The sequence below is a fragment of the Polyangium jinanense genome, assembly GCF_028435265.1.
GTDB lineage: Bacteria > Myxococcota_A > Polyangia > Polyangiales > Polyangiaceae > Polyangium > Polyangium jinanense.
On the sequence record NZ_JAGTJK010000017.1, the window covers coordinates 1 to 57,671 of the forward strand.

The following is a 57,671-nucleotide window of genomic DNA, read 5'->3' on the forward strand; positions in this document are numbered from 1 at the left end:
GCGCAGTTGCTCGGCCTGCGGTCCAGGCCGTGCCTGGTCCGGGGTGCAGGGGGCGGACAGCCCCCTGCTGGGGTGCGGGGCAACGCCCCGCGCGTCCCTCTCAGCCGTCCGCGCCTGTCTCCGCCCTCGTCGCTGCCAGCTCGAACTCGTTCGTTTCGCCTGGCTGCCGCGACGAGGGCTTGAGCCTCCCTGCCAGCTCCTCCAGGTCTGCCAGCGCGAACGTTGACGACAGGACTGCTGCCCCGCGGCTGAACGCGCGATCGTTCGCCTCCATTGCTACCCGCTTCTGCCGAAGCGTCGCCTCGGCCTCGCGCGCCTCGCGTGCCACTGCTGCGAGCGCCTTCTCCAGCGGTGGAAGCTCGAGCTCGAGCTCCTCGGCGAAGGCCTCCCGATCGAGCGACAGCCCCCGCCGCCGTGGCGCTGGCAGCCGCACCGACTCGTCGCGCAGGGCGTCGAGCACTGAGCGCCCGATCGTCGCGAGCACCGAGGGATCCGTTGGCACCGCCTCGAGCAGGTGCAGCCGCGGCAAACCTGCCATCCCGCACGTCGTCTCTACCGCTGCGCGCAGATCGACCAGGATCCGCCGCACCTTCTCCACTGCCTCGTCCCGCGCCTTGCGCGGCGCTGCGTCGTCTGCGAGCTCCCGCTCGTGGGCTGCGTCGGCGCGCACGAGTGCCTCGTTTTCCGTCGCGATCAGGCGCCCCACGAGGCGCAGGAGCAGCGACACGTCCGGCATCTCCTCGTCGGGCCGGAGGTGCGGCGAGAGCAGCTCGGCGATGCGCGTCGCGACCTCGTTGGCGTGCGTGTGAGCTGCCGCGGTCACGGCGCGCGCGGACTTCTGCCGATCGGTGACGGCCTTGGATGCCATGCGGGGAAAGGACCTCCTCGACTGCTGCATCATCGCCCTCGGAGCCGCTCCGTGGCAACGTTCGGCTTGACGCCCTTCGGCGTTTGATGCTTTGCACCGTGGCTGTCGTGCCTACGAGAGCTCCGTCTTCCCCCGGGCGTCGCCGCCGCCGCGCGTCGCCCCAAGCGCCTTCCGAGGCCGGCGCGCGGAGCTCGTCGTCCGCGCCGTCGCCTTCGCCGCGGAAAGTCCGCCCGCGCCTCTCGCGGCGTGCCCGCTCGGCCCTCTTCGCGCTTGCGGGCGCGGTGGGCGCGGTCGGCCTCTCGGTGCTCGCCCTCGTCCTCGGTTACGGCCACCTTCACGCGCCCGATGCGGGCACCATGGTCGAGATCGACTGGCCGGCTGGGCTCGACAGCGACCAGGCCGCGGCGCTGCTCGCCCGGCATGGCCTCGTCCGCAGCGAGGGCGCGATGGCCATGTTTCTGCGCACGACGGGCGGCACGAGCGCGTTCGTCTCCGGCCCGCACCTCCTCCCGCAGGGCCTCGATCCCTGGGATCTCCGCCACCTCCTCGAACGTTCGCCCAAGCGCCCCACCACGCGCGTCACCATCCCCGAGGGGTTTCACCGGTTCGACATCGCGACGCGCCTCGAAAAACTCCGCGTCGCTGGCAAGAACGCCTTCCTCCGCGCGAGCGCCGATCCGCTCTTGCTCGACGAGCTCGGCATCGAGCGCAAGGGCGCGCTCGGGATCGAGAGCGCCGAGGGATACCTCTTTCCGGCGACGTACGATTTCCCGCTCGACACCGATCCCAGAGAGATCGTCCGCCGTCTCGTCACGGAGGCCGATCGCCGCTGGGCTGCGCTCGCCACCCAGCATGCCGCGGGCTTCGCGTCGCTCCGCAATACGCTCGGGTATGGCCGCCGCGAGGTCTTGACCCTTGCCTCGATCGTCGAGAAAGAGGCGGCCCAGCCGGATGAGCGCCCGCTCATCGCGAGCGTTTTTCTGAACCGGCTGCTCGATCCCACGTTCAAGCCGAAGCGCCTGCAATCGGATCCTACCGCGGCTTACGCTTGTTTTTCCGAGCCCGACGTCGTCCCGGCCTGCGCCGGCTTCACGGGCAAGATCACCCCGGCCATCAACCGGGATTCGAAGAATCGATACAGCACGTATGTGAACGACGGATTGCCGCCCGGTCCCATCGCGAACCCCGGCGCTCCGTCCATCGAGGCCGTGCTCGCGCCTGCGGCGACGAAATACCTCTATTTCGTGGCCAAAGGCGGCGGCCGGCACACCTTCAGCGAGGCGCTCGACCAGCACAACGAGGCCGTCCGCAAGCTGCGCGCGACCACGACGAGCGCCGAGAGACCCGAATGAACCCCCCCGATCGAAAGCGCCAAACGTTCGTCTCGAAAAACATTCTGCGGCTCGCCTGCCTCGTGGCCGCGCCGATCCTCGTGGCCTGCTCGGGCGCCACCGCTCCCGATGGCTCCGCGCCCGCGCCGACGACCACGGCCGCCGCGCCCGCGTCCGCCGTCGCGCCTGCGCCCGCGTCCGCTGCCGCGCCCGCGTCCGCGTCCGCCGCCGTGCCCGAGCCTGCTGCCTCGGCTGCCCCTTCGGCGTCCGCCTCCGCGGCGGCCCCGGAAGCGCCGCCGGCCGAGGCTGCGCCGCTCCCGGCCGTCAAGGTCAAGAACATCGGAATGCACATCGGCGGCGGACCGAACGACGACGCCACGAAGGCTCCTTTCAACCGCTCGGTCGAGCCCCATTTCGACGAACTCCGCCGCTGCTTCGCCAAGGTCGACGATCTCAAGAAGGGCGGCGATTTCGGCGTCGACCTCCTCGTCGATGGCAAGGGCGGCAAGGCCCAGGTCTCCCACCCCCGCACCGCGCTCAAGGGCGAAGGGTTCGTGCCTTGTGTCGTCGGCGTTTTCGAAGCCATTGAATTTCTGCGGCCGAAGGGCGGCAAAAAGACGATGGTCAGTTATTCGATCCGTTTCACGCCCTGAGCTTGTCTCGCCTCGCCTGCGCGCCATACTCCTCCGGCTTCGAGCCACCCTTCTTCTGCGAGGTCATCGACATGCGCTTCCTTCCTCGTTTGGCGGTTCTCCGTTCGGCCCTCCTGTTCTCGGGCCTCGTCTCTCTGGCCGCTCTTGGCCCGATCGGCTGCGCGGCGAGCAACGAGACACCCGGCGTGGGCGGCGGCGGCGAAGGAGGCGACGGCGCCCAGGGAGGGTCGGGCGGCTCGGGCGGCACGGGCGGGACGATGGTCGGCCCCGGCGGGACGGGCGGCACGGGCGGCACGGGCGGGATGATGACCGGCTCCGGTGGGGCTGGCGGGTCGGCGGGCAGCGGCGGCGGCGGCGGCGCTGGCGGTAGCGGGGGAATGGGCGGCGGGCAGAATGGCACGGCGACGAAGGTCGTCAGCGTGTACGGCAGCGGCAGCGCCGTCATCGCGAATGAGACGGACCTCGCATCGGGCGCGCCGAAGTCGACGCCCTGGCAGGTGCAGAGCACGGACGCGATCGGCCTCGCCTCCGACGGCGCGGGCACCGGCATCTGCGTGCTCCGATCGAGCGCGGCGGGCGAGTTGCGGGTCGCGTTTTATTCGGCCGGGGCGTGGACGCCCGGGTTCAACGAAGCCCCGCCGGCGCTGGAGGCGGGCCTCGCGAGCCAGGGCGGGCCGCAGGTCGCGGCGGCCGGCGGCATCGGGCACCTCGTCTATCGGGGCACGGACGGATTTTATTATTATGGCCGCCTCCAGAACAAGCTCTGGGTGAGCAAGAAGGAGGCGATCACCGCGAATGGACAACCATCGTCGGGCCCGAATCCGCCGGCCGTGGCGGCGATCGGCAATGCGCCCGTGATCGCGTTCGTCGGCGCGGATGGGACGTTTTACGATCAATCGCGGGCTGGCGGCGCCTGGTCGGCCCCGACGCCGCATCCGATCGGCGGCAAGGCCGCGACCGCGACGCCCGGCATCGTCGCGCTCGACTCCGGCCCGGAGCTCGTCGCGGTCTTCGCGAACGAGGCGGGCAGCCTGCACTGGCTCTCCCGCAAGGGGATCGTCTGGACAAACCCCCAGCCCATCGAGGGCGCCTCTTCGCTGGATCAACCGAGCCTCGCGCCGCTGCCCGGCGGCGGCGCGTTGCTCGCGTATCGCGGCACGGATCAGCGCCTCTACACGGCGCGGCTTTCGACCGGCGACGCGCCGACCTGGTCCGTCCCGGTGCAGGGCGCGGGCGGGGGGAATCCGATCCTCGTCGTGCCGCCGGCCATTACGCGCGGCGGCAAGGGGGCCGAGGTCGAAATGATTTACGCCGACAACCTGAACAGCGTGTATTCGACGCGCCTCGTCGGCGGCGCGTGGCTCCCCCGCGCATTCGCGGGCAGCGCCTCGGGCCGGATCGCGATCGCCACCCTGCCTTGACCCGGCCGTGCTAGCGTGCGGCCCTCATGACCCACGCGCAAGACGACCTCACGCTGGCCCGCACCGGCGGCGTCCTTGTCCTCCGCGACAACACCTGGAGCGATTGCGCCATCGACGGCATGCGCGGCGATTTCCGCCGCCTCACGTCTCCGGGCACCCGCGGCTTCTGCAACGTGAGTTCCGGCCGCCATCACGTCGTCACGAACCACGAGGACGAGCCCATCGTCCTCGATCTCGTCCTCTACCCCGGCGAGACCCTCGTCCGGCGGCTCGACGTCGACGAGCGCGAGTTCGTGCTCGATGATCCGGAGACCGAAAAGAAATACCTCGCGCTCGCGGCGGGCGGCAGCCGCGGGGCCATGGCGAGCGCGCTCGTCGATTACGAGAAGGCGATCATCGCCGCGCGGGGCCGCGCGCCCGAGCTCTTGCCCGACGAGATCGCGAGGCGCGTCGGCGCCGTCTTCGTCACGGCTGCGGAGCAGGCGGCGCTCGGCGTCGATCAGGGCGTGCTCATGGAGCAGACCTACAAGGCCGGCCTCGAGCTCATCGGCCACGTCATGCTCTTCTCGCACATTCAGAAGTTCGTCGGCCTCTTCTCCATGTCGGCCTCGAAGCACGCGATGGAGGGCCATTACGAGCTCGCGGCGCGGATCACGCTTCTCGGCCTCTCCATTCTCCCGGGTGAGCCCTGGCTCCTCGACCTGCTCGCGAACTTGTATTCGGACGGAGGCGCGCCGGTCTCGGCGCTTCCGTTCAGCGAGGAGGCGCTCCGGCGCGCGCACGTGCTCCCTGAGAAGCTCGCCCAGCAGATCCGGGCGACCTACGCGGAGATCTCGGTCGCGGCCCAGGGAAGTTGACGGGCGAGCTTGACAGGATGACGCCCTCTCCGTAGATTACGAGATACCGGTCAGGAAGAAGGAACCGCCGTTCCACCGACCGACGAGTCACGGCGGGCCGCCCTCGGGCGACGACGAACAACCCCAGCGCTGGACATGGATCACATTGCGGAGCGACGGCTCCACGAATGTCGATTTCCGTCCGGTATAGGGGGTCCGCGTGAAACGAACGGAAATCGATGCCCTGGTGCGCGCGCACCGGGGGCGGGCTCGTCCCGTGGCTTTTTTGCATGTCCTCCGCCAGGCCAGGCTCGACGAGGACGATCAATCCTTTTTGCGCGAGCACGTCGCCGAGCTCGGCGTCCCTGATTTGCTCGCCTGGCGCGCGCGCTGCGAGCCGGGCTTCACCGGTACGGTTTTGCGCGCGCTCGCCCGGATCGCGCTCGAAGATCCGTCGCAATTCGAACACGAGGTCCTCGACGCGCCGCGATTCTCGCTCCACGACGACGAGTGGATCGAGCTCGCCGACCTCACGCGCGGCAAGGTCCCGCCGCGTATCTTCGAGCGAATCACCGCCCGCCGCGTCCGCGCCGAGGTCCCCCAAGAAAAGGAGAGCGCGGCGCTCCCGACGGACGATTTCGACCTGGCCGGCTTCCTCGAATCGAGCCTCGCCGAAATCGCGCCGGCAGGAGCCGGCCTCGCGACGCCGATCGACGCCTCGCTCGCGCCGGAGGCCATCGTCGAGCGTGCGCGGAATGCGTGGAGCCCGGAGGAGCGCGTCATGCTGCTCGAATGGGCTGCCGCGCACGGCGTGCCACGAAAACCCCTCGTGGAGATCGCCGTCGCCGCGATCCGCGCGGGCGAGATGGATCCACGACTCCGCGCCTTCGTCGCCTCGCAGGTCGGGACACGCGCCGCCTGGGACGCGCATGGGCTCGACGTCGTGCTCGCGTTCCTCGACCGGAGCGCATATTCCTCCCTCTCGGAACTTTGCGCCCTCGTATGGAGCGCGGCCCGCGGCGCGCCCGCGGTGCGCGGCGTTCCCGGTCGCGACGAGCCGCAAGGATTGCTCTCCGCGATGAGCGCGGCCTTCGCCGCGGCGCTCGTCCACGTGGCCCGCGAATCCCTGGTCGCGTCTTTGCCTGCGCGCGCGATGGCCGCTCTCTCGGCGCTCGCTTGCCTCGCCCCGCCGCCGCGCCTCTCGCGCACCATCTTCGACCTCCTCCGCGCGCCCGGCGTCGCGGGCGAGGTCCTCGCGCTCGTCGAGCTCAACGTGCGGCTCGTCAAGCATTCGAGCGCCCGGGATGCCTCGTTCGAGAGCATCGTGGCCGCCATTCATTGTCTCGCCGACGCGGGGCCCGAGGCGTGAGGAGGGGGCGACATGGCATTCGTCAACGTCCCCTCGCGGGAGATCTTTCTCAAGATCGTGTACTACGGCGCGGGTTTGTGCGGAAAAACCGCGAACGTCGAGCACGTCCACGCGCGCGCCCCCGAGGCGTCGCGGGGCAATCTCGTTTCGCTGAAGACCGAGAGCGAACGGACGCTCTTCTTCGATTTCATGCCCCTCGAGGTCGGCCAGATCCGCGGGTATCGCGTCCGGCTACACCTCTACACGGTACCCGGGCAGGTGTTTTACAAGGCGAGCCGCAAGCTCATCCTGAAGGGCGTCGACGGTGTCGTCTTCGTCGTCGATTCGCAGACCGCGCGGCTCGAAGCGAACGTCGAGGCCCTGGAGGATCTCGGGGACAACCTCGCGGAGCTCGGCGCCGCGCGGGGGGAGATCCCGTGCGTCGTGCAATACAACAAGCGTGATCTGCCCGAGATCGAGCCCATCCCGCGCCTGCGGGAACTGCTCAATCCGATGGGAGCGCCCGAAGTCGAGAGCGCGGCGAAGAGCGGCGTGGGCGTGATGGAGACGCTGCAGGCGGTGTCGCGCAGCGTGCTTCAGCGGATGGGCGGCCGGAAGGTCGCCTGATCAGGCGGCGGGTCGCTCGGCCCGCGTGAGCGCCGTCCGGATCGCCCAGATGGCGAGCACCGCATTCACCAGGAAAAACCCGAGGAAGAGCCACCGGCCCGAAACCTGGGCGGCCCGCGCGTGCTCCGGATACAGCGCTGCGAAATCAACGGCCGTGATGCGCAGGACCTCGCGCACGACCGTCGTCCCGAGGATCACGAAAAACAGCCCCGCCGACGCGATCCCCAGCCATTTTCCTCGGTTTTCCTGGGCCCGATACAGCCCGATGAACCCCGCGCCCTCCACGACGACCCCGACGGCCGCCGCGACGAACCACGGCAAGGCCATCGGCCCGACCGCATGCGCCCTCGCCGCGGGCCCCACGAGCATTGCGTATCCCGCGGCGCACGCCCCCGCGACGACGAGCCCGCCGAGGCCGAGACGCGAAAGGCGCTGGAATGTCGCCGTCTCCACGGGCGATCCGGCGCGATCGCGTCGATGAAGCTGCCAGCCGAGCAAAACCGCGAGCGTCGGCAACGCGCCGAGCGTCCAGAGCAGCATGCGCGGCAGGATCTCGCGATTCTCGTAGATCATCGACTTCGACGCGTACATCGGCGCCCACGCCCCCTCGCTCCGCGCGAGCAGGTAATTTTCGGTCCACGAGAGCGCGGTGAACAGAAAACACGCGAGCGCCCCCGTCGTCACGAGCAGCTTGAGCCGCGGCCGTGCCTTCACGAACGCCGTCTTCTGCGCGTAGAGCAGGTAAAACCCGACGATGAGCGCCGGCAGGATGAGCATCCAGCGGTGGAAGAGCAGCAGGTTCGCCGTGTAAAACGCTTTCTTGTAGAGGATCTGGATGAAGAGGAGCGGCGCGACCCCGGCCGTGATCGCGGCCGAGAGCGCGAACGGCAGCCAGTCGCGGAGCAGGTCCGCGAGCACGTCGCTCGTCCCTGCTTTGCCGCGAATCTGCCGGAACAAAAGGACGCCCGTCCCCGCGAGCACGTAGTTCATGAACACCACGTGCGCGACGAGCGTGAGCACGTACGTCGCGAGGTAAAACGCGGTCGGCCCGGGGAAACCGAAGGGGAAGGGGGCGTCCATGATTACCTCTTTTTCTCCGACGCGGCCGCGTATCCCGGCGCCGTGCCGGCCTCGTCGAGCCAGCGCTTGATCTGCGCGAGCGTGGCCGGATCGCGGGTGACCTCGAAGTCCTTGGGCCTCGAAGCGGCCTCCCACTCGATGAACCGCACGAGCGCTTCGAGCTCCTCGGGCGTGCCGGCGAACGGCGGCATGAAGGGCTTCGTGTGCTGGAGTTTCGCCACGTTGAGCCGCGTCTGCTCCTCCGTCCACGTGCCCGCGAGGTGCACGAGCCCGTTCACGCCGCCCACCGTGTGGCAGACGCTGCACTGGAAACGATAGACCTTCGCCCCGAGGAGCACCTGATCATTCGGGTAATCGGCCGCGTCCCGCAGCGGGTAGGGATCGTGCGTGACCGAGCCTTGTTCGCGCAGCGTCAGGATCTCGGCGGGCGTCATGGCGTTCGAATAAAGCGTCTCGCGCACGGTGAAGGGCTTGCGCGCGCCCTCGCGGACGAACTCGCCGCCCGCGGTCGCCACGAATCCGAGCACGATGAGCAAGGACGCCGTCGCGCTGTTGATGTAAAGGCGGCGGAGGAGCAGGCCGAAGAGCGCGTAGAGGCCGACGAGCAGCGAGGCGCCCGCGCCCAGGCCGAAAAACATGCTCATCGCGGGGCTTCCGCCGAGCACCCAGCTCCGGCTGTCCTTCGGCATCGCGAAGAGGTACCAGGCGCCGAGCAGCGGCATGAGCGCCATCGGCGCGAGCAGGTGCGCCGCCCGGTGCAAAAGCTCCTTCTGCTCGTCTCGTTCGAATGGCGAGACGCTGATGACGAGCGCCGCGACGAGCGCGGCGATGGCCATGGCCGCGAACGTGCGGAAGAAGAGCGACGGCCAGAACGTGGGGTTGAAGAAGCCGGCCCAGAGATTGCCGCTCTCGAGCCAGGCGCCCGGCGTGAGCTGCCACGAGAGAATGCCGTTGATCCAGAACAGGCTGAACCAGGCCGCCGTCGTGTAGAGCCCGAGCAAGAAGAGGCGCGAGCGCCCGTCGAGGCGATCGCCATACCGGTAGAAGCAATACCCGGCGATGACCTCGAGCGAAAAGAACGTCCACTCCGTGGCCCATACCCAGTGGAACGTGTCCACCATGAGCCCGATCGTGCGGGGGCTCGTCTGGATCGAGGTGAACCACATGCCGACGCCGGTCAAGGCGCCGACGACGAAGCTCACGAGCACGAGGACCTTGAAGTAGCCGCTCGTGAACCGCCGGGCAGACGGCAGTTTGCCCTTGCCGGACAGCCACTCGAAATACGTCATCAGCACGCCGCCGCCGATCGCGAACTGCGCGAGGAAGACGTGGAAGATGCCGAGTCCCCCGATGACCAGGCCCTTCATGAGAGGGCCGAAATCGTTCGTGGGATAGTAGGGGACGCCGAGGGGTGAGGTATCCACGGTGACGAGAAAGATGTAAGGGGTGCCCTGCGCCCTTTTCAACGGCAAAGTTGCCGCAGTCGAGCGCAAAGGCCGCGGCAGGTTGCCGCGGGGCGCGGCGCGCGCGTCCTCGTTCGTCCGAGCATCTCCGTTCGTCCCGAGACCTGCTATCGTGCGCGCCCGTGCCCGTCCGGTGGTTCGTCCTGGTCGTCGTCCTGGCGGCGCTCGCAAGCTGCAAGGCAAGCTCGAACGACGAAGTAAAACCCGCGCCGCCTAGCCCGAGCGCATCCGCCGTGCTTTCGGCCGCGCCGGTGCCCGAGGGCGGGGCCCTTGCGGCGAGCGAGAAGCGAGACGACGCGGGCGAGGCGCCGGATGCGTCAGACGCGGGCGTCGTCGACGATCGACCGCTCCACCACACGACCCAGGAAGAACTGCTCGCGTTGATCTCGATCGCGCCGGGGAAGAAATGGCGCAAGCGTGATCCGGGCGAGTTCTTGCGGCGATATGTGGGCCCCGATGGACCCGGACAAACGAACCAGGGCAACCCCGCGCTCGCGCGGCACGTGATATCGCGGGCGCAATGCCTCGAAGGGCTACGCGGGATCACGCTGCAGACGGAGGCGCAACGCGAGGCGTGCGGCGGGCACGAGAACATGGTGCCGGTGTACGAGGGCGGCGATCCCGAGAAGGCAAAGGTCTGCGTCGACGTCTTCGAGTATCCGAACCGCCCCTGCGAGCTGCCCATGGTGTGGGTGCCGCCGGCCCACGCCGCGGCGCTCTGCGAGCTGCAAGGAAAGCGCCTCTGCACGCAGGACGAGTGGGTCCTCGGCTGCCGCGGCGATCCCGGGGGAGGGGAGCCGAGCACCTACGCGTACGGGAGCGAGCTCGATCTCGACATTTGCAACACCAACAAACCCGCGGCGAAGTGGTCGGATAAACCTTGCGATCCACGGACGATCGACACGACCTGGGCCACGTGCGCGACGAACACCGAGCCGTCGGGCTCGTACCCGCGGTGCCGCTCGCGGTTCGGCGTCTTCGATCAGCACGGCAACGTGGCCGAGGCGATGACGCGCTTCGATCCCGAGGAGAACAAGGTGGTCTCGCAGCTCAAGGGCAGCGCGTTTTTCTACGTCGACGTGGCGCGCAGGCTCGACGAGCCGCCACGACGCGAGGTGTACTCGGACCACTGCGCGCACGATCCCCGCTGGCACGTGCAGCCGATCCGGAAGGCGTTCCACGTGAACTACCACCTCGGCTTTCGTTGCTGCTACGCGCGCGGCGGGCGTTCACCGGGGCGATAGCCGCTCGACGCGGGCGCGCGCCACACGTTCGAGCGTGGTGATCCGGCGGAAGGCCGCATTGCGGGTGATCCCGAACCGCAGCGCGAGCTCATCGAGCGTGGCGTCCTCCAGAAAAGAAGCGACGAACAGCGCGTGATCCTCGTCCGTCATGGGACCGAGGGCCGCGCGGACGAGGCGCGCGGCGTGCGCTCGTTCGTCCGCGTAGGATCCGGGCGCAGCGGCGAGCGCGAGCCCGCGGTGCCCGAGCTGCTCGTACCGATGGCGGCTCAGGCGGAGGAAGTTCTGGCCTAGCTGCCAGGTGATGCTGTCGAGCCAGGCGCGCATCCGCCCCTCGGGGGCGTTCTCCACCTCGTGCCAGCGCTCGAGGGCGACGACGAAGGCATGCTGGACGAGATCTTTCGCGTCCTCGCGTGAGATGCCCATGCGGCGAAGGCGCCGGCGAAGAGAGGCGGCGGTGTACGCGTAGAGCCAAGCTTGCTCCGGCGCGAACGGGTTGCGGGGAGGAAGAGGGGCCACATACCGAAATGTCTCGGCGGAGCGGCTACCGAAGAAAATGTGAGGTTTCGACAGGGACCGCAGGGGCCATCGTGGACCGCTCAGCTCGCTCCTTCGAGCTCCAGGAAAAGCACGTGCCCTGCGCGGTCTCCCGCCACGATCGAACGCCCCCCCGGCCCCGCGATCAGGGCCTCCACCGGATCACGCACCACGAGCCGCGCGACGGGCATTCCTCCCGCGAGATCCCAGACGCGGATCGTCCGGTCCTCCGAGGCGCTCACGAGGTGTCGAGAATCCCCGAGCCACGCGAGGGCACCCACGGATGCCATGTGCCCGGCGAGGACGCGGACCACGCGCCCCGCGCCGAGATCCCAGACCCGGATCGTGTGATCCTCCGACGCGCTCACCAAAAACCCGCCGTCGGGCGAGAACGCAACCGCCCGCACCGCCGCCTCGTGCCCGACGAGCTCCCCGACCTGCGCCCCGGAGCTCACGTCCCAGAGCGCGACCTGCCCCTCGGCGCTCCCCGCCGCGAGCCGATTCCCCACGCGCGCGGCGCAGAGCGGATCCCCGCTGGTCGTCGTGTAGGTCCGCACCCGCTGCCCCTCCGTGAGGTCCCACGCGCCGAGCGGCCCCTCCTGGCTCTTCGTGATCACCATCGTGGCCCGGTCGTTCACGAGCAGCGGCGCGCAGAGCGGGACGCCCGAGCGCCCGAGGGACATCGTGCCCGGCCCACGCCCCGGCAGATACGAGATCACCCACGTGAGCTGCCCCGTCGCGACGTCCCACACGCGGAGCGAGCCGTCGACCGACGCCGAGAGCACGCGCTGCCCGTCCGGGGTGACCGCCACGCCGTGCACCCACAACACGTGCCCTTGGAGCACGCCCTGCAGCTCGCCGCGCCGCGCGTCCCAGATGCGCAGCGTGTCGTCGAACGAGGCCGACACCACGAACGACCCGTCCGGCGTCGCCGCGAGCGCGCTCACCCGCTCGCGATGCCCCTCCGAGACCCCGGGCGCCACGTGCGAGCCGAGATCCCACACGCGGACCGTGCGATCTTCCCCGCCGCTGACCACGGTCCGCCCATTCTGCGAGAGCGCCACCGCTTGCACGCCTTGCGCGTGGCCGTGCAAGACCCCGAGCGGGATCCGCGCGTCGAGATCCCACACGCGAACCGTGCGATCCCACGATCCTGAGGCCAGAAAGCGCCCGTCCGGGGTCATGCCGACGCTCGTCACGCCGTCGGTGTGCCCGGGCAGAAGCTCGGGCGGGCTGCCATCGAGCGGCGCCCAGCAAAGCACGGCGTCCTCGTGCGAGGCCGCCACGAGGACGCGGCCCGCCGCCTTCATCGACACGGCCGCGCGTGGCGAAGCCGGCTCGTCGAGCGCCTTCCCGAGGCGCCCCGTCTCGACCTCCCAGAGCCCCAGCGTCGCGTCGTCGCCCGCCGACAGGCAGAACCGACCATCCGCCGTCACCGCCACGCCCTGCACGCCGCCCGTGTGCCCGTGAAGCGTCCGGACGAGCTCGCCGGTCGCGAGGCTCCACACGCGCGCTGTCCCATCCTCGGACGCCGACACGACCGTGCCCGCGCCCTCCGCGAGGGCCACCGCGTGCACGGTGCCCGTATGCCCGCGAAGCTGCCGCGTCACCCGCGCCGTCCCGAGGTCCCACACGAAAAGCGAGCCATCCGCCGCCCCCGAGACGGCCGTCCGCCCGTCCGTCGAGACGGCGAGCCCGCGGACGGGCGAGACGTGCCCGGTCAGCACGAAGAGCGCCTGTCCGGCGTCGAGATCCCACACGCGCACCGTCCGATCGTCGGACGCCGAGAGCGCGAGGCGCCCGTCCCGTGTGACCACGACCGCGTTCACCTTCGCCGCATGCCCTTCGAGCACCCGCGCCGAGGCCTCGCCGCGGCGGCTCGTCCTCGCCCGTACCCGGATCCACGGCGAACGCCGCGCCGTCAGGGCTCCCTCGAGCGCCGTGGCGAGCTTCGTCGCTTCGAGCTCCTCGGCCCGCGCCCGGAGCTGCTGCAGGAAAAACGCTGGCTCGCGCGCCGCGTCCCAGCCGAGCAGCGCGTTCGCCTCGAGGTCGAGCGCCCCGCGCATCGACGCGACCCCTCGGACCCCCGCCGCCCACGCCGAAGACGCCCGCACGTCCGCGAGCACGGCCGCGATACCCCGCTCGGCAATCTCGCTCTCGATGTTGCCGACGTCGCCGAGCGCCCGTCCCAGAGACGACGCCGCCGCCGTGCGAAGTTCGTCCCGAAAAACCGGATCGAGCACGCCCTCCACGAACGCCCGCACGTCGGGCCAGAGCCGCGCTCCCCCGGCCTCGTCGACGTCGACGAGGTTCGTCGCCGCGAGCGCCCGGACCGCCGCAAGGGCCGGCTCTCCCGGCTTTCGCCCCGCGAGCCAGGCGAGCCGCGCCGCTGGCACGAGCTCCTGTCCGCCGCACATCGAGAGCAGCGCGACGAGCTCTCGCGCCTCACCCTCGGGCACGTCGTCCCAGCCGAGCTGCATAACGACCGCGCGCGCCTTTGCGACGTCCGCGCCCGCGAGCCGCTCCGCGAGATCCGCGGCCGAACGCCCGGGCTTTCGTGCGAGCCAGCCCGCCGCGATCGACACCACGAGCGGATCGAGCGCGAGCGCCCGACAAATCCTTCGCGCCTGCTCCACCTCCGCCGCGTCGGGCTTTTCCAGTCCCGAAAGCAGGAGCTCGACCCTCGATTCCTCCGCGAGCGGGCCGAGCTCGAACGTGGGGAGCAGGAGGTTGCCCGGCGGCGCGCGCATCGTGAACAGGAGCCTGCACGCGAGTTCTGCCGGGACGAACCCGAGCACGCGCGCCGAGAGCGCGGCGGGGTCCGGCACGCCATCGATCACGAGCAGCGCGTCCGGCCGCCGGTGCAAAGCCTTGGCGAACGCCTGAACGAGCTGCCTCCGCCGATCGGAAAGAGGACCCTCCACGCGCAGTCCGATCGCCCGAGCGAGCGCCGCGAATCCCTCGTCGCAGCCCGAAGGCGCGTCGACCCAATACACGCCGCCCGGATACGCGTGTCGGTATTGATTCGCATAAGCGAGCGCGAGCGCCGTCTTTCCCGCGCCCGAGCGCCCGCAGATACCAATCGCGCGCTCCTCCCCGCGCAGCACCGCGTGCAAGAGCTCGAGCTCGCGTGAGCGCCCGACGAACGCGGGAGCCAGAGGCCGGCGGACGAGGAATGGCACGGGCGTGAACGAGCGAATGGCCATGTTTTTCGACGCGGACATAGGAATTCGTCCGCCGCGCAGTCATCATGCCCTGGTCCCGCGCCTCCGTCGAGCGTCGCGGTGCAGAATCGTTGGATGTGCAAGCATTGGACAAACGATTCGCAAAGCATGGCGCAAGGCCCGTGCACCAATGGTGAAATCGAGGAAATGCTTCGGCATTTTCGGCTGCTGCCGCCCGCAGTGTTCGTGCTTCCGTTCCCGCTGCGTTGTTCGGTTCCGCTATGCTGCGCCCATGCTCTCCCTCCGCGCCGTCTTCCGGGGCAAGCGCGTCGCCCTCCGCGCGCCCCGCGTCTCGGATGCGCCCCGCATCGTCGAGATTCGCTCGTGGTCGATCGAATTCCTGAGGCCCTGGGTGCCCGTCCCCGGCCCCGACGAATTGGACGTCCCGCTCGCGCGCGCCCGCATTCTGCGCGATCGACGCGATATCCGCGCCGACCGCCACTACCGATTCTGCATGACCCTCGGCGAGGACGGGCCCGTCATCGGCCGCGTCGCCCTCACCCAGGTGTTCCGAGGCATCTTCCAGCGCGCCGCCCTCGGCTACTGGGTCGACGTCGAGCACCATGGACAAGGCTTCACCACCGAGGGTGTAAAGCTTGCGCTCGACGTCGCCTTCCGCGAGCTCGGCCTGCACCGCATCCAGGCGGCCATCATGCCGCAGAATGCCGCGAGCCTCTCCGTCGCCCGCAAGTGCGGACTCCAGCACGAGGGCCGCGCGGCGCGTTACCTCCAGATCGCCGGCGCCTGGCAGGATCACCTGCTCTTCGCCGTCACCGCGGAGGACTGGCCCGCCGCGCCGCCGTGACGCGGGCTGGTTCTATTTGGACGAACGCTTGCGCCGCGCGACGCGCTTCGGGCGGGCAGGGGGCGCCTCGCCGTCGCCGACCAGATCCTTCGCGATGGCGAGCGCGCCGCGCACGCCGACCAGCGGATCCGTCACCACGGCGACCGGGATCTGCGCCATGAGCCCGGCGAACCGCCCCTTTTGGCGGAAACCCTCCAGGAATTGCTCCCGCCGCGAAAGCACGATGTGCCGCGCGATGTTGCCCGCCACGAACACGCCCCCGAGCGCGAGCTGCTTCAGGGCGAGGTTTCCCGCCTCGGCGCCGTAAATCGAGGCGAAGAGGTCCACCGCCTTCGCGGCCGGCTTCGACGCGCCGGACAAACCGAGCTCCGCGATCGTCGCGTTCCGATCGCCCTCCTCGAGCCGCCGCTCGTTCGCCTTCGTCTCGCGCCCGCCGCGGGCCACGAAGAAATCGTAGAGCGCGCCGAGCCCGTCGCCCGAGAGCACACGCTCGTAGCTCACGTGGTCCGGGAACCGCTTCGACAGGAACGCGAAGAACTCGGCCTCGACCGCGTCGCGCGCCGCGAAATCCGTGTGACCCCCCTCGGTCGGCAGCACCAGGTGCTTCGCCCCGTCCCATACGATCAGCGCCTCGCCGAGCCCGGTCCCGGCCGCGATCACGGCCAGGTGGTTGCCCTTCGGCTTCGGCCGCGTGTCGCCGAGCGGCACCGCGACGTCCGGGGGCAGATGCAAGCAACCGCGTGCCGCCACCGCGAGATCGTTCACGAGGACCACGCGATCGAGCGACAGGCTGCGCGCGAGCTTCACCTCGTCGAGCCGCCACGCGAGGTTCGTCACGGTCGCGACGCGATCCCGGATCGGCCCGGCCACGCCGAGCACCGCGACGGACGGGTGCGGATGATCGGCGCTCGCGAGGAAGCTCCGCGCGATCTCCTCGAACGTCCCGTGCTCGCGGCTCGGCAAGACTGCTTCGAGCAGCAACTTTTTCCCGAGGCCGTCGTAGAGCGAGAGCCGCGTCCGCGTGCCCCCGATGTCGCCGACGAGGATCGATCCGGTCCCACCGCGCTTCTTCATGATGACCTTTGCCCCGTACGAAGTTCCGGGCGGGAAAGCAAGCTACGGGATCTCGCTCATCCCCTCGAGGAACCAGATGACCTGACCCCGCGCTCGGAGGAGCACGCGCGCGGGCACCTCCTCCTCGGGCCCGTCCATCCATGCTGCCGCGATGGGCTGCCGTTTTTGCTCGTCGCGAGCCACGAAGATGGCCCAGTGCGCCTCGCAGAGCACCGGCGCGGTGAGCGTGAGCCGGGCTTCGAGGCCCTTGTCCGGCTGCGCCGGGATCGCCGCCACGAGCCGATCGTCGATCGCGGTCGCGCCCATCCCCGGGAAGAGCGACGCCGTGTGCCCGTCGTCCCCGATGCCGAGCGTCATGACGTCGAACGCGACCGCTCTCGTCACGCCGAACGTACGCCGGAGGAGCGCCTCGTACCGCGCCGCGGCCGCTGCGAGATCCGGATCCTCCGCCTCCATCCGATGCACGCGGCCCGCCGGGGCACGATCGAGTCCGAGATCGGCGTAGGCCATCCCGTAGTTCGAGCGCGGCGAGGCCGGATCCACGGCGCGCTCGTCCACCCAGAACCAGTCGATCCGATCGAGCGGCAGCTCCATCTCCGCCAGCCTCCGGTGCACGGGACGCGGCGTGGATCCGCCCGAGAGCGCAACCCTCGCCGTCCCGCGCTCCTTCACCGCCGCCTTGATCAACGTCGCGAGGCTGGTCGCCGCGTTTTGCACGAACGTTTCTTCGTCCGCGGCATCGATGACGATGTAACGCGCGTCGGCTGTCCTGTTCATCGCTCACTCCATTGCGCCCCGAGAACGAGCGCATCCCTGAGGACCCGATCGCCCTCCATTGCATCGAGCGCCTTCACCAGCACCCACGCCTCGTCCCGGTAGCCGAGCGCGTGCTCGTGCGAGGTCACGCGCGCCCCGCGCCGCGTCCATGCGACCTGCTTCGGGTTCTCCCGGTCGCGCACGCACGCGAGCGAGAGCGGCTGTCCTTCGATCGAGGTCTCGATCCACACGCCCGTGATCTGCCCCGGCGGAAGGCCCTCCCGCGGATCGTCGCGCAGCGTGATCCGCACTGGCTCGCCGTGCCGATCCCGCGCCCGATCCCGCGCCTCGAAGCCCCAGCCGAGCCGCGATCCGAGCCAGCCGAGGAAGAGCGCCGCAGGCTCGGTCGCGCCGCCCGGCGTCCGCCCCACCGTGACCTCGCGGATCGATCCCAGCCCAGGCCGCGCGTCGTCGAAGAACCGCGCCACGAGCTCACGCCACTGGTACGTCCGGACGAACTGACGATCGCCGACGGGCGCCGTGGACGTGTGGAGCATCTCCGCGATCCGCGCGACGCTCGTGTGCGCAGAGTCGACGATGAGCCGATCGGCCCGCGGCAAGAGCGACGGCAAGAGCGCGCGTGGCGCCCCGCGACCGATCTCCACGACGACGGGCACCTCCGGCAGCGCGAGCGCCGCCACCACCGAGCCGGCGCGCTCGCACGCCATCGCGCCGAACGTCATCTCGATCCAGTCGAAGCAGATCGGCGTTCCCGCGTCGAGCCTGCACGCCGCGCGCACGTCGTAGCTCACCTCCCAGGGCGCGAGACGCCCGTCGCTCGTCAGCACGAACGCGCGCCCCGGGTGCGTGTCCGCGAGCGCGTCCGTGGTCGCGCGCGCGTGCTCGATCTCCGACGGCGCCGCGAGGAACACGAAGCTCATCGTGGACGAGCGCACCTTCGTCATCGGCGCGCCCGCCTGCTCGTCCGGCGAGGACCAGAAGGACGCGAGCTCCCCTTCGATCCGCGCGAGCGCCTCGCCGACCGGGAGCGCCGTCACGGCTTCCTCCACTTGTCGCCCGGCACGAGCAGCCGATCCGCCTCCCGCGGCCCCCAGCTCCCGGCCTCGTAGGTCGCGACGGGCGCGTCTTGATCGCGCCATCCCGCGAGGATCGGATCGATGAAGCCCCACTGCGCCTCGACCTCGTCGGCGCGCGTGAACAGCGTCGCGTCGCCGCGCATCGCGTCGAGGATGAGCCGCTCGTAGGCCTCGGGCGTGCTCGAGCCGAACGCCGTCCCGTAGCGGAAGTCCATGGCCACGTTGCGCATCGTCATCCCGCCGCCTGGCACCTTCGTGGCGAAGCGCAGCGCGATCCCCTCGTCCGGCTGGATGCGCAGCACGAGCACGTTCGGCTCGTCGTCGCCGCGGCGGATGCTCGGGGGCGGGCCGCCATCGGTGCCCTGCGGCCCGTCGCGGAAGAGCCTGTGCGGCAGCGGTTTGAAGTGCAGCGCCACCTCGGCCACGCGCTTCGCGAGCCGCTTGCCCGAGCGCAGGTAGAACGGCACGCCGCCCCAGCGGAAGCTGTCGATCCGCAGCGACATCGCGACGTACGTCTCCGTCTTCGAGTTCGGATCCACGTCCGGCTCCTCGCGATAGCCGGGCACCCTGTCGCCGCGCACCGTGCCCGCCGTGTACTGCGCGCGCACCGTCTTCTCCAGCACCTCACGCCCGCGGATGGGCCGGAGCGCGCGCAGCACTTTGACCTTCTCGTCGCGCACCGCGTCCGCGTCCCACGACGACGGCGGCTCCATCGTCACCATCGTGAGGAGCTGCAGCGCGTGGTTCTGCACGATGTCGCGCGTGATGCCGGTCTGATCGTAGAACTTCCCGCGCCCCTCGACGCCGAGCTCCTCGGCCACCGTGATCTGCACGTGGCTCACGTGCTGCCGCGACCAGAGCGGCTCGAAGATCGTGTTGCCGAACCGGAAGACGAGCAGGTTCTGCACCGTCTCCTTCCCGAGGTAGTGATCGATCCGGTAGATCTGCCGCTCGTCGAGGCACGCGAGCAGGTCCTTGTTCAGCGCCCGCGCGCTCGCCAGATCCTCGCCGAACGGCTTCTCCACGACGACCCGCTGGTAGCTCGCGTCCGGCCCGTCCGCGGGGGGCACGACGAGCTTCGCGTCACAGAGCCCGCGCACGATCGCGGGCACCTCGGTCGGCGCGACCGCCAGGTAAAACACCCGGTTTTGCCCCGTCCCCCGCTCGACCTCGAGCCGCCCGAGCTCCGCGGCGAGCCGCGCGTACGTCGCGGGATCGTTGAAGTCCCCTTGCACGTACGCCATGCCCTTCTCGAGCTCGCTCCACGTTGCCTCGTCGAGCGGCTTTCTGCGCGAGAACTTCGCCACCGCCTCGCGCATCTCGTGGCCGAACTCCGGCTTCGGCCGCCGCGCGACGCCGACCACCGCGAACCCACCCGGCAGGAGCCGGCTCAGCGCGAGGTTGTAGATCGCCGGCAGGAGCTTGCGCCGCGTCAGGTCCCCGGATGCCCCGAAGATCACGACGGCTGCGGGCCGCACCGTTCGCTCGTCGGGCATGCCCTCGCGGAGCGGGTTTTCCTCGCCGCTGCCGACGTTCTCGGAAAACGACATGCGTTCCTCCCTCGCGGGACTCCCCGTCCCGCGGGGCAGGCTACCAGAGCCCCGTCCGGCGCGGCGGAGGACGCATCCGTTGGTTGATATCTTTGCTACCGGCGCGGCCCTGGCTACCCTCTCGGCACGTATGGCAGACGCAAGCCTCCCGCGCGTTCGGGTCCCTCATCCGCACGTGCGCTGCGACGCGAGGATCCTCGCAGGCAGCCCCCACGTCGAGGGATCGCGGGTGCCCGTCCGGCGCCTCTGGGTCTGGCACCGCGGCGGGGCCTCGGTCGAGACCCTCTTGCGCCGCTACCCGAACCTCGGCCCGGCCCGCATCCTCGACGCGCTTTCCTTCGCGTACGACAACCAGGACCTCATCGACGCCGACCTCGCCCGCGAGCAGGCGCTCTTCGAAAAACAAGGCGGCCCCACCGTCGGCGCCCGCCCCCTCGCGCAGCTCCCGCTTCCTTTCGACGAAGCCGCCCCGGACAGCGAACAACCCCCCGCGGCCCTCTCGCGACAGCCCATGCTCCCCGGCATGTCGGCCGTCGTCCCGCCGCCCGCGCCGCCTGTGTCCGCCCCGACCAAATCGGCTGCGTCCGTGACGAAGCCCGCACGCAAACGCTAGAGACCTCAGCACAGCCCGGGCGATCCAACGGTCTTTACAGCCCGACGAGACTAGGGCAGAAGGGCCCTCGTGCTGGGAGGGATCGACGCGGAGCGTCCAGGCAGCTCTTCGCCTGGTGAGTTCCGCTTGCGGGACCTGCCACTCGGTAGTGACAGGCGGCATGGCGCAGAGCGCCCCCGCACAAAGAGAGGCGCCCGCCCCGGGTGCCGGAGGGTTAGTCAGATGAGCGTCAGTCGTTGGAAGTTGTTCTCCATGCCCATCGTGGTGCTCGGCATCGCCTCGCCGCTCCTCGCGAACTGCGGCGGCAAGATCCCCGGTGTCGGCGGCGTCGAGGTTCCCGACGCCGTGACGGAGGGCATGGAGGCCGCGAAGGGCTGTGACGAGTTCAAGACCGGCGATTTCGGCTCCCTCGCCATCAAGGGCGACGCGAAGGTCCAGGGCAAGATCAAGTCCTTCCTCCAGGTCTCGTACGACGTGAACAAGACCGTCGTCGACCTCGAGAAGGGCCTCATCACCTCGTGCGGAGCGCTCGGCAAGGACCTCGGCATGAAGGACGACGAGCTCCGCGCCGAGGCCGGCGGGGGCAAGGGCGCGGACAAGGTCTGCACCGCGGTCGCCGCGAAGGTGAAGTCGATGCTCGCGGCGAACGCCGAGGCGAAGATCTCGATCGAGTTCGACCCGCCCAAGTGTTACGCGGACGTCGACGGCATGGCGAAGTGCCTCGATGCCTGCGGCTCGCCGATCGAGCCGGGCAAGCTCGAGGCGAGCTGCTCGGGCGGCGAGGTGAGCGGCTCGTGCGACGCGCAGTGCAAGGGCACCTGCTCGATCGAGGCGGGCGCGCAGTGCACGGGCACGTGCAAGGCGAGCTGCTCGGGCAAGTGCGAGGCCGGCTTCAAGGGCACCTGCGGCGGCAAGTGCGACGGCAAGTGCGACGGCAAGCAGGCGAGCGGCGCGTGCGCCGGTCAGTGCGAGGGCAAGTGCGACGCGAAGGCCGAGGGCACCTGCTCGGGTACCTGCTCGGGCTCTTGCTCCGCCGCGTGCGAGGTGAAGGGTCAGGCGAAGTGCGAGGGTAGCTGCTCGGGCGGCTGCTCGGTCGCGTACAAGGAGCCGAAGTGCTCGGGTGAGTTCAAGCCCCCGACGGTCGACGTGGAGTGCCAGCAGAGCTGCACGAACCGCGCGGCTGCGACGGCGAAGTGCGATCCGCCGGCCGTGCGCGTCGTGGCGAACGGCAAGGTGAACACCGACGTGCAGAAGCTCGTCGCCGCGCTGAGCCGCAACCTGCCCGGCATCATCAAGCTCTCCGCGGGCTCGGGCGCGAAGATCAAGGTCGGCGCCGAGGGTCTCGTGAAGACGGGCAAGGGCATGATCGACGTGGTCGGCGACGCGGGCGGCAAGGCCCTCGCGTGCGTGAAGGCCGGCGTGGACGCGACGGCGAACGCGACGAGCTCGATCGACCTCAACGTCAAGGCGAGCGTCAGCGTGACCGCCTCGGCGAGCGCCAAGACCAACTGATCGGTCTCGGCCGCTCTTCCTCTCGCCACTCTTTCCTCTTCCTCTCCCCGTAACACTCCCTCATCCCCCAACCCCCTCTCCCTGACGGGAGAGGGGGCTTTCGCCGCGGCTGCGGTTGGAGCACCAAACATTGGTGTCCCAAATTCTTCCTCGTGAGCTCGCCGATGCGATCGCCGCGGGCAAACCCGTCTACCTGATCGACGTGCGCAAGCCGTGGGAGCACGAACGAGCGGCGCTGCCGGGCAGCGTGCTCGTCCCGCTCGACGAGCTCACGGAGCGCGCCGACGAGATCGAGCCCCCGCCGGGCGCGCTCGTGGTCGCCTACTGCCACCACGGCGTGCGGAGCCTCTCGGCCGCCGCGCTGCTCGAGCGCATGGGCCTGCCCGGCGTCGCCTCCCTCCGCGGCGGCATCGACGCCTGGTCGCGCGAGATCGACCCGAGCATCCCCCGCTACTGACGTCGCTTCACGCGGACACCCATGCCGCGTGGAACCCGTACGGCACGCGCCGCGGCATGCGCACGCGCGCCAAAGGCCCGCGCCCGATCTCCCGCGCGTCGAGCACGATCATCTCGGATTCCCCCGTCCCCTCGTCGTGCACGAACCCCACGACGTACCCGTCATCCTCGCGCGTAGCGCCTTCCCGCGGCGCGAACACCATCTCGCCGCCGAAGCGATTCTTCCCGAACACGTGGGTATCGCTCCGGCCCTTCTCGAAGTCGTACTGCACGACCCCATCGATCCAAGGCAGATCCGCGCCCGGCACGAAACGCGCGGCCGTGCCAAACCGGTTTTTCCTTCCGGCGAGCCGGTCGTCGATGCGCGTGAAATCCGCCTGGGCATCGTCGAGCTGCTCCTCTTTGGCCTCGCCCGTCTCGAGATCGAACGTGAATCGCCACGCGCGCCCGCCGTCGTAATCGCGCTTCGCCTGCTCGGGCGAATGCCCCATCACGTCGGTGTGCGCGAGCCGGCTCGCGAGCAGCACCACGCGCGAGCCCTCCTCGTAAGCATTCCACACGTGATAGATGAAGCACGCAGGCAGCTCGAACCAGCGCACCTGCGAGGCATCGCCCCGCCGCGGCAGAATCCCGAACCGGCTCGGCCGATCCTTCTCGAAGGCGAGCGGCACCTCGCCACGCGCCATGCGCTCCATCCGGAACGTGTAGGGCAGGTCCAGCAGGATCGAATAATGCTCCGTGATCGCGAAATCGTGCATCATCACGGGCACGTCGAGCGGAATCTGCACGTAATGGTCGAGCCGCCGATCCGGCCCCACGACCCCGTATTTGATGTACGGCAGCCAGAGCGTGTACCCGAAAAACACCATCTCCCCCGTCACCTCGTCCACCTTCGGATGCGCGGTGAACGGGTGGTCGAGCCGCCCGTCGAAATCGACCATCCTCACGGTTTCCAGAGCAGGCAACCGAATCTCGTGCGGCGGCCCGCCTTCCCACGTCGCATAGAGCTGCGACCCGTGGAGGGCGAACGCCGTGTTCGCCACGTTCTTGTAGATCATCCCGTGCGGCGGCTCGGCCACGTTCGGCGGCTCCGCGAAGCCCGTCCAGAGCGCCCGGCCCGCCTCGCGCTCGAACTGAAATCCTTTCGTGCGGACCCAGCGGTTTCGGTACGACGCGCGGCCGTCCTCGATGCGCACCGCGTGAATCATTCCATCGCCGTCGAAAAAATGGTACCGCCCGATCGGCGCGAACTGCGCGTTCGGGCCGTTGCGCACGAACGTGCCCCGGAGATCCCGCGGGATCTCGCCGATCACCTGCAAATTCGGCACGTCGAGCTCGTCGTGCACCGGACCCCAGTTTCCTTCGAGATAAGCGCTCGTGACGATTTGCATGGGCTCCTCCGGCGGCGCTGCGCGCTCGCGAGGGCAGGAGTAGTCGCCGGCCCGTTCGCCTGTCAAGGTTCGTCCCTGGAATGCGTCTCGTTCGTTCGGCGTTTTGCGCCCCCATGCGACGCCCGCGTGACGCCATCCTCTTTCTCGCGGTGTTTTTCTTCGTCCTCGGCCTCGGCGCCCTCGCAGCCGCCGCGCCGCCGGAATCGAAAGAATCCAAAGGCACCATAACTCTACCGTTATCACGGTGGCGCGCTCTCGAAGACCAGCTCGCCGCGCCCGCGCCCCCGCATCGCGCCGCCGAAGGCGTGCTCTGGGTCTCGCGACGAATCGAGGGCCGCTTCCGCAAAGGCCTCTGGACCGGCCGCCTCGTCGCCCGCTTCGACGTCTTGCCCGGCGGCGGCCCCGTACGCGTCCCCGTCCTCGATCATCGCGCCGTCCTCGGCGAGGTCACGCTCGACGGCGACCCCGCCGCGCTGCTCGAGGACGGCGAGCGATATGCCCTCCCGCTCGATCAACCCGGCCGCCACGAGCTCACGGTCGATTTCCACTGGGGCCGCGAGACCGAGCGATTCACCCGCACGCTCGACCTTTCGCTCCCCGAGGGAGGCCCGGTCGCGCTCGAAGCACGCATTGCCGAGCGGGGCATCACGCCGACCCTCGCCGGCGGCGCGCTCGCCTCGTTCACCGAGCAAGGCGGCGATACCGTGGTCACGGGCCACCTCGACGGGAGCGGCGAGCTCCGTTTGTCCTGGAAACAGAGCAAGGCGAGCGAGCCGCGCGGCGAGGCTCGCATCGAGGCCCGCGAGCACACGCTTTTCCGCGTCAGCGAGGCCCTCGTCACCGGCCAGAGCCGGATCGACCTCCACGTCCTCGAAGGCGAGACCGACACGATCCGGCTCTCCTTGCCGCAAGCTGTGGAGGTCCTGCGCGTCGAGGGGAACGCCGTCCTGCAATGGCATCCCCTCGTCACCGAAAAAGACGGCCGCGTCCTCGTCGTCCTCCTCCGTCACCTCGTCGCCGACGAGGCGCAGATCCGCGTCGATTTCCAGCTTGCGAACCAGCCGCAGGCGCCCATCGAGCTCGTGATGCCCTTGCCGTCCGCGCCCATTCCCACCGTGGGCTCGCTCGGCGTGCTCGGTCCACCGGGATTGCGCCTGGATCCGCGCGGTGTCGAAGCCGCCGAGCGCCTCGCGCCACGCGAGATTCCGGAGGAGCTCCAGGCGCTTGGCACGGGCCCCGTGCTCTTCGGGTATCGATTCGAAAAAGCGCCGCGCATCGTGCTCTCGGCCTCGCCCTTGCCCGAGCTCGAGCTCGCGCGCACGGTCGTCGACGAGCTCTCGGCGTCCACGGTCGTCCTCGGCGACGGCACCGAACGCACGAAGGTCGCGCTTCGGATTCGCAATGACGGCCGGCAATACGTCGAGCTTTCCTTGCCCGAGGGTGCGCGCCCGCTGCGCTCGTTCATCGACGGCCGCGAGGTACGTCCCGCCCTGCTCGGCCAGCGCCTCCTCTTGCCGCTCCGCCAGAGCGAGCGCCTCGCCGCCGATCAGACGCGCATTCACGTCGTGCGCGCCGGCGAGACCCTGAGCGACGTCGCGAACCTTTATTATGCCGACCCCTCCGCCTGGCAGCGCATCGTCGCGAAAAACCGCGCCGTCCTTCCGGAGAGCGGCGCCCTCGCGAAGGACATGCGCCTCGAAATTCCCCCCGCCGCCGAGGCCACGAAAGAGGCGTTTTTCGTCATCGAGGTCGCCTACGAGCGCCCCCTCCACGCGCTCGGCGCGTTTGGCCTGGAAAAACTCCGCCTCCCGGGCCTCGACGTCGACACCACGAAGGCGGTCTGGCACGTCTACTTCCCGTCCTCGCACGAGCCCCTCGAATTCCGGGGCAACCTCCGGCAAGCGTCCCGCATCAAATACGACCCGTTCCGCCGGTTGCAATGGTACCTGCAATCGGCGCTCGGCGTCTCGACCGCGTCGGCGGGCGGATACGAAAACATCCTCCAGAAGCGTCGCGCCATCTACAACGACGAGGCCACGGGCGGCGGCGAGCCCTTCGCCGCGCTGACCGAGTTTCCTCTCGTCGGCGAGCGGTATCGCTTCCGCCGCATCCTCCTCGGCCGTGAAGTCCCCGAGATCACCGTCGTCTACGCGTCGAACGGCCTGCTCTCTTGGGCCCGGCACGGCGCGCTCGCGGCCGTGTTCGTCGCGGCCGCCGTCGCGCTCCGGCGCCGCGGCCGCGCGCCCGTCCTTGCGCTCGTCGCCACGCTCGTCCTCGTCCTTTGCCTCGCCCATTTCGTCCCCGGCATTCACCGCCGGATCCTCTGGGGCCTCGATTTCGCGCTTCTCCTCGCGCTCGCGCGCCGCGCGTGGCCCCGCGTCCGCCGCCTCGCGCGCGCCTTTGCACGCGCGCCGTGGCTCCTCTTCCGGGCGATCACGGCCCGCAGGCTCGTCGCAGCCGCGGGTTTTTCCTGGCTCCTCGGCGAGCTCGCCCTTCGTCCGACGCTCTTGTCCCTGGCTGCGCTCGTGCTGCTATCCGCCGCGTGGTTCCGCTTGCGGAGCCTCGCGGAGCGGCGGAGGTCTCGTCATGCAACGTAATCGATCGGGTGCTTTTTTCGCGCTTCTCCTGCTCGTGCTCTCGTCGCTCGTGGCCACGCACGCCGTGGCCGAGGAGAGCGACAGCGAACAGGCGTCCGAAGAGGACCAGGCGGCCGAAAGCGAGGGCAGCGAGGAAGGGAAGGGGAGTGAGGGCGAAGAGGCCGAATCGGAAGAATCGCCCAAGGCCCCCACGACGCAATTCGACGAGGTCATGAAGCTCAACGCGCCTCCGCCGGCCGAGGGCGAAGCGAAGGCCGCGGCGAACGAAGCCGAGCCTGCCGCGGAAGGCGGCACCGCGACCGTGCCGCTCGCCGAATACAGCGAGCTCGCCCGCCGCGCCGCGCGTATTCGGAACACCCGCGCGACCTTCGCAGCGGCGCCCGTGGTCCTCGGCGCCGCGTCGTACGAGGGTGAGGTCGAGGGCGGCGTGCTCGCGCTCCGGGAAAAACTCGTCGTCACGCTCGCCGGCGACGGGCTCAAATTCGTGCCGCTCGTCGGCGACGACGTCGCGCTCGTCTCGGCCACCGCGGACGGTGAGCCCATCGGCGTCACGCGCCGGCCCGGGTATCACGTCTGGGTCACCGATCGCAAAGGCGTCGTGACCGTCGAGCTCTCCTTGCTCGTGGGCCCGCGCGGCGGGCGCGGATCCATCGAATACGCATTTCGATCGGCGCGCACGCCGAGCACCCGCGTGGCGATTCGCCTCCCCTCGGAGGGCCTCTCGCCCCGCTTCGACGGCGCCGTCGTCAGCGAGGTCCGCGCCGAGCGCGGCGGCACCACCGCGCGCGCCACGCTCGCGCCCACGACCGAGATCCGCGTCGTCGGCTTCCGCGACGTGGGCGGCGTCGAGGCCCCGGGCGCCGCGCGCGCCGTCGCGGAGACCGTCTCGCTCCTCAGCATCGACGAGCGCGCCGTCGAGCTCTTCACCGTCGTCCGTTACACCATTCTACGCGGCGCGATGCAATCGTTCGAGGTCGCGCTCCCTGACGGCGTCGAGGTCGTCTCCGCGGAGGGCGAGGGCGCCTTCCATTCCACGACCGAACGCAAAGACGACGGAATCCTCCTCCGCGGCGAGACCGCCTTCCCGATCGAGGGCACCTACGAGCTCTCGCTCCGCCTGCGCCTGCGCGGCGGCGCCAAGGATCGCGTGATGGCGCGCCTCCCGCATTGCCTCGGCGTCGAGCGCGAGCATGGCTGGCTTGCCGTCGAGGTCCCGGGCAAGATGCGCATCGGCGAGACCTCGCGCGAGGGCCTCGTCGCCGTCGCCGTCCCCGAGCTCCCGACCGAGGCGCGCGCGAGCGCGGTGAGCCCGATTCTCGACGCCTATCGTTATCACGCGGCGTCGCCCGCGCTCGGCCTCTCCGTCGAGCGGTTGCCCGAGCAGGAGCTCGAAGAAGGCGCGATCGACGTCGTCGAGGCCACGAGCGTCCTCGCGGCCGAGGGCAAGCTCGTCACGGATCTCCGTGTCGTCCTCCGCAATGCCTCGCGGCCGAGCCTCGCGCTCGGATTGCCGCCGAATACCGAGGTCCGCGCCGTCCGCCTCGACGGCGAGCCCGCGCGGCCGAGCCGTGGCGAGGACGGAAAACTCCTTTTGCCACTGCAACGTTCGCGCGGTGCCGATCACGAGGAGCCCATCACGCTCGACATCGTACTCGAATCGAGCCTGCCCGCGCTCGGCCTCTTCGGCGCGCCCGAGCTCGCGCTCCCCGCGCTCGACCTCGGCGCGGCCGCATGGCGATGGCGGCTCTACCTGCCGGCCCACAACGAATACCTCGACCTCCGGACCGACGTCCCCGCCGAAGTCTATGCCGGCGCCGCGAGCTGGCACAAGCCGCCGCATTTGAAGCGCGCCGTCCGCTGGAACGAATCCGAGGAGGGCGAAGAGCGCGCGGCCCCCGCCGTCGCGCCCACATGGACCGAGCTCATCGCTACGAACACGGAGAAATCGCACGTGCGGTACTGGGTCGGCCCCGGCACCGTCGTCCGCGCCCGCGTCCCGTTCGTCCGGGCGTATCTCCTGCTCCCGCTGAAGTTCGCCTTCGTGCTCGGGCTTTTTGCAGGGCTCGGCTCGTTCTTGTACCGGCGCGCCGGGCGGAATCGCGCGACCTCGGGAAAACCTCGCACCTCGCTCGTCGAGCTCGCCGTGCGTTTGCCCGGGCGCATCAAGGCCTTCTTTCGGCGACAAACCTTTTCGCGACCCCTCGCCGCGCGCGTCGCTCTCCTCTCGATCGGCTTCCTCGCCGTCGCCGGCTTTTTCGTGAACCGGTTCGGCAAGCTCGTGCAGGCGCTTTTCTCCGGCTGAGCACGTCGGTCCTGCTCGCGCCTGGCGGCGGCCCGGGTTACCATCCGCCTCGGGCATGCGTACTTCCCTTTTGCCGCTCTTCGCCTCTCTCACGCTCGTGGCCGCCGCCGTCGTGGCGTGCGCCGGCGCGCCGTCTCCGGGCGTGGGGGGCACGGCGCCGCCCGTGGACGACGCGGGTCCCTCGGAAGCGGGGCCCGACAGCGGCGATGCCGGGCCCGCTGTCCTTGCCGCGCCGAAGGTGACCCCGGTCGAGGATCCGGAGCTCGCGCGCATCGCGGCGCTCCCCGAGGCCGAGCGCCTCGCCTATGCCCGCGCGCACCTGCCCGAGCTAAAGGACCTTCGCAGCGGCACGACGCCGGTGGACTTTTCGAGGTTTTTGAAGGCCGGCCACACGGTCGCGCTTTTCGTCCCCGAAGAGCTGCTCCAGCACGACGCTCCGGCGCCGCAGGGGCTCTGCCGGCGCGTCGTGTTCGAGGTGCAGCCCGAATCCCTCCATGCCGAGATTCCAACAGACGGCGGCGAGGGCCGCCCGAAGCTCGCGCGCTCCGGCTCCTTCGAGCATCTCGAGCTCGACCGGAACGTTACCTTATATGGGCCGCACAATCGGACGATACAGACAGACGCGCGCGGCCAGAAAACCGAATCGATGACAGCGTACGGATCGGCGTGGTCTCCGTCTGGCACGCTCTTCGAGATTCGCGACGACGCGATCCTTTATGGCGCGACGCGTGTCTCCGCGCATGCCGTGTGCATGGTGTTCGAGGAGCATTCGTGTGCGGAGGCCGACGGCGGTGTGGGCGCCTGCGCGCGGTGCACGCGCCTCGTGGCGAAGCTCCATTCCCACGAGCCAGGCCATGCCTTTGGGATCGCGGTCGCCCGGGGGCGGAGGGGGCCGGCCGAAGGCGAGGCGCTCCCCGCGTGCGCGGCTTGCCCTGTGGACGCCGTCTCCGCCGAAATCCCGCGGATCAACCGCGCGCTCGCCGGGCTCGTCTTCGAAGACACCTCGGGCGACGCCTGGCCGGCGTTTTTCATGAAACGAGAGGCTTGCGTTGCGGCGGCCCGAAAGCACGCGGAGGAAACGCGGCGGGCACAATGACGGGCGGCCGGGGCTTTCGCGTTTTACATCGACCGCATCGCGGTCGATGTACCTGAGGTCCAGGGCTGTGCCCTGGTTCGGGTCCAGGGGCGAAGAGCCCCTGGTCGGGCCCGGGGTGAAACCCCGGCGATACGCTGTGAAATGAACTCCCCTCAGCGAAAACGGATCGACGGCGGCGGGCTATCGTGCTCGTCGTCGAGAAACCACTCGATCCACGGCATTGCGGCCTGCTCCGAGGCAAACAGCTTCGTCGGGACGGCGGGCTTCGAGACTGTGATCACGAAGTTGCCGATCATGTTGCTGACCGGCGAGCTGCCTGTGATCACCGCGACGCATTTACAGACGGCCGGGACGTCGGGGCTCACCCAGAACTTGCGGACCGCGTGATCGGCGCCGCGCAGGCCCCGCTCGTCCACGAGCAGGGGGCGCGGCTGCCCGCCGCCGAGCTTCTTGGCCGCCTCGAAATCTTCCTCGGCGTCCTGCAGCGTGTATTCCGCTCCGTCTTTCGTCACCTTTTTGACGAATCCGCGCGGGTCGTACGTCAGCACGGCCCCTCGCGTCTCTATCTCGCCCGGAACGTCGCTCGAAACCATTATGAACTTCTCCTGGGAGCCTCGGCCTTCTGTGCCTTGCGGTTCATCGAGAGCGCAATGCCGCTCTTCAGCGTGCTGCACGTCCTGACACCGGGCAAATCGAGCCCCATGTCGACGAGGGTCTTCGCCACCTCGGCGCGCAGGCCCGTGAGGACCACGTCCACGCCGAGCATACGCGCCGCGTGCGCCGCGCGGACGAGCGCGCCTGCTACGTCCGCGTCCACCACGGGCACTGCCGTGATGTCGAGGATCGCGACGCGCGGCTGGGCCTTTGCGATGCCTCGCAAGAGGGACTCGATCACCTGATCGGCGCGCTCCTGATCGAGCGTGCCCACGAGCGGCATGACCACGATGTCGTCGGTGATCGGGATGAGCGGCGTGCTCATCGTCCGGATGAGATCGTTCTTCGCGCGGATCGCCTCCTCGAGGCGCATGCGCTCTTCCTCGGCGCGCTTGCGGTCCGTGATGTCGCGCAGCACGCAGACGAAACCTTCGATCGTGCTCCCGTTCTGGAGCGGCGAGGTCGACACCGAGGCCTCGATGACCGCGCCCGACTTCGTCAAACACTGCATCTCGTGCCCGTGGAGCGCGAGGATCTGCGCGGGATCGTGCTCCTCCAGGAAGAGCGTGCTCACGGGCTTGCCGAGGAGCTCGCGCTCGCTGAAGCCGAGGAGCTCCGTCGTCGCGCGGTTCACGGTTCGCACGAGCCCTGCCGCGTCGACGACGACGAGCGCGTCTGCCATCGAGGCGAAGACGCTGTCGAGGTAGGTCCGCGAGACCGTCGAGCTCTGCAGCTCCTCGCGCAGCATGTTGAGCCCGGCTGCGATCCCGTCGAGCTTGTCGTGTGCGGGGCTGATGGATGCGCGCGCCTCGAAGTTCAGCGCTGCGAGCTGCACGACCACGTTCGTCAGCGTGGCGATCCGCTCGTCCTCGGACTTGCGCTCGGAGAGGACCTTGCTTCCGAGGGCCTCGATCTCGCGGAGGATCTCGCCGACGAGCCCGACGCGCTCGCGGCTCGGGAACACGAGATCGCCGGCGCGCAGGCGCCGCAGCATGGTGACGGCCTCGCGCAGACCGGCGTCGCTCGGCGGCCCCGCGCTCGGGGGCGGCCAGTCTCGTCGTCCGTCGTCACGATCGTCTGTTCCCATCGGTGTCTACGGGGGACCCAAGCTGCCTCGGGCGGGAGCATATACCGACACCGCGGCCCTTGGCTAGCCGACGCGCGCGGCGAACGCGGCGAGCGAGAGCACTTCGCCGTGGAACGGCCGCGTTACGTCGACGAACGACATCAGGTTCGAGGGGACGCTTTCCGCACCTACAGGCGGCCATGGCGGCGGGGGCTTACGGAACGTACCGTCCGGCAAGCGCATGTGCGAGCGGTCCGACGCGAACGTCCGGGCGAAGAGATCGGCCGGGACGACGCGGAACGAGGGCAAGTACGGCGGCGGCACGCCCGGGTGAAAGCTTCCCCGGAGCCACTCCATCGCGGGCAGGGGGACACCGAAAGTGCAGTCGACGTCCCAGATCTCCGGCGGATCCCGGACGAGCAGGACGACGTGGTAATCCCACACGATGGGTTTGCCCCGGCCAGCTTTCTGCGACCACATGGGGCATGCGCGCTCGGCGTTCGAGATGAACACCACGTCGCGCCGCTTGTCCACGAGCGCGGGCTCCTGGCAGAGGTGCCAGACGTTCTCTTCGCAATAAAAGGGCTGGCGCAAGAGGCGCGGCGCGCGGGTTTGCTCGCGCCCATCCGCGCGTCGTTTCATGGCAAGGACCTCGAAGCAATCATCGTAACCCGGACGGGGCCGGGCGCGGAAGGCGGAAGCGACGGCTCGGCCCGCGCGCACCACGAAAGCGCGTTCCGTGGCCCTGGCCTGCCGTGCTAGCGTGGCCGGCGATGGCCGCCCCGCCCCTGCCGCTGCCGATTGCGGCGCTCGTTCGACGCGCGCGCAACGCCACGGACCCAACCCGGAAGCACCTCGCTTCGTATTACGCCTGGGAGGCGAGCATCCGCCTCACGGTGGCGGCCGAGCCGCCCGCGGACGTGAGCACGCTCGGCATGCCCTCGACGGGGCACTGGGTGAAGGCGATGCCGGCGCGGCCGGGCAGCCTCACGGATCCGGCGCTGCTCGCGCTGCACGCGCTGCTCGCGGAGGTCGGGACCGACAGCCGGCAGGCGCCGAAATCGACGAACGCGCAGAAGCTGCTCGCGCTCCTGCCGGCGTACCGGAACAAGGTCATCGGGCACGGATCCACGCGGAACGACGCGTTCAATCAGGAGGCCGCGCGGGTCTTTCTGGAAGCGATCGAGCCCGCCTGGCGCGCCGGGATGTTTTTCCCGCCCGACGCCATGCTGGTGTTCGTGGAGAAGGTGGAGATTGGGGCGGACGGCGACCGCAAGGCCCAGATTGTGCGGCTCGAAGGCCTCGCGTCCGAGCGCGAGGGCGCGGCGCAGGCGGGGGAGGACATCCTGCCGGGCCGGGTGTACCTGCGGAAGGACGGCCATTTCGCGTCGCTCCACCCGTGGGTGCTGTTCGAGGGCGGCGAGGAGCGGGAGCGCGCGCTTTTTTTCAATGGATATCGCAACGCGGCCGAGTACCTCGATTACGCGAGCGGCGACGTAGTGAAGAGCAAGGCGCTCGCGGCCGCGTTTTCCTCGCTCGACGCCGACGTCGCGGCGCTCGTGGCCGGCGGGGACAAACGCCCGTCCGGGCCGGGATCACGCAAGACAGCCGCGCCGCGCCCGCCCGAAGGGGCAGGGGAGGCCGAGGAAAAAGTCGCGGCGGCCGTGAGCCAGGAAAAAACCGTTGCACAGCAAAAGACCTCGCGGCCCGGATGGCTTTTCCCGGTGATCGGGGCCGTTTCGCTGTCGCTCGGCGGGGTCGGGGTTTGGCTCGGTACGAAGGGGTCGTCCGGGCCGAAGCCCTCGGCGGACGTCGCGCCGAGCGCGTCCGCCGCCCCGGTCGAGGACGAGGACATCCCGACGATCTCGCAGGATCCGGCCGTGCAGGCGGAGTTCCGGCGGGGGATCGAGAGCCTGCTCAAGGCGGACGTGTACGGCGCGGAGACGGCGCTCCTCTCCGTGCGCGACAAGGCGCCTCGTGATCCGTGGCCGCACGTTTGGCTCGGCATGACGGCCGCCCTGCAGGGCCATTACGAGGATTCGACGCGCGAGTTCGACGAGGCGGTCACGGCCGTCCGCGGGACCACGGGCCGCGACGCGGAGCTCGTCGCGATCCTCGAAATGTCGGACGAGGACGCCGCGAAGGGCCTCGCGGCCTGGGAGACGTTCAAGGCCAAGCACCCGAAGTTTTTCCTGGCACACCTGCTCGTCGCTTATTACTTCACGTACCGGGGGACGGTGCCCGAGTGCATCGCGCGATTCGAGGCCGCGCGCGCGATCGACGGGCGGCACGCGCTCACGCATGTCCTCGAATCGACGTTTTACATGGATTCGGGGAAGTTCCCCGAGGCGCTCTCCGAAGCGGAGAAGGCGCTCGCGTTGCAGGGGGCTTCCCCGTGGATCATCGCGCAACGCGGGATGGTGCGGATGCGCATGGGCGACACCGCCGCCGCACGGGCCGATCTCGAACAGGCGATCGCCCGGCGCGGGCCCTTTTCGGCGCACGTGACGTATGCGCTCTCCCTCTTGACCACGGGCAAACCCGAGGACGAGGCGCTGTTCGCCCGCGAGCGGCAAACCTTGCTCGATACGAAAAACGTCGAGGATCGGCTCGCGTTCATGTGCACCCACCCGCTCGTGCTCCTGCGCGAAGGGCGCGCGCGAGAGGCCGACGCCTTGCTCGAAGAGGCCGTCGCGTTCGCCGTGGAGAAAGGCAAACAAGGCACGCTTCTTCGCTGCGTGCTCTTGCCGTCGTATGCCGACGTGGTGCTTGGTCGATTCGACCAGGCCGAGGCGAAATTCGCCAAGCTCTCGCGCATCTGGGAGGGATTCGGGCTCGCGAAGACAGACGAGGAGCGGGCCAAGATCATGCTGAAGGGCTTGAAAGGCATGCTCGCGCTGGAAAAAGGCGACACGGCCCGCGCCGAGACCGAGCTCGCCGAGCTGAAACGCCTCGCGTCCGGCGGCAATGAAGAGCTCGGGTATGCCGTCGCCGTCGCCCGGAAGGAGGACGTCGTCATTCCGGACGCGCCCGAGGCGCGCGGCAATTTTCCCCGCTTTCGGCGGATGCACCTCCAGGCCCGCGCCTTCGAGCTCCGCGGCAAGCTCGCCGAGGCCGAGCAAGCCTACGAAAAGATCCTCGGCGAGCGCGAGAAATGCGCGAAGCACGTGTTCGACATGCACCTGCTCTGCGGGCCCTACGTCGCCGACGGCCTCGTCCGGCTCGCGGCGCTTCAGCAGAAGCGGGGCGCGAATGCGGAGGCCGTCGCGACGCTCGACGCGCTCGCCGCGTTCTGGCCGCGCGCGGACGCGGATCTGCCGCCCGTGAAGCGCGCGGCCGAGGCGCGGAAGAAGCTCCCGCCGGCGAAGTGAACGCCGCGCGGGCGCGTCAATACGCGCAGAGCGGGTCCTTCGGCGGGCAGTGCTTCCCGGGCTTGGGTTTGCCCTCTTCTTTCACGTCGACCGCACCGCGCGCCGGCGCGCCTTGATCGACGCCACCCACGAAGCCATCCGCGTCTTCGTCACGCTTGCCCTCCCCCGTGATCGGGCTCGGCGGCCTCGACACCTCGACCCGGCGCGTATCGTCGTCCGCCCCCAGGTCCAGCGCCACGAGGTCAATCGACACGAGCGCGCCGCAGCCGGCGGGCGGCGTCGTCGCATTTGCCGCGCCTTTCGCGCACGCCTCCGTATCACCGGCCTTTTCCACCGGCGCGCCGGACGCCGACTCGGCCACCTCGAATGCGCCGATCGTGTATCCACGAACGACGTGCGTCGCCTCTTTGCACGCCTCGGTCGCCTCGGGGGTCGCGGTCGCGCCGCCGAACGTGAATCGACCCGCTTGCGCGAGTTTTACCTCGAGCGCCCGCCCGCCGTTCACGACCGTGCCGAGCCGACCTTTGCCGAGCGGCACTTCGCGCTCGATGTCCGCCTCGTTCGACAGGGTGAACGATCCATCCTCCGGCGCGGCCCTGTACGCTGCCGAGGCGCGTAGCTCGCACGCCTTTACGACCACGAGCTTGCACCCTTCGAGTTTCACGGCGACGGGGCCTTCTTCGAGCCGTTTCTCCAGCGCCTCGCGCTCGGCGGCCGGCAGGGCGACGACGCGCTGGCTTGCGGGCTCGTTCGGGAGCGGGCTGCAGAGGGCCGATTCGCCCGGCGGCGGAGCCATGGGGCCGCGCTCGACGGCGTGGTTCTGCGCCGCGCCACACGCGGCGAGGGAGACGAGGGGAATCGTGGCGACGAGGAGCGAGAGGATCCGCACATGCGGACCGTATCAGGGCCCGCGCGGGGGCTCAAGGCCGACTCAATTCGCGGAACAGGACAGGAACATCCTGCCGGGGGAGCCGAGCCCGGCGCTCCCGGGGATGCGGATCCGCCTTTTTTGATTTTCCGGGCAGGTCGAGACGAGCTCCGGGTTGCCGAGGGGCGGAGAGGCCGTGGCGTCGACGTAACACCACCCGTGGACCGGATTGCCATTGGCGAGCGGCGGATCGGAGACGTCCTCTTGGCAAGCCGTCCGCGCCGCGCCCTCCTCGGCCTGGTTCACCATGCAGAGGCAATTCCACTGCTCGCTCGCCGCTTGCGGGTCGCTCATGACGAGGTTGACGAGCGGGGTGTGCTTTGGCGGGATCTCGACCCGCCCCTCCGACGGATCACATGCGCACGCGGCCTCGTCCACGTGCCGCGCTTCGATGACCACGCAGGGCAGGCCGCCCTCCGGATCGGTCTCGAGGCTCCGGGGCAGGCAGGTATCCTCGAATGCCCTCGCCATCCGCGCGTGGAGCGCGTCCACGGCCGGGCGATATCCGGCGCCGGACCCGCCCGTGTCCTCGATGCTCGCCGGACAAACCGAAGCCACGACGGCCTGCTCGCCGAGACCTTTCATCACCGCGAGCTGCCGGAGGCTCGGATAGGCCTTCGCACGGACCTGCAAGGTGGGCGCGCCGCCGTTCATGGCGTTCGGCGCGCAGAGGGGATTGTCGTTGTCCGTGGCTTTGCAATCACATCCGGGGAGGGTCTCGTCCGTGCAATCGCGCGCCTGCCCTTCCGGCAGGGGAAAGATACACGCGTATTGCAGGTCGTCCCCGGCGATCGTCCGCTCGTGCCCGTTGATGGGGTTTTTCGTTGGGGCATTCGCGTCGACGAGGACGTCGCCCGTGATCGGGTTCGTCCCCGCGCGTTTCGCGACGGACTCGATCATCAACGGATCGAGCGGGCGCACGTATTTCGTGGGGTCTCCGAGGATCACGTCCCAGGTCGTGGTGCCCGCCGCGTCGATCGGCGCTTCGAGCTCGTCCGCGCTCTTCAAGCCCTTTCCGAGGTCCGTCGGATCACGCGCGACGTCCTGCCAGGGCACGCCGACGATGCCCGCGAAAAACACGTCCCGAGGTTCGCGGCTCTGCCAGACGTCGTCGTTCGGATCGAGGTCCGCGAAAATGGGGTTCGGGACGAGCTCCCCGGCGCGATTCTGGATCTCGTAGGACGAGAAGGCCTGCACGTATCGATCCACTGGATAGAGAAAATCGATGCCGAAGCGGCGCTTCTGATCCCAGCACCGGAGGTTTTTGTCGTCCTCCTCGGGCGTGAGCAACGCGGGGCCGCCGTTCGGTCCGATGCACTCGGCCTCCTCGGGGCAACTGCCCGGGTCCTGCCCACAGGATTTGCAGCAAGGATCGTTCGGATCGATCGCGCATTCCTTCCGCGCGCGCGGGACCCGCACGTCTGTGCCGTCGGGAGTTTTTCCCATTCCGACGTAATAAAACTGCCCGTATTCCTTGATGGAGCAATCGTTCTCGTCCGAGAGCAGCACGATCGCGAGCATCGAGTCGGGCCGCAGGAACGCCTTGCGTTGTTGCAGAAGGGCCGTATCCGTGCCCTCGGGCGTGGCGCGGTTGTTGACGACGGAGATCGACGCGTAAGGCTCGGGATCGACGAGGAACCGATACACGCTCTCGAGCTGCGATTCGAACTCGCAGCCGATCGGTCCGACGCCGGCCACCATGTCCCGGAGCGACGCGCCAAGCGTGGCGAGGTTCTCCTCGCCGGGCGGCGAAAGCGCTTGCGCCGGATCCCAGGCCAGAAAGCCTCGATCCTCGTAGGTCGGCGCCGCAGCGCCGCCGCAGGCGTCGAGCCGCGCGACGAGGTGGCCCTTGTCGTTGTTCGTCGTGTTCGTCTGTCCTGCGCACGCTTTCTCGTCGGGCACGAGGTCGGGACAGCTATCCGCGCCGTGCCCGCCGATGCTCGAGCTGAGCACGCCGATGTGGATGTCGAGCACCGGAGGCGTCACGCGAAAGGTGCCCGCCGGGCAAGGATCGAGGGGATGGTCAGGCTGCTGCTGCGCCGCCACGCCCTCGGCATTGACGCAAGGCGGGTTCACGAGGCGGAGGACGAGGTCGGGCACCGCGCTCGCGAGCAGCGCTTGCTTGTCGGCCATCGAGCGCGAGTTGTCGAGGGCGAGCAAGAGGTCGAGCTTTTGGACCGTGGGCGCCTCGAGCCGTGCGATCCAGGGCTCCGGGGTGCAGCTCAGCGATTCGCAGGAGACGACGGGTCGCACCGCGCCGTCGCAGGCGACGAGGCCGGAGGCGACCAGGACGAAGGAAGGCGCGACGAGGGCGAGCGAGGTACGGGAAGGGCGAGACCGCATAGGTCCTCCGCGATTTGCCGTGGGCCGGTGATTCGGCCCACGGCGCTCTTGTTTGGTGTGGCAACCAATATGCCACGCCGCGGAGGCGGTCCGGCAAGGACTAACGGCCGCGGCGCCGCGCGCCCCGGAACGCCGCAAGCGCGAGGAGCCCGAAGGCCGCCGTCGCGCCGCCCGCGGGCGCGGTTTGTCCAGGCACGGAGCAATCGCAGCTCCCGGACTCGGAGGCGCCGCCGTCGCTGCCGCCCGCGGCCGCGCCGCCGGCACCACCCGCGCCGCCATCGCCAGCCGCGCCGCCGTCCCCGCCTGCGCCGCCCGCGCCGCCAGCGCCGCCTGCGCCGCCGCTGGCACTCCCTCCGCCCGCGCCGCCCGCGCCGCCGCCGCCCGCGTACTGCACGAGCTTCGATTGCGAGAACGATTCGGTGACGAGCGGTTTGTTCGGGCAAACCTCGAAGCCGTAGCCCCACTTCGCCTTGAGGAAAAAGCCCGCGAGCGCCGGCGCGTCCTTCACCTCGAGCTCGAGCGTCACCGTCTTCGTCTTCCCGGACGGAAGATCCCCGACCGGCACGCCGGCCGTGAGCGCGGCACCGTCAACCGGGTTGCCAGAGATGTCACCGGGGGTGCCGTCGACCGCGAACGAGACCAGGCCGAGGCTCGCTTCGAGCGGGAGGGAGAAGTCGATCTGCTCGGCCGCGACGTCGCCGTTGTTCGCGAGGATGGCCGTGACCGTGAAGGTGTCGCCGAGCGAGACCGAGCTCGGCGCGTCGATGACGCTGCTCGCCACGCCTTTGAAGTCCGGCGCATTCACGTCGATGGAGAACGCCGCGAGGATCGGGGCAAACGAGTCGTCCGTGGTGAGCGTGCGGATGACGGCCGAGCTCTGCCCATTCTGGAGCTGCCCTTCCTGGGAGCTCAGGGGCACCGTGGTCACGTCCCAGCCTTGCCGACCCCCGCTGACGTTCTTGCCGCCGATCGCGTCCTGGTTCCGATCGCCGAACGTGCCTTGGGTGTCGAGGTTTCCGTTCTCGTCGTTGATTTGCGAGCAAAAGAAATTGTTCGAGGGGTTGTTCGGGCCCGAAAGATTCTTGAACTGCCCGTTTGCCGTGGGGGCGAGCTGGAGCTGGTCGCCGACGAAGTTCGCGTCGCCCTCGATCGTGCTCACGATGATGCTGCCTTCGACGACGCCCGCCGGCGGCGCGCAGAAGCCGCTCACCGTGTAATCCTGGGTCGTGTTCTCGTCGACGAACGAGCCGCCCACGAAGATGCTGAGGTTGCGCATGGGGACGCCCTCGTCGCGGTAGGCGACGACGAGCGTCCAGCCGGCGGCGTTCAGACTATTGATCGAGCTCGGCTGCGTGGCCGGGACGCCCGACACCTCGTACGTGCCCTTGCCAGCTTGCTTGACGAAATCCGTTACGTCCGCCGAGCGCATGTAATAACGGACCGCGAAGCCCGAGGCCGCCGTCTCGTTCATCGTGAGCGCCGTCGCGGGGTCGGGCGTGACCATCATCGTCGCGCCGTTCGCCGCGAGGGTCACGGCTGTGTTGAGCAGCGCCGTGACGTTCTCCCCGCCATAGTCGTAGCTGCCGCCCCAGAGCAGCTCCGCGTAGAGCACCTCGGCCTCGGGGAGCGAGAGCACCGCGCTCGACCCATTCAGCTTCCAGTCCGCCGTGGTGCCCATCGGCCAGGGGTTCTGCGGGTCCGCGGCGGGCTCGTCGACGGTATTGCCGAGCGAGATGAACGTGCCGATGGAGTCACGATCTCCGGGCCCGTTCACATTCGTGGCCTTGCTCAAGCCGAGGGCGTTGCCCGTGCCCGCGATTCCGCCGGGCACCGTCGCGGTGAAGCGGAGTTGCTGCGCGGAGGCAGACGCAGGGGCGAGCGCGGCGCAGGTGAATGCAAGGAGGAGAGGTGCACGAAGCTTCATGCTCCCATGGCTAACCCGGGGGCGCGTGAGGGTCAAATCCTGTATTCTCACGTGGAGCGGCATGGAGACCCGGGCAACCTTCGGCCTCAGCGAGATGATCTTCGAGGCGCCCGACACGTTCGTGGTGAAACCACGCGGGGACTTCGACGGGGAGATCGCGAGCGCGATGATCGAGCACCTCATCGTCCTGGCGCAGGACCTTCCGTTCGTGCTTCTGCTCATGGATCTCACGTCGCTCGGCGCGATCACGCCGGCGGCGCGGCACGCGCTCACTTCGAACGGGCACAGGCTGCCGCCACGCGCGCTCGCGATCCATGGCGGGAGCTTCACGGTGCGCGTGATGTCGCAGATGATGGCCCGGGCGAGCTGGCTGCGCGGGAGTCGCAACCGCTGGGTGTGGCATTCGCCGAACGAGGCGGCCGCGCGGGCGTGGCTCGACGAGAAGCGGAGGGTGCTCGCCGCGGGGGTTCGTCCTACGGAACGGTAATGGCTGGCATCCCGCTTGCCCAGCAAGGACACCGCGAGGTTTTGCTGTGCAAATCGGAACCAGATGGGCGGCGCCGAGCTTGGGCTATCGAATGGGACTTTGCGCGCGCGTCGTGGGGCTTTGCATGGCCCTCGCGTTCGGCGCGGGCTGCGGGGCGACGCTCGGGGCCACGTTCCCGGTCGGATACGGCTCGGTCTACGGATACACCGTGGTCGACGCGGCCGGCGTTCCGTACGACATTTACAATTATCCGAGCTATTACTGGAACGGGAACTACGCCTATCTCGTCGGTTCGTCCTGGTATTATCCGGCGGGTGACGGCTGGGTGATCTTCCAGGAAGAACCCTGGGATCTCTATCAGTACCGGAGATCCCTGCCGGTCCAGGTCGCGCCGCCGGCCGTGCAATATCCCGCGTATCCGGCCTACCGCGCGAGCCCGCGGTATCGCACGCCGGATTATCGCACGTATCCGGCCTACCGCGCGCCGACGTACGAGACGCAGCCGCCGGTCCAGGTGGCGCCTCCGGCGTTGCGAACGCCCGCGCGAGTCGCGCCGCCCGTGCAGGTCGCGCCGCCCGTGCAGGTCGCGCCGCCTGCCTCGCGCGTGGAGACCTACCGCAGGAGCGCGCCGTCCGCGCCCGTGCAGGTCGCGCCGCCTGCCTCGCGCGTGGAGACCTACCAAAGGGCGCCGGCTGCGCCCGACGTGATTCGAAGCCCATCGTCGGACGGCGCGCGTCTGCCCCCGGCGCCGCCGCCTTCACGTGGCAGGGCCGTGCAATCGGCGCCGCCTGCGCCGCGAAGGTAGGCGCGCACGGCGTGTATCGCGGCGCGGGGAGGTGGTGGTAGCATCGCGCGGCCTTTCGGGCCGACCATGAACGACATCGCCACGCAAACCCCCGCGCCCGAGCGCGCAAACCCTTCGCCCCGCGTCCGCATCGACGTCATCTCCACGGTGGTTCAGCGCGCCCTGCCGAACGGCGTGCGCATGGAGATCCGGCCACAACGACCGGTGACGGCGGCGTGGGATCAGGCGCTCCCGCTTTTCGAAGGCTGGATGCAGAGCGCCGAGCTACGCGTCCGCGTCTCGGGCCTCACGGACAGCCCGTTCTTCGCGGCGCTCGAGATCGAAGGCGCGAAGGTCGGTTCGACCGTCGCGGCGGCGATCGGAGCGGCCCCCGGAGAAGCGGGCGCGGGGACGCTCTCGTCGTTCTCCGTCGAGCTCGTCGTGCCGCTCGCGCTCCTCGCGCCGCACGCGGGAAAACGTTGCGCGCTGCGGCTCGTCCTGTCGCCGCAGAGCTCGCTCGCGGGCGGGCGGAAGGTCACGCTCGCGCGGGCGATCTTCGTGGGCATCCCGGGCTACGGGCCGCTGCTCTCGGCGCTGGATCTGCTCGAATCGACGGACTCGGTCCTCGTCGACGCGCCCGAGCGGAGGCTGTTCGATCTGCAAAACCCCGAGGAGGGGCTCTGGATCGGCACGGGCAAGTGGCGCCTGCGGCTCTTCGCGGACTGGGCGAAGCTCGAAGGCGAGCCGTTCGTCATCGACACGAAGCCCTCGCACGTCGTTCACCGCTTCCAGCGCGACGACGACGCGCCCGCCGTGGTGGTCGAGGACGCGACGCGGCGCGCGGGCGGGCGGCGCACGTACACCGAGCTCGTGCTCGATTCCTCGCACCCGGACCTCCTGCCGATCCCCGAGGAAGGCAAGGACGTGCCGTTCGATCTGACGGTCGAGCACGCGCTCACGTACGGCGAGCACACGGGCATCTGTACGTGGCACGCGGCGCTGCCGGTGCGCCTCCGGGATCCACGACCGCTCTTGAAATCGTTCCAGCGGCTCTCGGCCGTGGGCATCGATTTCGGCACGACCTCGACCGTCGCGGCCCTCTACCAGAAGGGCTATCGCGCGCTGCTCCGGCTCGGCAGCGGCAGCGCGCCGGCCTCGAAGTCGGCGGAGAACCCGACGTACCTGCTCGTCGAGGATCACGAGCGTCTCTGGGCCGAGGTCGAACGCGCCGCGGCGGGCGACGCGCGCTTCCCGAACCTCCTGCGCATCGTGCGCGGCAGCCACGCGGCGCGCGAGGCGATGACCGATTCGCCGAGCGCGGTCGTGGGCGAGCTCAAGAGCCTGCCCGAGCGCGTGCTCAGCCTCGATCAGTCGCCGCAGCTCCGCGACCGCGAGCGCCGCCGCGACTTCCTGCTCGACGAAAACCGCGTCCGCATCCTCGTGCGCGCCTACGCCTACCTGCTCTCGCGCGCGATCAACCGCCCGGGGCAGGACGTGTACCTGCGCTACTGGCTCACGCACCCGGCGAAGTTCGACGAGCGCGCGCGCAAGCTGCTCGAAGAGGAGATCCGCCGCGGGATCCTGCTCGGCATCCCGGAGGGGATCCCGGCCGAGGAGGTCGTCGTGGAGATGAGCGCGAGCGAGCCCGAGGCGTTCGCCGCCGAGGTGTGCCCCGAGCTCGCGACGTACGCGGAGCTCGAGCCGGTGATCTCGAAGTTCGGCGAGATGCGCTTCGCGGTCTTCGATTTCGGCGGCGGCACGCTCGACATCGCCTGCGGCCGCTTCCGGCCCGCGACCGAGCAGGAGGCCGAGGAGCTCGGGAGCCGGACGGTGATCGAGACGCTGCAGGTGAGCGGCGACGATCACCTTGGCGGCGACTACCTGACGCACGAGCTCGTGTGGCTGACGCATCAGCACGACAAGCACCTGCCCGAGATGGAGGAGAAGGAGGTGCCGATGATGCGGCCGCAGACGGTGCCTCCGAACAACCTCGCGAACAAGCCGCACCTCTACAAGCGGAGCCTCGCCGGAAGGCAGAACCGCTTCCGTTTCGAGCGCGAGCTCGGCCTCGAAGCCGTGAAGTTCGCGCCGGAGCACGAGCCGCGCCGCGCGGCGGATCTCTCGGCGGCGCGCCTCGACGGGAGCGAGGTGCGGCTCGAATCGCTGGCCACGGACGTGCCGGCGCTGCACGCGAAGCTGACGGAGCACCTGCAGACGCGCATCCGCGACGGCGTGAAGCTCATGAAGAGCATGCTCGCGATTGCGCCGTGGGGCACCGACGGGGATTGGCGCGAGCAGGGCGTGACGATCCTGCTCGCGGGCAACTCCTCGCGCAGCGCGTTCGTGGAGCAGGCGCTCGCGGACGAGCTCGGGATCCCGGGCCTCACGGTGTGGCGGCCGGGCAGCAGCGAGCCGTTCCAGCAGGTGGTGCTCTACGAGACGCCGCAACGCACCGAGCGCGGCGTGACGATCGTGGGCGTGACGCCGAAGACGGCCGTGGCGCTCGGCGCGCTGAAGATCGCGAACCGCGAAGTGCACCTCGTGCGGCGCGCGCAGGGGTTTTCCTACTTCGTGGGCGATCTGCGCGGCTTCCCGCCGAAGTTCGTGGCGCTCGTGCAGATGGGCACGCCGGTGGCGGATCCGAGCGTGTTCGGGCCGCATTACGTGGACTTCGGCAAGTGGGACACGAAGACGCCGCTCCGCGTGTCGCAGGAGTACGTGGCCGGCAAGATGACGTCGAACGATCCACGCGTGTCGATGATCCCGACGGGCCTCGCGGCCGGTCTCGTGGGCCGGCTCTTCGTGTGTGTCTCGGGCCCGGACGAGCTCACGCTGGCCTTGCAGCGCGACGGGCAGGACCCGCTCGTGACGACCTTGAACCTCGCGAAGTACATGCGGTGAGCTCGCCATGAAAGAGACGTTTTCCGCGGCGCTGCGCGCCGAGATCGAGGCGATCGTGATGCGCTACGAGGCGCTCGTCTCCTCCCGCGTGGAGACGGCCGAGCGCGAAGGCGCCGGGGCGGCGCAGGGCGAGCTCGCCAAGCTACGCACCGAGCGTGACGAGCTGTCGCGGGAACTCGCGACGCTGCGCGTGCAGCGCGAGCGCTTGTCCCTGGATCTCGACACGGCGCGGGAGCGAATCGCGGCGCTCGAGGCCGAGGTGCGCGCGGGGGCGGCGGCCGCGTCCGCGCTGGAGGAGCAATTCTCGGCGGAGAAGAAGTTCGTCTCGGCATGCGACGAGGTGATCGGGACGATGCTGGAGGGCGCGCTGCGCGCGGCGCTCGGCCGTGATCTCGCGGCGAGCCCGGCGCTCTTCGCCGCGCTGAAGGCGAAGGGGCTCGAGGTGGTGCTGGTGGGCGCATTCAAGGAGCGAGGCCGCTCGATCGCGCACGCGCCGCTGCTCGAGCGCGAGCGCGCGCCGCTGCTGACCCTCGCATCCGCGGCGGGGTGCGAGCTCGTGGCGCCCGCGCCCGGGACGCGGTTTTCGGCGTCTTCGATGGAGAAGGCCGCGACGGCGAGTGATCCCGCGGAGGAGGGCAACGTCGTCGAGTGCATGTTGCCAGGGCTCAGGCGGGCGGGGACCGAAGGAATGCTGGTGTTCCCGCGGGTGCGCGTGGCGACGGGGTGAAAGTCTGCCCGAGGCCGCCATTCAACATCGTTGACCGGGTTTCTTCGTTGCAGTAACCCCGCCGGTTTGCGTGGCGAGCGCCACGCGCGGAGGGTTTGACGAAGATGATGCAGCTCGGTGGGAAGTTCCTCTGTGTCGCGGTCCTGGTCGTCTGCGGGTGCAACAAGAGCGAGGACGCGAAGCAGGCGGGGGGCTCGTCCACATCGTCGGCAGCGCCTGCGGCAGCGCCTGCCCAGGCGAAGAGCGGGAGCCTCGTGCACACGACGTTCACGAAGGACGAGTGCACGTTCGATTTCGATGCGCCCGAGGCCTTGAAGGAGAAGTCGAGCGACGGGGTGAGCGTCTCGTACGAGAGCGCCTCGTTCAAGTTCGACGGCTTCGCCGGTTCAGCTCTCTACAGGCTCGAAGGGCTGGTCGGGCAGCACAAGCTGTACAACAAGAATCCGCCGGTATACCAGGGGACCGACGGAGGCGTGCACGTGGTGGTCGCGCGGATCGACACGTCGAGCTCCCCCCTCAGCGGCATTCAGGGGCGCGGAGAAGAGGCCGCGAAGCGCTCGACGGGGTGCTCCTTCATCTGCAGCGGCCTGAAGGAGCGCGAAGCCGACGTCATCGCAATGTGCAAGAGCGCGCGTCTCAAGTACGACGAATCCAAGGTGCCGTGAAGCTCCTGGGGGCGCCGCGCCGGGGCGCTGCCCCGGGCCCCGCGGGGGCTATCCGCCCCTCGACCCGGACCAGGCACGGCCTGGACCGAGGGTGGAAGAACTGCGCGATGCGCAGTTCTTCCAACGGGCCAGTGGCAAGACCAGCGGCAGGGTCGCCAATCACGGCGGTCTTGGCTGGCAGGGTCGCGTGGCGACGGGGGAGGGGCCCACGAACCCCAGCCGGACAGCCTGCTAGGGGCGCCTTCTCATCGCGAGGAGCCCAAGCGCGAGCGCCGTGAAGAGCCCGGCCGAGGTAGGACCCTTCGACCCTGCGCCGCCGACACTGCATCCTTCACCGCCGCCGTCGCCGCCAGCGCCGCCGTCGCCGCCAGCGCCGCCTTCGCCGCCGCCAGCGCCGCCGTCGCCGCCAGCGCCACCTTCGCCGCCCGCGCCGCCTTCGCCGCCGCCGCCTTCGCCGCCCGCACCGCCCGCGCCGCCTGTGCCGCCGCCCGCGCCGCCTTCGCCGCCAGCGCCACCTGCGCCGTTTCCTGAATTCATGCATTGTCCGCTTTCGCAGACCCCGCTCGTGCATTCGTCGCCGATCACGCACGCCGTCCCCGCCGCGGCATTTCCCAGCGGATAGAGCTCCACGCCGCTCAGGCTGGTGGAGCCGTCATAGCCGCCTGCGATGAACACGCCGTGCCCCGGCGCGTACGTCGCCGTGTGGTCGAGCCGCCCCGACGCCATGGGCGGGAGCGAGGCCCACGCATCCACATCGGGATCATAGATCTCCACGCTCGACAGGTAGTTCAGCCCCCCCGTCCTGCCGCCCGACACCATCACGCGGCCGCTCGGCAGCACGGTCATCACGTGATACCACCGCGCCTCGTTCAGCGGGGCGACCGTGGCCCACGTATCCGTCGCCGGATCGTAGATCTCCGCCGACGTGATCACGCCCTGGCCCTCCAGCACGCCGCCCGTGACCAGCACCTTGCCCGACGGCAAGAGCGCCGCCGCGTGCCCCTTCCGGCTCGTCGCCATCGGCGCGACGAGCGTCCACGTATCCGTCGCCGGATCGAAGATCTCCGCGCTCGTGAGGGTCACGTGGATCTCGCCTCCGTCTTCGTCCGAGCCCCACTTCCAGCCGCCCGTCACCAGGAATCGGCCATCGGGCAGCGCCGTCCCTGTGTGGCCGCTTCGAAACTCCTTCAGCTTCGGGCTGCTCACCACGGTATTCGTGGCCGGGTCGTAGCGGATCGACTTGTTCGTGACGTCCTCGCCCTGCACGGGGCCCGCGAGGATCACGTCACCGTCCGGCAGCAGGCCGAGCGTGCCGGTGTACTCCCAGTTCATCGGGAAAGCGGACCCGCTCGCCCAGGTATCGGTCGCCGGGTCGTACGTGCTGGTGCCGTCGCCGTCGACGACGAAAATGCGCCCATCGGGGAGCGTGAGGCTGAGGCCGCTGGAGATCGCGCGCGGCGCCATGCTCAGGGGCGACCACGTCCCGGTCGCAGGATCGAGGCGCTCGGCCGTCTGCAGGCCCGTATCCGTGCCGCCGGATCCCGCATATCCGCCGAGGACCACGAGCCCCTTGTCGGCGACGAAGTGCGCCACCTGCCCGCGGCGCTTGGAGGTCATGGGCGAAATGGGTTGCCACGCGGCCGACGATATCGACGGCTCCTTCGGCGCGGCCCCGCCCTCGGGCAGGGAGACGAAAAAGGGCAGAGCAGCGAGAAGGGCAACGGCCCAGGTACGGGTGCGGTGGATCAGCATGTCGTAGGCTCCGGGAAAAGGACGAGTATCGTAGACTACGCGCTTAAGACGGTTGGGGCACCAACGCAACGGTGGAGCAGGATGTCCTCGGCGCGCCGCCCGCCTGACCGGCGGGCCCGCCTCAGGGCAAGACCTGCACGAGATCCACGGCCGGCGGCGAGACAGGCGAATTCGCGACGAAGTAAGCCTGGAGCGCGTCGACGTCGATCGCTCCGCCAATCCGATCCGTACCCATCGTCAGCACGGAAAAACCGTCCCCGCCGGCCGCGTTGAAGCTGTTCACCGCGACCCGGTACGTCGTGCCCGGAGCGATCGGCGTGCCGTCGATCGTGATGGACGCGATATCGACTTTCGACCCGGTCGGCGCGCTCGCGCTGTATGTATAACGGAGGTTGCTCGACGGCTGCAGGAGGTAGATGAAGGGGACGCCGCTTTGATCGGTCCCGAATTGCTGCTCCAGCAGGGCCTCGAGCTGCGCGCCCGTCAAGCTCATGACCACGATCGAATTGCCGAACGGCAGGACCGAGAAGATCTCCTTGTAGGTGATGATCCCATCCATCGCCTCGCCCGCGGCCGCCATGAATGACAGATTCGCCCGTACGCCGCCCGCGTTCATCAGGGCAATCTGTGCTCCTCCCTGGGCCGGATCTTTCGTCGCGGCGAGCATCGAATCGGCCACCACCACGCCCAGCGTGGACAGGCTCGCGCCGAGCGGCGGCTCGCCCCGATTCAGCGTCGCCGTGATCGTGCCGACCTGCTTTTCCGCGAGCGGCGCCACCTGCGCGGCATAATCATTCACGTACGTCTCGACCTGCATGTCGGCCGTGTCGCGGGTGACGACCACGTTCTTCGCATTCTTCTTGATCACGTCCCCGGTGAGGCGGCTGATCTCCAGGTCGATGTCCGTGAGCAGGCGGCCATTGGAAGCGGCGCTCGTGACGAGCTTGTTCCCGATCGTGCAGTTGTACGCCGCGTGCGTGTGACCGCTCAGGATGACGTCGACGGCGTCGGACATGTTCGTCGCGATCTGCACGACCGGCCCCGAGATGCCCGCGCATTCGTCGAAATAACCCGTGGTGGCGCCGCCCTCGTGGAGCAGCACCACGATCGCCTCGATCCCCTGCGCCTGGAGCTCGGGGACGAGCGCATTGACGGTCTCGACCTCGTCGAGGAACGAGAGGTCCTGGATGCCGCTGGGGTCGACGATGGTCGGCGTCCCCTTCAGCGTCATCCCGACGAACGCCACCTTGGCGTCCTCGTACGTGCGAATGGCGTACGGCGGAAACAGGGTCTTCCCCGTGGTCTTGTCGAGGATGTTCGCCGCGAGGAACGCGAAGCTCGCGCCGGGGAAATCCGGACTGCCCTGGCAGCCGTCCTGGGGGTGGCAGCCGCCGCTTTGCATGCGCAAAATCTCGTTTTTGCCCTCGTCGAGCTCGTGGTTGCCGACGGCGTTTATATCGAGCCCGATGAGGTTCATCGCGCCGATCGTGGGCTCGTCATGGAAGAGGGCGGAGACGAGCGGGCTGCCACCGATGAGGTCCCCGGCCGAGACCACGACGCTATTCGGATTTTCCGCGCGCAGGGTGGCGACGTGCTGCGCGAAGAAGGCAGCGCCGCCGGCATCGACGGTGGTGTTGTCAGGCAAGGTGATCCGCCCGGCGCTGCCCGGCGGAGGTTCGATGGCACCGTGGAAATCATTGAAGCCAAGGATCTGCACCTGGACCGGAAGCTCGACGCTGCCGCCCGCGCCACCCGAGCCGCCTGCGCCGCCCGAGCCACCTGCGCCGCCTGCGCCGCCTGCGCCGCCCACGCCACCTGAGCCGCCTACGCCGCCCGCGCCGGCCATGCCGCCGGAGCTGGACGAGGAGGCATCTGAAGGCCGCGTTTCGGTGCCGCCACAGCCGGCAACGACGAGCAGGCCGAGGAGCCCCGCAGAAACCCATCCAAGAACGGAACGTACACGCTGCATGCGCCAAAGATGCGCCGCAGGCCGGATTCCGGTAGTGAAATTTCGTCACGAACGGGAGGCAGCATGACCTGGGGCCGCCGCGCCGGGGCGCCGCCCCGGCGCTACGCTGCAGCGATGCTCGCGCGGCGGGAGCCACGAAAGCCGAAGTCTACGATGTAGAGGTAGCAGAGGGCGGGGAGCAGGAAGGCGTGGTGGACGCCGATGCTGTCGGCGAGCCAGCCGAAGAGCACCGGTACGATTGCGCCGCCGACGATGGACATCACGAGGATGCTCGACGCCTGGCTCGTGAGCTTGCCGAGACCCTCGATGCCCAGCGTGAAGATGGTCGGGAACATGATCGAGTTGAAGAGGCCGACGGCGAGAATGGTCCCCATTGCCACGGGACCGTCGAGCACGACGGTTGCCGTCACCAGCAGCGCTGCGACGATTGCGCTCCCCCCGAGCACGCGTCCCGGATCGGCTTTGCGCAGGACCGCCGAGCCGATGAAGCGGCCTACCATGGCGCCGCCCCAGTAGAGGGATACGTATTTGGCGGCCTGGGCCTCGGTGAAGGCTGCGATCGAGGGCAGCGCGAAGAAGTTGACGAGGAAGCTGCCGATCGCGACCTCGGCGCCGACGTAGAGAAAGATGCCCAGGGCGGCGCGTCGCAATTGCGGATACTTGAGTGCGTCGAGGAAGGTGCCTCGTTTGGCCTCCTCGCCTTCGACCGACGGGATCGTCGGCAGCTTGAGGACCGCGAGCGCGCCGGCGAGCACGAAGAGCATGACGGCGAGACCGAGGTAGGGCAGACGGACGGCGTGCGCCTCGGCGAGCGGGTCTTCGGCTTGTTTCACGGCGCCGAGGATGAAATGACCACCGAAATAGGGCGCCACCGTCGTGCCGAGCGAGTTGAAGGCTTGCGTCAGGTTCAGGCGGCTCGACGCGGTGGCGGGCGGGCCGAGCACGGCGACGTACGGGTTCGCGGTGACCTGGAGGATCGTGATTCCGGTGGCGAGGACGAAGAGCGCGGCCAGGAAAAAGGGATACGAGGGCAGGCTGGCGGCCGGATAAAAGAGCAGCGCGCCGGTGCCGGCCGTTGCGAGGCCGAACGGCAGGCCTCGTTTGTAGCCGATCCGCGCGATGAGCTTGCCGGCGGGCAGCGACATCAGGAAATACGCCGAGAAAAATGAGAATTGCACCAGGGCGCCCTCGGCATAGCCGAGACGGAACACGTTTTTCAGGTGCGGGATCAGGATGTCGTTCATGCAGGTCATGAAGCCCCACATGAAAAAGATCGTGGTCACGACGCCGAGGGCGCCGATGTACGTCCTGGAAGGCGCATCCGTGACCGCCGCCGCCCGAGGGGTCGATACCTCCATGCCCCTTGTCTTCTCACGGGCGGCGCGGGCGCGCCACGATTGTCGCGACCGTGGAAAGGCTCGCGCGTGCTCGGCTGGCGAGCGCTTCCGCCCGCGACGCTCGCGCGTTCACATGTAGAACGGCACGCCCACGCCGGGGAAGCGGACGTTCGCGTAGGTCGCTGCCGAGAGGACCACGACGAGCGGCCCGGGAAAATCGCGGCCGTGGATGAGATCCATCATGCGCAGGTGCGCGGCGTCGGTCGGGGGATCGGCGGGGTGGAGCGAATGCATCTCGCGCTCGCGGTGGAGCAGGTAACGTCCGGCTTCGCGTGTCCTGAAGTCGTAATCACCCACGGCGACGAGGCGACCATAAAGCTCGAGCGCCATTGGCTCGTCGCCCATCGGCGGCGCGAGGACGCTCGTGTGCAGGTGCATGTATTTTCCGAGGCCCCCATACCCACTCCCATCGACGGCGATGGGCAGGTCGCCGAGCGCCTCGAACAACACGGCGCGGATCGCGCCCGCGAGGCCCTCGAAGTCGGGCGCGACGATCGCGCGGCCGACGAGCGCGGGTACGGGCCACGCGAGGACACATGCGGCTTCCTCGGGGCCCTCGGTTTCGGTGAGGAGCGCGTCGAGCTCGTGCTGGGCGCCGAGGTAGGGCGCGAGCGGGCCGGTGGGCTTCGTCGGAGGTGGGGACGCGGGGCCGCGCCGGCCCTGCTCGGTGAGGCGCGAAAGGCGGTCGCTGCCGCTGATCGGCGGGGATCGGAGGGATGCCGCGTCGGGATGGGGCGGGCGAATCCGTGGGGTTTTCGGGAGCGCACTCGGGCCTGGGATGCGCCTCGCTCCATGGATGCGCTGCACGAACGCGTCGACCTCGACGTCCTCCTGCTCCGCGCGCGAACGCAGGGTGAGCACGAGGTCGCCCCGCGCGATGCGGGCCCGCACGGCGTCGCAGCCCGCGAGAGGGTCGTCGTCGAAAGGGTCCGCGACGAGCACGAGCTCGCTGATCTCATTGATATGCCGGGACACGAACGTGTCGACCAGGGCGCCCGCCAGGGACTCGCCCGGATCGAGGATCACCGTCAGGCAACGCGCAGGGCTGTCGGTCTGCATCCGCAAGGTGGTCTTCATGGCACGGAGTGAGCTTACCACCGTGCGGTGTTCAGCATCGGCGTGGTCTTCAGGGGTGGATGGGCGTCAGGGGGCGCTGAACAGAATGGTCAGCGGGTGTTGACGCGCGTCAGGGGGGCGCTGGTCACGATGAACAGCGGGTGTTGACGCTCGTCGAGGGGGTGCTGGTCACGATGAACAGCGGGTGTTGACGCGCGTCAGGGGGCGCTGGTCACGATGAACAGCGGGTGTTGACGCGCGTCAGGGGGGCGCTGGTCACGATGAACAGCGGGTGTTGACGCGCGTCAGGGGGCGCTGGTCACGATGAACAGCGTGGGTTGACGCTCGTCGAGGGCTACGGCCACCATTTTACCCTGACGAATCGCGAAACCGGAGGCGTGAACACCGTGAAGTACGATGAATTGGAGTCCCTGCTTCGTAACTGGGGGGGAGATCCCCCCTACGACTTCGTCGGGATGTTCCACCTGTTCCGAGCCTGCGTGCTCAATCTGACGGAGCGTTCGACGGAGGCCGATTGGTCCGAGGTGTACGAGTTTCTCGAACCCCCGGAGAGGAATTTCCTCGAACGACTGGTTCGAGGTTTCCAGAGCAGGAGCTTCCCAGGCGAGGACGCAGGCCCTAGAGGGGGATGACCGGCTGTGCGATAGTTGGTCCCGCAACGAGTTCGACGCGCCAGTCATGAGCTACGAAAGGGTTGTGTGAGAGGATGCTTTCAGGGATCCAGGATCCGGAGACGTGGGTCGCTCTGGTCTCGCTTTGCGCGATGGAGATCGTGCTCGGCATCGACAACGTGGTGTTCATCTCGATCCTCACGGCGCGCCTGCCAGCAGAGAAGAGGGACCGCGTAGGGCGGATGGGGCTCCTGCTCGCACTCGTGATGCGGATCGGTCTGCTCTTCACGATCAGCTTCCTGATGGGTCTCACGAAGCCGCTCTTCACGCTGCCCCTCGTGGGCGCAGCGATCTCGGGCAAGAGCCTGATCCTGCTCGTCGGCGGCCTGTTCCTGATGGGCAAGTCGACAAACGAGATCTACGCAAAGGTGGAGAACGACGAGGAAGAAGAGCACGGAGGCGGAGCCAAGGCGGTGAGCGTAGGGCTCGTGATCGCGCAGATCCTGGCACTCGACGTGGTGTTCTCCCTCGACTCGGTGATCACAGCGGTAGGCATGATCCCGCCCGAGCAGATGTGGGTCATGGTGACCGCAGTGCTGGTCTCCGTGGGCGTGATGCTGCTCTTCGCGAAGGGGATCTCGGGCTTCGTCCTCGCGCACCCGTCGGTGAAGCTGCTCGCGCTCGCGTTCCTCTTGCTGATCGGCGTGATGCTCGTAGCCGAAGGGATGGGGCAGAAGATCCCGAAGGGCTACATCTACTTCGCAATGGCCTTCGCCCTCGGCGTGGAGCTGCTCAACATGCGATTCCGCAAGAAGCGGCGGAAGAACGCGCCGGAGGCGGCGTAAGCGGCGGGGCCTGGGGCGCCTCGCCGGGGCGCTGCCCCGGGCCCCGCGGGGGCTGTCCGCCCCTCGACCCGGACCAGCGCAAGCGCTGGACCTTTTGTGGAAGAACTGCGCGATGCGCAGTTCTTCCAAGGCGCCGGTGGCAAGACCAAGGACGGCGTTGCCGGTCGAAATAAGATTGGCAGGGTCATCGCTGGTCTTGACCCGGCCTGTTCGATGAACTGCGCATCGCGCAGTTCATCGACCCCGAGTCCAGCGCTTGCGCTGGTCCGGGTCCAGGGGCGGATAGCCCCTGGTGGGGTCTGGGGCAACGCCCCAGCCACTCCCGGCTCAGCCTGCGTCCTCGATCTCCTCGACCCCGCGAATTGCCTCCGCGGGGCTTGTCGCTGCGGCGAGCCTGTCCGCGAGACCATCACTCGATAGCCGTGCTGCGTGCGCCAGGAGCGAGAGCGCCGCGCCGCCCGGCTTTCCGAGCAGCAAGACCAATAGCACCCGGATCGGCAGACCGTCCGGCGCCTCGGGTAAGACCAGCGGCCGCGCCAGTGTGACCAGCGCTGCTGCCGTCTCCGAAGGCGGAAACACGCCATGCGGGAGCATCACACCGCCCCCGAGCGCTGTCGATGCTGTCTGCTCCCGCGCTAACAGCTCCGCCACCACCTGCCGTACGCTCGGCTCCCCGCGCAATCGGGGAAACCGGCTCGCGGCGATTTCGATGGCATCCTCCAGCCCGGGACACGTGAGCTGCAGGATCACGCGCTCCGGCGCGAGCAGGCGCGCGAGGGAGGGGCGCTCCTCGCGACGCTCGGCTGCTGGGAACTCGCGCTCCACGAAGGCGCGGATCCGCGCGATCTCGGCAGGACCGAGCTTCCTGCGCGCAATGTCGAGGAAAAGCATCCCCGCGCTCGGGACGTCCTCGGCATAGCCCTCGATTGCACAGCCGACCTTGTGCGCGGCGCCCACGAGCAATCGTGGAGGGATGCCGATTTCGCGCGCGATGGCCTCCAGCCGATCCGGGGTCGGGACGGCGTCGCGGCCGTGCTCGACGCGGCTCAGGTAAGCGCTGGAGACACCAATGCGTTGCGCGAGGTCCCGCAGGGATAAACCCGCGTCGAGACGCAAGAGGCGGATCGTCGCTCCGAGGTGCATGGCGTGTTTCAGGATGAAGCTTGTTCACCCGTCGCCCGGACGATCGTGGCGAGCGAGGGCTTCGGCGCCGCGGCGCGGACTTCGCCGTGCTGGTGGACGACGAGCAGCGAGATCGGACAGGCGTGGATCATGCGCTCGGCTTGCAGGCCGAACAGGCGCTCCGAGAGGCCCCACTCGGCCCCCGCGCCCACGATGACGAGGTCGTACCCACGCGCGGCCTCGGCGAGCGCGGCCTCGGAGGGCACGTCGTGCTCGACGACCTCGAACTTCACCTGGCCCGCGGCCCCGGGCTCCTGGAAGACCTCCTCCACGCGCGCCTTCGCGCCGAGCGGTTTGCCGCCGTCGCGGCCCTTGGCGACCACGTGCAGCACGGTCACGTCTGCCCCGGCGATGTGCGTGATCCGCTGGGCGAGGCGCAGCGCCGCGCGATCGTGCGCGCTGCCGAGGAAGGGCACGAGGACGCGGCGGATCTGCGTGAGGCCTCGATCGACGAGCACGGCGACGTCGGCCGGCGCGCGCTTCATGACCTCGTAGACCGTGCCCGAGAGCGCGGCCTTGCCGATGAGCGGCTTGCGCCAGCCGAGCAGGAGGAGATCGGCGTGCTTGGCCTCGGCGACGCGGCAGATGTCGACGGCGGGTTCGCCGGAGACGAAGCTCAGCGGTTTGACCGGGACCGAGAGGGACGTGGCGCGGGAAAGCAGGGGTTCGAGTGCGTCGCCGTCGCTCGAGGTGTCGCCGCGCTCCTGGCGGAGGACGAACGAGGCGCGATCGTCGGGATGGATGAGGTGCAGTGCGTAGAGCCGCTCGGCCGCCGCGGGTCCGCCGAGCGCGTGGCCGAGCGTGACCATGCCGGGGCCGGTGCGATCATCCGCGACGCACATGACGACGGTGAAGGGCGGCGCCTGGTTCACGGGCACGGGCGTCGCCTCGGGCGTGTCGGCGACCTCCTTGGCGAAGAGCTCGAACGGGTAGATGCGCTGGAGGAGCGGCGTGGTGATGAAGGTCGTGAAGAGCGCCATCAGCACCATCATCGTGAACAGCGTCGGCGAGATGACGCCGAGATCGAGGCCCAGGTTGAGGGCCACGAGCTCCATGAGCCCGCGGGTGTTCATGAGGATTCCGATCGCGCTCGACTCGCGCCAGCCGAGGCCGGTGAAGCGCGCGGCGAGGGCGCTGCCGCCGAACTTGCCGAGGCAGGCGAGCAGGATGAGCAAGGCGCAGATGCCCCAGTGATGCGGGCTCGACAGGAGGCCGATCTGCGTGCGCAGGCCGCTGTACGCGAAGAACAGGGGCAGGAGCAGCACGACGACGAGGTCTTCGAGCTTGTGCGCGAGCGCCTCGGCGAGGCCGCCGTCCTTGGGGATCGCGGCGCCGAGGACGAAGGCGCCGAAGAGCGCGTGGATCCCGATGGCCTCGGTGACCATGCTGGAGACGAGCAGGAGCAGGAGCGAGATCGCGACGACGCCCTGGTTGACGTGTTGCCCCGATCCGACGCGCGCCCCGAGCCGCGCGAGGAAGGGCCGCACGACGAAGAGCATCACGGCGATGTAGCCGAGGGCCATGACGGTCGTGCGGACGGCGCCGTCGAGGCCCGTGGAGCGGACGGTGGAGACGACGAACGCGAGCAGACACCAGGCCGTCACGTCATCAACGGCGGCGCAGGTGATGGCGAGGGCGCCGACCTTGGTCCGGAGCAGGCGGCGCTCGGCGAGGATGCGCGCGAGGACCGGGAACGCCGTGATGCTCATGGCGACGCCCATGAAGAGGGCGAACGAGGTGAACGGGACGTCGGGCTCGGAGAGGCGGCTGCGAAGCCACGAGGACGCGAGGGCGCCGAGCGCGAAGGGGATGACGATGCTCGTGTGGCTGATGACGACCGAGGCGCGGCCGCGGTTCTTGAGGAGCTTCGGGTCGAGCTCGAGCCCGATGAGGAACATGAAGAGGACGAGCCCGACCTGGCTGAGCATGCCGAGCACGGGCATCGAGCTCTTCGGGAAGACCGCATCCATGACGCCCGGCGCAACCAACCCGAGCAAGGAGGGGCCGAGGAGGATGCCGGCCGTGATCTCGGCGATGACCATGGGCTGGCCTATCCGCCGGAGGAGCGCGCCGAGCAGCCGTGACAGGGCCACGACGACCGTCATCTGCAAGATGAGCAGGGTCAGCGGGTTGTGCGTAATCGCATGCATGGCTCGGCCTCCTGAGTGATAAGTTATCACTTAGCGCAGGCGGACGGAAAGAGCCGTGACCACCTGCGCTCGGCCGCTTTCGTGCTCAGCCGTCGATGCGGGAGCAGCCGGAAATGTCGACGCTGCGTACGAGGAAGCTCGTGCTCTCGGCCATGTGAATGACCCTGGTCCAGACGCGTACACGCGCCTCGTCCTTGGTGCGGTCCAGGATCTCGAGGGTGGTGTTTTTCCCGATCGAACCCACCGTCCTGCGCTCGCCTCCGGCCTCCGCGACGAGCGGCACGTCGTGCTCGCAGCGCAATCGTTCCTTCACGACGAACGGAGGGTGCCGGATGCCCCCGCGGCCGCCGCCGGACCCGTATCCGGTGAGCGATCGGGACGGCTTCAGGTCCGATGTTTTCACCCAGCCAAACACGTAGAGCGTGTCCACCGGGAGCGAGATGCGCGACATGCCGCCGCGGGATTCGAAGACGCTCACGTGGGTCGCCGTCGAGAGCGTGATGCGGGCGACGGGTTTGCCCTTGGGTTCGAGCGAGAGGGGCACGGGGCTCCCGGGCAGGATGATTTTGACCTCCTTCCGTTTCGCTTCCCCCCCGCCGGGGACGGCGTCCTCCGCCGAGAAGGAGTCGCCTTCGAGGCCGACGTCGCCGCACGGACGCGTGGCGCGGAGGGGCGGGTCGAGGACTTCGAGCTCCTCGGCGTCGGGGTGCGTCACGGTGAGGGATTGGCCTTCGGCGGTAGACCAGCCGAGGTGGGCGAAGATCGTCGGAATGGCGAACCCATTCATGACGATGGGTACGTTCGCGCGGAGGACCGAGGCGGAGGCGGGGGTGTGGCCTTCGACGGTGACGCCTTGGTCGCGGATCCGGAGGAGGGTGTCGCCCACGGGTCCGACGGGGATGGAGAGCCGAGCCGCGCCGCCCCGGATGCGGGCGAAGGGGGTGGCGTCGGGGAGCAAGG

45 protein-coding genes (1 of these 45 running past the window's edge) are annotated in these 57,671 nt (G+C 69.4%); 22 read left to right on the top strand and 23 right to left on the bottom strand.

Annotation, left to right across the window (positions count from 1 at the left end; all coding sequences use genetic code 11):
* Nucleotides 1-100: 100 nt before the first annotated feature.
* A complete protein-coding gene (locus KEG38_RS27210) occupies nucleotides 101-868 on the bottom strand; it encodes a hypothetical protein (protein ID WP_272422845.1) in 768 nt (255 codons plus the stop codon).
* Between the two features lie 107 nt (nucleotides 869-975).
* Between KEG38_RS27210 and mltG the strand changes: the two genes are divergently transcribed.
* The 6 genes from mltG (at nucleotide 976) to KEG38_RS27240 (ending at nucleotide 7,084) form a co-directional block, all read left to right on the top strand.
* The gene (gene mltG / locus KEG38_RS27215) at nucleotides 976-2,220 is read left to right on the top strand and encodes an endolytic transglycosylase MltG (protein ID WP_272422846.1); all 1,245 of its coding nucleotides are present in this window, start codon (nucleotides 976-978) and stop codon (nucleotides 2,218-2,220) included.
* Nucleotides 2,217-2,852 (top strand): hypothetical protein, encoded by a 636-nt coding sequence (locus KEG38_RS27220; RefSeq protein ID WP_272422847.1) that lies wholly within the window; start codon nucleotides 2,217-2,219, stop codon nucleotides 2,850-2,852. The genes mltG and KEG38_RS27220 overlap by 4 nt, the downstream gene beginning before the upstream one ends.
* A gap of 71 nt (nucleotides 2,853-2,923) precedes the next feature.
* Nucleotides 2,924-4,273: a hypothetical protein gene (locus KEG38_RS27225; protein ID WP_272422848.1), complete on the top strand. Its 1,350-nt coding sequence runs from the start codon at nucleotides 2,924-2,926 to the stop codon at nucleotides 4,271-4,273.
* 26 nt (nucleotides 4,274-4,299) lie between these two features.
* Entirely contained in the window at nucleotides 4,300-5,130 is an 831-nt protein-coding gene (locus KEG38_RS27230; RefSeq protein ID WP_272422849.1) for a hypothetical protein, read from the top strand.
* A 199-nt stretch (nucleotides 5,131-5,329) separates the two neighbouring features.
* On the top strand, nucleotides 5,330-6,478 hold the full coding sequence (locus KEG38_RS27235) for a hypothetical protein (protein ID WP_272422850.1): 1,149 nt from the start codon (nucleotides 5,330-5,332) through the stop codon (nucleotides 6,476-6,478).
* Between the two features lie 12 nt (nucleotides 6,479-6,490).
* Nucleotides 6,491-7,084, top strand: coding sequence for a GTP-binding protein (locus KEG38_RS27240; RefSeq protein WP_272422851.1), 594 nt, complete (start codon nucleotides 6,491-6,493; stop codon nucleotides 7,082-7,084).
* Here KEG38_RS27240 and KEG38_RS27245 read toward each other — a convergent pair whose 3' ends face one another.
* On the bottom strand, nucleotides 7,085-8,164 hold the full coding sequence (locus KEG38_RS27245; protein WP_272422852.1) for a hypothetical protein: 1,080 nt from the start codon (nucleotides 8,162-8,164) through the stop codon (nucleotides 7,085-7,087).
* A 2-nt stretch (nucleotides 8,165-8,166) separates the two neighbouring features.
* Nucleotides 8,167-9,588 carry a c-type cytochrome gene (locus KEG38_RS27250; RefSeq protein WP_272422853.1) on the bottom strand — a complete coding sequence of 474 codons (1,422 nt, stop codon included), beginning with the start codon at nucleotides 9,586-9,588 and terminating at the stop codon, nucleotides 8,167-8,169.
* Nucleotides 9,589-9,749: 161 nt separating this feature from the next.
* Between KEG38_RS27250 and KEG38_RS55655 the strand changes: the two genes are divergently transcribed.
* On the top strand, nucleotides 9,750-10,871 hold the full coding sequence (locus KEG38_RS55655; RefSeq protein WP_272422854.1) for an SUMF1/EgtB/PvdO family nonheme iron enzyme: 1,122 nt from the start codon (nucleotides 9,750-9,752) through the stop codon (nucleotides 10,869-10,871).
* Here KEG38_RS55655 and KEG38_RS27260 read toward each other — a convergent pair.
* Both KEG38_RS27260 and KEG38_RS27265 read right to left on the bottom strand, forming a co-directional pair.
* A complete protein-coding gene (locus tag KEG38_RS27260; RefSeq protein ID WP_272422855.1) occupies nucleotides 10,857-11,387 on the bottom strand; it encodes an RNA polymerase sigma factor in 531 nt (176 codons plus the stop codon). The two genes, KEG38_RS55655 and KEG38_RS27260, sit on opposite strands and share 15 nt — an antisense overlap.
* Nucleotides 11,388-11,467: 80 nt before the next feature.
* Complete coding sequence (locus KEG38_RS27265) at nucleotides 11,468-14,629, bottom strand: AAA family ATPase (protein WP_272422856.1); 3,162 nt, start codon at nucleotides 14,627-14,629, stop codon at nucleotides 11,468-11,470.
* A gap of 232 nt (nucleotides 14,630-14,861) precedes the next feature.
* Here KEG38_RS27265 and KEG38_RS27270 point away from each other — a divergent pair, with 232 nt between their 5' ends.
* On the top strand, nucleotides 14,862-15,434 hold the full coding sequence (locus KEG38_RS27270; protein WP_272422857.1) for a GNAT family N-acetyltransferase: 573 nt from the start codon (nucleotides 14,862-14,864) through the stop codon (nucleotides 15,432-15,434).
* Nucleotides 15,435-15,446: 12 nt separating this feature from the next.
* On the opposite strand, the gene KEG38_RS27275 is transcribed toward KEG38_RS27270, so the two are convergent.
* From KEG38_RS27275 to zwf, 4 genes are read right to left on the bottom strand one after another with little or no spacing between them, the layout of a single operon-like run.
* A complete protein-coding gene (locus KEG38_RS27275) occupies nucleotides 15,447-16,508 on the bottom strand; it encodes a glucokinase (protein ID WP_272422858.1) in 1,062 nt (353 codons plus the stop codon).
* A gap of 42 nt (nucleotides 16,509-16,550) precedes the next feature.
* Nucleotides 16,551-17,285 (bottom strand): 6-phosphogluconolactonase, encoded by a 735-nt coding sequence (gene pgl, locus KEG38_RS27280; protein ID WP_272422859.1) that lies wholly within the window; start codon nucleotides 17,283-17,285, stop codon nucleotides 16,551-16,553.
* Complete coding sequence (locus tag KEG38_RS27285; RefSeq protein WP_272422860.1) at nucleotides 17,282-18,322, bottom strand: glucose-6-phosphate dehydrogenase assembly protein OpcA; 1,041 nt, start codon at nucleotides 18,320-18,322, stop codon at nucleotides 17,282-17,284. The genes pgl and KEG38_RS27285 overlap by 4 nt, the downstream gene beginning before the upstream one ends.
* A complete protein-coding gene (zwf, locus tag KEG38_RS27290) occupies nucleotides 18,319-19,911 on the bottom strand; it encodes a glucose-6-phosphate dehydrogenase (protein ID WP_272422861.1) in 1,593 nt (530 codons plus the stop codon). The genes KEG38_RS27285 and zwf overlap by 4 nt, the downstream gene beginning before the upstream one ends.
* 130 nt (nucleotides 19,912-20,041) lie before the next feature.
* Between zwf and KEG38_RS27295 the strand changes: the two genes are divergently transcribed.
* From KEG38_RS27295 to KEG38_RS27305, 3 genes are all read left to right on the top strand, one after another.
* Nucleotides 20,042-20,524: a DUF433 domain-containing protein gene (locus tag KEG38_RS27295; RefSeq protein ID WP_272422862.1), complete on the top strand. Its 483-nt coding sequence runs from the start codon at nucleotides 20,042-20,044 to the stop codon at nucleotides 20,522-20,524.
* A gap of 222 nt (nucleotides 20,525-20,746) precedes the next feature.
* On the top strand, nucleotides 20,747-22,036 hold the full coding sequence (locus KEG38_RS27300; protein WP_272422863.1) for a hypothetical protein: 1,290 nt from the start codon (nucleotides 20,747-20,749) through the stop codon (nucleotides 22,034-22,036).
* A 133-nt stretch (nucleotides 22,037-22,169) separates the two neighbouring features.
* A complete protein-coding gene (locus KEG38_RS27305) occupies nucleotides 22,170-22,493 on the top strand; it encodes a rhodanese-like domain-containing protein (protein ID WP_308215647.1) in 324 nt (107 codons plus the stop codon).
* A 7-nt stretch (nucleotides 22,494-22,500) separates the two neighbouring features.
* On the opposite strand, the gene KEG38_RS27310 is transcribed toward KEG38_RS27305, so the two are convergent.
* Nucleotides 22,501-23,883, bottom strand: coding sequence for a carotenoid oxygenase family protein (locus KEG38_RS27310; protein ID WP_272422865.1), 1,383 nt, complete (start codon nucleotides 23,881-23,883; stop codon nucleotides 22,501-22,503).
* Between the two features lie 113 nt (nucleotides 23,884-23,996).
* On the opposite strand from KEG38_RS27310, the gene KEG38_RS27315 reads away from it, so the two are divergent.
* From KEG38_RS27315 to KEG38_RS27325, 3 genes are read left to right on the top strand one after another with little or no spacing between them, the layout of a single operon-like run.
* Nucleotides 23,997-26,480, top strand: a complete 2,484-nt coding sequence (locus KEG38_RS27315) for a LysM peptidoglycan-binding domain-containing protein (protein WP_272422866.1) — start codon at nucleotides 23,997-23,999, stop codon at nucleotides 26,478-26,480.
* Nucleotides 26,470-28,782, top strand: a complete 2,313-nt coding sequence (locus KEG38_RS27320) for a hypothetical protein (RefSeq protein WP_272422867.1) — start codon at nucleotides 26,470-26,472, stop codon at nucleotides 28,780-28,782. The genes KEG38_RS27315 and KEG38_RS27320 overlap by 11 nt, the downstream gene beginning before the upstream one ends.
* Before the next feature lie 55 nt (nucleotides 28,783-28,837).
* Nucleotides 28,838-29,878 carry a hypothetical protein gene (locus tag KEG38_RS27325; protein ID WP_272422868.1) on the top strand — a complete coding sequence of 347 codons (1,041 nt, stop codon included), beginning with the start codon at nucleotides 28,838-28,840 and terminating at the stop codon, nucleotides 29,876-29,878.
* A 152-nt stretch (nucleotides 29,879-30,030) separates the two neighbouring features.
* Here KEG38_RS27325 and KEG38_RS27330 read toward each other — a convergent pair whose 3' ends face one another.
* The 3 genes from KEG38_RS27330 to KEG38_RS27340 form a co-directional block, all read right to left on the bottom strand.
* A complete protein-coding gene (locus KEG38_RS27330) occupies nucleotides 30,031-30,426 on the bottom strand; it encodes a DUF7793 family protein (protein ID WP_272422869.1) in 396 nt (131 codons plus the stop codon).
* Nucleotides 30,427-30,470: 44 nt separating this feature from the next.
* Nucleotides 30,471-31,619 (bottom strand): PAS domain S-box protein, encoded by a 1,149-nt coding sequence (locus tag KEG38_RS27335; protein ID WP_272422870.1) that lies wholly within the window; start codon nucleotides 31,617-31,619, stop codon nucleotides 30,471-30,473.
* 63 nt (nucleotides 31,620-31,682) lie between these two features.
* Nucleotides 31,683-32,240 (bottom strand): protein N-terminal glutamine amidohydrolase, encoded by a 558-nt coding sequence (locus KEG38_RS27340; RefSeq protein ID WP_272422871.1) that lies wholly within the window; start codon nucleotides 32,238-32,240, stop codon nucleotides 31,683-31,685.
* A 131-nt stretch (nucleotides 32,241-32,371) separates the two neighbouring features.
* On the opposite strand from KEG38_RS27340, the gene KEG38_RS27345 reads away from it, so the two are divergent.
* Complete coding sequence (locus KEG38_RS27345) at nucleotides 32,372-34,969, top strand: tetratricopeptide repeat protein (RefSeq protein ID WP_272422872.1); 2,598 nt, start codon at nucleotides 32,372-32,374, stop codon at nucleotides 34,967-34,969.
* A 16-nt stretch (nucleotides 34,970-34,985) separates the two neighbouring features.
* Here the strand turns inward: KEG38_RS27345 and KEG38_RS27350 are convergent, their stop codons facing one another.
* The 3 genes from KEG38_RS27350 to KEG38_RS27360 form a co-directional block, all read right to left on the bottom strand.
* Complete coding sequence (locus tag KEG38_RS27350) at nucleotides 34,986-35,858, bottom strand: hypothetical protein (RefSeq protein WP_272422873.1); 873 nt, start codon at nucleotides 35,856-35,858, stop codon at nucleotides 34,986-34,988.
* A gap of 42 nt (nucleotides 35,859-35,900) precedes the next feature.
* Entirely contained in the window at nucleotides 35,901-38,240 is a 2,340-nt protein-coding gene (locus KEG38_RS27355) for a hypothetical protein (RefSeq protein ID WP_272422874.1), read from the bottom strand.
* A 100-nt stretch (nucleotides 38,241-38,340) separates the two neighbouring features.
* The gene (locus KEG38_RS27360; protein WP_272422875.1) at nucleotides 38,341-40,164 is read right to left on the bottom strand and encodes an MYXO-CTERM sorting domain-containing protein; all 1,824 of its coding nucleotides are present in this window, start codon (nucleotides 40,162-40,164) and stop codon (nucleotides 38,341-38,343) included.
* Between the two features lie 61 nt (nucleotides 40,165-40,225).
* Here KEG38_RS27360 and KEG38_RS27365 point away from each other — a divergent pair, with 61 nt between their 5' ends.
* The 5 genes from KEG38_RS27365 to KEG38_RS27385 all read left to right on the top strand — a co-directional run bounded on the left by KEG38_RS27365 (nucleotide 40,226) and on the right by KEG38_RS27385 (nucleotide 45,728).
* Nucleotides 40,226-40,651 carry a SpoIIAA family protein gene (locus KEG38_RS27365; protein ID WP_272422876.1) on the top strand — a complete coding sequence of 142 codons (426 nt, stop codon included), beginning with the start codon at nucleotides 40,226-40,228 and terminating at the stop codon, nucleotides 40,649-40,651.
* 91 nt (nucleotides 40,652-40,742) lie between these two features.
* Nucleotides 40,743-41,456, top strand: a complete 714-nt coding sequence (locus KEG38_RS27370; RefSeq protein ID WP_272422877.1) for a hypothetical protein — start codon at nucleotides 40,743-40,745, stop codon at nucleotides 41,454-41,456.
* 66 nt (nucleotides 41,457-41,522) lie between these two features.
* Nucleotides 41,523-44,336 (top strand): acetate and sugar kinases/Hsc70/actin family protein, encoded by a 2,814-nt coding sequence (locus tag KEG38_RS27375; RefSeq protein WP_272422878.1) that lies wholly within the window; start codon nucleotides 41,523-41,525, stop codon nucleotides 44,334-44,336.
* Nucleotides 44,337-44,343: 7 nt separating this feature from the next.
* Nucleotides 44,344-45,063, top strand: a complete 720-nt coding sequence (locus KEG38_RS27380; RefSeq protein ID WP_272422879.1) for a hypothetical protein — start codon at nucleotides 44,344-44,346, stop codon at nucleotides 45,061-45,063.
* A gap of 104 nt (nucleotides 45,064-45,167) precedes the next feature.
* The gene (locus KEG38_RS27385) at nucleotides 45,168-45,728 is read left to right on the top strand and encodes a hypothetical protein (RefSeq protein WP_272422880.1); all 561 of its coding nucleotides are present in this window, start codon (nucleotides 45,168-45,170) and stop codon (nucleotides 45,726-45,728) included.
* A 231-nt stretch (nucleotides 45,729-45,959) separates the two neighbouring features.
* Here KEG38_RS27385 and KEG38_RS27390 read toward each other — a convergent pair whose 3' ends face one another.
* The 4 genes from KEG38_RS27390 to KEG38_RS27405 form a co-directional block, all read right to left on the bottom strand.
* Complete coding sequence (locus KEG38_RS27390; protein WP_272422881.1) at nucleotides 45,960-47,345, bottom strand: Kelch repeat-containing protein; 1,386 nt, start codon at nucleotides 47,343-47,345, stop codon at nucleotides 45,960-45,962.
* Nucleotides 47,346-47,601: 256 nt separating this feature from the next.
* Entirely contained in the window at nucleotides 47,602-49,449 is a 1,848-nt protein-coding gene (locus KEG38_RS27395; protein ID WP_272422882.1) for a bifunctional metallophosphatase/5'-nucleotidase, read from the bottom strand.
* Between the two features lie 101 nt (nucleotides 49,450-49,550).
* Entirely contained in the window at nucleotides 49,551-50,807 is a 1,257-nt protein-coding gene (locus tag KEG38_RS27400) for a sugar MFS transporter (RefSeq protein ID WP_272422883.1), read from the bottom strand.
* 108 nt (nucleotides 50,808-50,915) lie between these two features.
* A complete protein-coding gene (locus KEG38_RS27405; RefSeq protein ID WP_272422884.1) occupies nucleotides 50,916-51,923 on the bottom strand; it encodes a hypothetical protein in 1,008 nt (335 codons plus the stop codon).
* A gap of 317 nt (nucleotides 51,924-52,240) precedes the next feature.
* Between KEG38_RS27405 and KEG38_RS27410 the strand changes: the two genes are divergently transcribed.
* Nucleotides 52,241-52,555, top strand: coding sequence for a hypothetical protein (locus KEG38_RS27410; protein ID WP_272422885.1), 315 nt, complete (start codon nucleotides 52,241-52,243; stop codon nucleotides 52,553-52,555).
* Between the two features lie 74 nt (nucleotides 52,556-52,629).
* Nucleotides 52,630-53,379 (top strand): TerC family protein, encoded by a 750-nt coding sequence (locus KEG38_RS27415; protein ID WP_272422886.1) that lies wholly within the window; start codon nucleotides 52,630-52,632, stop codon nucleotides 53,377-53,379.
* Between the two features lie 327 nt (nucleotides 53,380-53,706).
* On the opposite strand, the gene KEG38_RS27420 is transcribed toward KEG38_RS27415, so the two are convergent.
* The 3 genes from KEG38_RS27420 to KEG38_RS27430 all read right to left on the bottom strand — a co-directional run.
* Nucleotides 53,707-54,522 (bottom strand): helix-turn-helix domain-containing protein, encoded by an 816-nt coding sequence (locus KEG38_RS27420; protein WP_272422887.1) that lies wholly within the window; start codon nucleotides 54,520-54,522, stop codon nucleotides 53,707-53,709.
* Nucleotides 54,523-54,530: 8 nt separating this feature from the next.
* The gene (locus KEG38_RS27425; protein ID WP_272422888.1) at nucleotides 54,531-56,711 is read right to left on the bottom strand and encodes a cation:proton antiporter domain-containing protein; all 2,181 of its coding nucleotides are present in this window, start codon (nucleotides 56,709-56,711) and stop codon (nucleotides 54,531-54,533) included.
* Between the two features lie 85 nt (nucleotides 56,712-56,796).
* Nucleotides 56,797-57,671, bottom strand: partial view of a hypothetical protein gene (locus KEG38_RS27430; RefSeq protein ID WP_272422889.1) — the 3' portion only. It continues 241 nt past the right edge of the window; 875 of the gene's 1,116 nt are visible here — the last part of the coding sequence; its start codon lies beyond the right edge, outside the window; it ends in the stop codon at nucleotides 56,797-56,799.

Coding starts and splice junctions, on each gene's coding strand:
- pgl (WP_272422859.1), bottom strand. CDS start 17,285: ATGAACAGGACAGCCGACGCGCGTTACATCGTCATCGATGCCGCGGAC.
- KEG38_RS27225 (WP_272422848.1), top strand. CDS start 2,924: ATGCGCTTCCTTCCTCGTTTGGCGGTTCTCCGTTCGGCCCTCCTGTTC.
- KEG38_RS27415 (WP_272422886.1), top strand. CDS start 52,630: ATGCTTTCAGGGATCCAGGATCCGGAGACGTGGGTCGCTCTGGTCTCG.
- KEG38_RS27395 (WP_272422882.1), bottom strand. CDS start 49,449: ATGCAGCGTGTACGTTCCGTTCTTGGATGGGTTTCTGCGGGGCTCCTC.
- KEG38_RS27405 (WP_272422884.1), bottom strand. CDS start 51,923: ATGAAGACCACCTTGCGGATGCAGACCGACAGCCCTGCGCGTTGCCTG.
- KEG38_RS27390 (WP_272422881.1), bottom strand. CDS start 47,345: ATGACCTCCAAGCGCCGCGGGCAGGTGGCGCACTTCGTCGCCGACAAG.
- KEG38_RS27425 (WP_272422888.1), bottom strand. CDS start 56,711: ATGCATGCGATTACGCACAACCCGCTGACCCTGCTCATCTTGCAGATG.
- KEG38_RS27245 (WP_272422852.1), bottom strand. CDS start 8,164: ATGGACGCCCCCTTCCCCTTCGGTTTCCCCGGGCCGACCGCGTTTTAC.
- KEG38_RS27355 (WP_272422874.1), bottom strand. CDS start 38,240: ATGCGGTCTCGCCCTTCCCGTACCTCGCTCGCCCTCGTCGCGCCTTCC.
- KEG38_RS27380 (WP_272422879.1), top strand. CDS start 44,344: ATGAAAGAGACGTTTTCCGCGGCGCTGCGCGCCGAGATCGAGGCGATC.
- KEG38_RS27265 (WP_272422856.1), bottom strand. CDS start 14,629: ATGTCCGCGTCGAAAAACATGGCCATTCGCTCGTTCACGCCCGTGCCA.
- KEG38_RS27220 (WP_272422847.1), top strand. CDS start 2,217: ATGAACCCCCCCGATCGAAAGCGCCAAACGTTCGTCTCGAAAAACATT.
- KEG38_RS27300 (WP_272422863.1), top strand. CDS start 20,747: ATGAGCGTCAGTCGTTGGAAGTTGTTCTCCATGCCCATCGTGGTGCTC.
- KEG38_RS27335 (WP_272422870.1), bottom strand. CDS start 31,619: ATGGGAACAGACGATCGTGACGACGGACGACGAGACTGGCCGCCCCCG.
- KEG38_RS27275 (WP_272422858.1), bottom strand. CDS start 16,508: ATGAAGAAGCGCGGTGGGACCGGATCGATCCTCGTCGGCGACATCGGG.
- KEG38_RS27400 (WP_272422883.1), bottom strand. CDS start 50,807: ATGGAGGTATCGACCCCTCGGGCGGCGGCGGTCACGGATGCGCCTTCC.
- KEG38_RS27360 (WP_272422875.1), bottom strand. CDS start 40,164: ATGAAGCTTCGTGCACCTCTCCTCCTTGCATTCACCTGCGCCGCGCTC.
- KEG38_RS27320 (WP_272422867.1), top strand. CDS start 26,470: ATGCAACGTAATCGATCGGGTGCTTTTTTCGCGCTTCTCCTGCTCGTG.
- KEG38_RS27295 (WP_272422862.1), top strand. CDS start 20,042: ATGGCAGACGCAAGCCTCCCGCGCGTTCGGGTCCCTCATCCGCACGTG.
- KEG38_RS27210 (WP_272422845.1), bottom strand. CDS start 868: ATGGCATCCAAGGCCGTCACCGATCGGCAGAAGTCCGCGCGCGCCGTG.
- KEG38_RS27385 (WP_272422880.1), top strand. CDS start 45,168: ATGATGCAGCTCGGTGGGAAGTTCCTCTGTGTCGCGGTCCTGGTCGTC.
- KEG38_RS27240 (WP_272422851.1), top strand. CDS start 6,491: ATGGCATTCGTCAACGTCCCCTCGCGGGAGATCTTTCTCAAGATCGTG.
- KEG38_RS27420 (WP_272422887.1), bottom strand. CDS start 54,522: ATGCACCTCGGAGCGACGATCCGCCTCTTGCGTCTCGACGCGGGTTTA.
- KEG38_RS27315 (WP_272422866.1), top strand. CDS start 23,997: ATGCGACGCCCGCGTGACGCCATCCTCTTTCTCGCGGTGTTTTTCTTC.
- KEG38_RS27340 (WP_272422871.1), bottom strand. CDS start 32,240: ATGAAACGACGCGCGGATGGGCGCGAGCAAACCCGCGCGCCGCGCCTC.
- KEG38_RS27270 (WP_272422857.1), top strand. CDS start 14,862: ATGCTCTCCCTCCGCGCCGTCTTCCGGGGCAAGCGCGTCGCCCTCCGC.
- KEG38_RS27375 (WP_272422878.1), top strand. CDS start 41,523: ATGAACGACATCGCCACGCAAACCCCCGCGCCCGAGCGCGCAAACCCT.
- KEG38_RS27325 (WP_272422868.1), top strand. CDS start 28,838: ATGCGTACTTCCCTTTTGCCGCTCTTCGCCTCTCTCACGCTCGTGGCC.
- KEG38_RS27370 (WP_272422877.1), top strand. CDS start 40,743: ATGGGACTTTGCGCGCGCGTCGTGGGGCTTTGCATGGCCCTCGCGTTC.
- KEG38_RS27345 (WP_272422872.1), top strand. CDS start 32,372: ATGGCCGCCCCGCCCCTGCCGCTGCCGATTGCGGCGCTCGTTCGACGC.
- KEG38_RS27310 (WP_272422865.1), bottom strand. CDS start 23,883: ATGCAAATCGTCACGAGCGCTTATCTCGAAGGAAACTGGGGTCCGGTG.
- zwf (WP_272422861.1), bottom strand. CDS start 19,911: ATGTCGTTTTCCGAGAACGTCGGCAGCGGCGAGGAAAACCCGCTCCGC.
- KEG38_RS27365 (WP_272422876.1), top strand. CDS start 40,226: ATGGAGACCCGGGCAACCTTCGGCCTCAGCGAGATGATCTTCGAGGCG.
- KEG38_RS27230 (WP_272422849.1), top strand. CDS start 4,300: ATGACCCACGCGCAAGACGACCTCACGCTGGCCCGCACCGGCGGCGTC.